Genomic DNA, 41,078 nt, shown 5'->3' on the forward strand with positions numbered 1-41,078 from the left:
AAAAAATCATTAGCTAACGATTCATATACTTTAACCCAACCGGTGTTCCAACTTTCATCTTCATTTAGCGCTTGAATTACCGCCTCTTGCAACGAAAAGTCCATAACGCTTGGTAGGCTTGATGTATAGCCATCTTGGTTATGCTTACCACGTTGCCAGTAAGAGGCAATAGCAGGGTTAGAGGTCCACTCTTCTCCTACAATATTAAAATCCGGATACTCTTGCATAATTGCTTTTGTCCAATCGCTCAAAAATGCTTTATCTGAGTAAGAGTAAGTATCAACGCGAATACCACTTAAATCTGCGTATTCAATCCACCAAATCGCATTTTGAATTAAATATTCGCTTAAAAGTGGTTGGCGCTGGTTTAAATCCGGCATGCTGGCTACAAACCAGCCATCGTTAAACTGGCGTTTATCGTAATCGCTTGCGTGTGGGTCTTGAATTGTTTGGCGGGCATGGCTTGTCGCATTTTTACCATTTTCAAATTCGCCATTAAAGTTGATCCAATCTTTGCTCGGTTTATCCTTCATCCATGTATGCTCAGCACCAAAGTGATTAAGCACCATATCCATTACCAAGCCTATACCCTGCTCTTTGGCCTTTACTGAGAGCAATTTATAAAGTGAATTAGAACCCATGCGTGGGTCTACGTTATAAAAATCAGTAATAGCATAACCGTGATAAGAGTAATCGGGCATGTTGTTTTCAAGCACCGGCGTTAACCACAACTGCGTTACACCTAAATCTTTTAAATATGGCAATGCATTAATAACACCTTGTATATCACCACCGTGTCGCCCGCCCTTTGTAGTAGGATCAGCGGCTTCTAGCATGCTAGGGACAGTATCGTTTTGCTCATCACCATTAGCAAAACGATCGGGGTTAATTAGATAAAGAGTATCGGCTGATGTAAACCCTTGGCGCTTTGCACTGTTTTTATCACGTGCAAGTAGCGGAAATTCAAAACGTTGGTTCGTTTCGCTGCTATTAAATTCAAGCGTTCCCGCTTTAGCGGCATCGGAAATGGTTATATTTAAAAATACATAATTAGGGTTATCTGTACGCGTTATTTTATTTAACTTAACGCCATTGTATTTAGCTAATTTAATTTGCTCGTTAGAAATGTTTTTTTCATGCACCATGATGGTTATAGTGCTTTTATTCATACCTACCCACCAATTGGCCGGTTCAACGTCAAGTGCGTAGCTAATGGTTGGTAAGGTACATGCACTTACAAGTAAAAGTGTGTTTAAAAATCGCATCATTAGGCCTTTTTGATTTCTTTTAAAAAATCTTTATGAGTGGGTAACTGCTCTACCGTTGAAGTAATAAGCGTTTTTAATGTAGAAAATAAATCGTTAAGTTGTTCACTACTGAGTGAATCTACAATACTGTTGTAATCATCGGGGATAAGGCCCTGGCCTATAAACACTTGCTGCCAAGCAACTTCAGCAAATAACTCGTCGTTTTCACGGACTACCTTGCCTGTGTGTTTAAATAAACTGAGTTTATGAGTCAATGAGTCGGGAATTTCCATTTGCTTACACTGACGCCAAAATGCAGAGTCGCCCCGCTCTGTAAGTTTGTAATGCAAAATAATAAAATCGCGCATGTGCTCTATTTCTGTCACGCTTTGTTTATTAAACTCGCTTGCTAACGCATCGCTGATACCATGGTGTGGAAATAATTTGATCAGCCGTGTAACTGCGCTTTGAATTAGGTGAATGCTTGTAGATTCCAATGGCTCTAAAAAGCCACTTGATAAACCAACCGCGACTACATTTTTATGCCATTGTTTTACACGTCTACCTGTTTTGAATTTAATAAATCTAGGTTCTGTTATTGGATCTGCCGGTAAGTTATTAAGCAACAACGCCTTTGCGTCTTCATCCGATAAATAACGACTACAATAAACCAAGCCATTGCCTATTCGGCTTTGTAACGGAATTTGCCACTGCCAACCGGCACTGTGCGCAATTGATTGCGTATAAGGTTTTAATTCATCGTTTGATTTTGTTTGTACTGCGATGGCACTATCGCATGGTAAATAATGAGACCAATCTACAAATCCGGTATTGAGTGTTTTCTCAATAAGCAACGCACGCAACCCTGTGCAATCTATAAATAAATCACCGTTGATTTGCTTATTATCATCGAGTATGAGTGTTTCTACATTACCCGTTGCTAAACATTGTGTAACCTCACTAATTTTGGCATCAATGTGTTTTACACCGCGCGATATTGCCAGCTTTTTTAAATATTCAGCGTAGAGTGTTGCATCAAAATGATAAGCGTAACTTAGGCCAGGCAATTGCGTATTAAGGATGGTATTTAATGGTGCAAATTTATGCTGTTTAGCAGCTTGATAATTTAACGAAAAATCCCATAGGCTATCTTCAGAGCCTGTAATATTTCCCTTTACCCAAAAATTGTAAAAATCGCAAAAAGGAAAGTCTTTTCCAAATGAGCCAAAAGCATGCATGTAGCTGTGAGAGGGGGTTTTCCAGTTTTCGAATTCAATACCGAGTTTAATTGTTGCGTTGGTTTCATTTATAAACTCTTTTTCGTTAATGCCTAATGCGTTATTAAGTTGGATAATAGGTGGTATGGTTGCTTCTCCAACTCCCACGGTGCCAATAGATGATGACTCTATCAATGTGATATTAATTACTTTACCTAACACTTTATTAAGCAGTGCTGCAGTTATCCAACCTGCGGTACCACCGCCTGCGATCACGACGTGTTTTATTGATTTCATCTTATTATCCACGTTTTATTAAATCAAAGTATGATTAAAAAGTTAGGTAAAGTAGCTATAAAAAAGCCCTTGTAAAATAAATCACAAGGGCTTCTACACACCATTTTTATTATAGCTTGTAGCTAAAGCCTAACAAGTAAGTGCGACCGTAATCTTGGTAGTCACGTACTTGTAAATTGTTATCACCCGAAAGCGAAGTAAATGGCTCTTCGGTTAAGTTTTGAATTTGGAATGTAACAGATAACCCTTCCAGACCTTGTAAGCCAGATTCAGCAAAATCATATCCAGTTTGAATATCCCAAATTGTTTCGCCTTTAATATCTACTTGCGTAGCCGCAAGTCCTAAGCCGTTAACATTACCTTTAAAGTCAGAGCGTTTACGCATACTTGTACGCGCTTGAAAGCCATTTCTTTCGTAATAAAAAGTTAAGCTATCGATCTTCTCTGATAAACCTGGCAGTTCATATTCATTCCCATTTTGATCTTCAATATCTTGCTCTACACCAGTATGGCTGGCAATTAAGCCAAAGCCTTCCAGTGATGAACTAAATATACTCAATGGTAAAGAAAGAGATAGCTCGTAACCCCAAAGGTCACCTCCGCCACCATTTACTTTGCCTGAGCCAGAACCTTGGCTATTTGCTGGTATTTCACCTGTTGATGGATTAGCGACACCAGTCATATCTATTGCGTAGTTACCGTCAAAAATCCAAGTAGAAATATCTTTATAGAAATACGCTGCTGCAAAATAACCTTCTTCATGAAAATAGTTTTCATAGCTTAAATCAAAACCAGTGGCTTCTTTAGGCTCAAGCTGCGGATTACCACCAGATACACTCCAGTTATTACCGTTAGAGTCTTGAGTTGGGCTATATGTTGCATTTACAGAAGCGTTCATTTCATCTAAACGAGCACGTGAAATAGTTTTAGCTGCACCAAAACGAACCGTTTGTTCTTCATCTATTGCAAATGATAAGTTTAAGCTAGGTAATACATGCGAGTAATCATGGCTAATGTCTGTTGGAGATACAACAACTAAACCGTTTTCGGTCGTCGCAGCAGAACCTTGTGATGATTGTTCCGTTTTAACATAACGCACACCAACGTTACCTGAAACAGGAATTGAACCTAGTTCAGTATTAATATCTGCTTGCAAAAATAAAGCTGTAACTTGTTCTTGTACTGTCCAAGACTGCGTTTTATGTTTTTGATCTGTTAAGCTCTCTTGTAGGAGATTGTAGTAACCGTCATTAACCAGACCATTAGTGTCATAAGCAATCATATTACCCATACCAATAAAGTCTAAACTTGCAGTGCCCAAACGGTATTTTTCAGGTACTGAGACCATTCCTGGGTTATCAAGTGAAAAATCTTTCAAAGTCATAAAATAACCTTCTGACTTTTTAGTTTTTTCACGGTCACGGTACGAAATACCAAATTTAATAGCGCTTATGTAGTCATTTTCAAGCACTTTGCTAGCAGCTAACTTTAATGTTTGAAGCTCATCATTAATTTCTGGTGCGTTGATGAAGCCATCTTGTGCTGTATTTTGGTAAGGCGTATCATTTAGGCCGTATTTATCATTTAACGCAGAGCTTGCGCCCCAAGATAACGGTCCACCTAGTTGAATTAAGTTATAGTCACTGTAATCAAGTTCATGGGTAAATTGCGCGCCCGTGTTGCCACCATTAAAGGTATAACCTAAGTTATCAGCAATACCATTACTGTCTCCGCGACCAGTTCCTGAGTAGCTTTCTATACTCCAAAGCTGACGTTCTACTTCAGATACACTTGCATCAAACTCTACAGACCATGCATCATTAATATCGTATTTTGTATTAAAACCGAATTGCTTTAGTTCAGCATTACGTTCTTCATAATCATTTCGAACAACAACACGCTGGCCTTGTTGCAGCTTAGCGCTAGTAATAAAACCAGAGTCTTCGTCTACAATAACACTGTTTGGATCTATACTACCTTGACCCCATGCAAATGGAATTTCAATACCGCGTAAAATTCTTTCGTCAGAAAAATCAACATATAATGCATCGAATGTCATATTCAAGCGATCATTCGGAGATGCTTCTATAACCAGCATTGCTGAGTCACGATCTAATGTAGATGAACGGACATAAGGTTTTGCACCACCTAAAATTGAATAATCTTTACCATTATTTGTGAATTCTGGATACCCCCACGAATTCCAACGCTTTTCTTGGTTTGGAGAACTCATTTTGTTATACGCGAATGCCACACCAATAGTGTCATCTGCAAATTGGTCAATATACGAAAAAGTACCGCGGAAACCTTGGTTATCGCCATCTGGGTTTAACTTGTCAAAGCTTGTTTTTTCAAGCTGACCATTAAACATAACAACACGTTCACCTTTACTTAAAGGCTTAACCGTTTGCATGTCAATGACACCAGCAATACCTTCGGCTTCAATACTGGCATTAGGTGTTTTATAAACAGTAACACCGCTCATTATTTCAGATGGGTAAAGATCAAACTCTACGCCTCGGTTGTCACCAATAGACACTTGCTCACGGCCATTAAAAGTGGTCGCACTTTCATCTTCACTGAAACCACGAACACTCACACGACTTGCTCGGCCATCTAAACGTTGTGCAGTTAAACCTGGTAAACGTGCAATAGACTCAGCAATAGACGAATCAGGTAATTTACCTATATCTTCTGCAGAAATAGATTCTACAACCTGTGTAGAAAAGCGTTTAGTGTTTATAGATTCAATTAAGCTGCCACGAAAGCCTTTAACCTCGATAACCTCTACGTCATCTTTTTTTATTGTATTTTCTTGAGCAGCTAGTGTTGCAAAGCTTGATAAGCCTGCAGCTGTTAATGCCAAAGTTAATATACTTGGTTTGAACATAGACATAATGTTTCCCGTTACCCATATTGTGATACCCGCATTCATTGTTTGAGTGATAGTCAAACAGGCGAGCTAATTTTGTTGTCAGGATGAATATTAACGCCAGCTTTATTTTATTAACAACTTTATGCATACGTATTCAACCGTTACAGAAGGATTTAACATTAACATGAACTTGAAAAAACAAAGACTAACCAATTGATTTAATTATATATAAAAACAAATAAATTCAATTGTAAAACATTGCTCGTTAAATTCACTCTATTAACAGTTAATAGCTCACTGACCTTGATGTAAACAAAGTGAAACTAATTAGTACCGCTATGGAAAATAAGAACTATTAAGCATCAACCAAGTGTTGAATTGGTCAGACCATTAAAGGTGAAACATAAAATATATTTCCCTTATAGGACAAGCTATTAGGTTTAGTTCGAGTAAGAAAATAGCTAAATTATATAATTGGTAAACAAAAAAACACACAAATCGAACATTTTTAATGATGCCTAAGTACTTATTTTTGATAATTTAATTGTATTAATTTTAGTGCATACGTATGCAGGCTTTTTACAGTGTTCAAGGCTTCACGTATGCTTTTTCAAATAACGTGATTAATCTTAATCACAAATAAGAATAGTCTAAATACTGTGTGGAATGACGGAGAAAAGCATGACCCAAAAGCAGTGGTATAAAGGTGCGGTTATTTATCAGGTTTATCCGCGTAGCTTTCAAGATAGCAACAACGATGGTATTGGTGATTTAAAAGGAATTATTAATCGTATTGATTACATTAAAAGCTTAGGCGTTGATGCTATTTGGATTTCACCTTTTTTCAAATCGCCAATGAAAGACTTTGGCTACGATATTAGTGACTACCGCGACATTGACCCGCTTTTTGGTGATTTAAACGATTTTGATGAGCTAATAAGCCAAGCCCATGAGCGTGATATTAAAATAATTATTGATCAGGTATTAAGTCACACCTCCGATCAACATCAGTGGTTTTTAGATAGCCGCGATAATTTAATAAACGATAAAGCCGACTGGTATGTTTGGGCCGATGCAAAAGAAGATGGTACAGCGCCAAATAACTGGCTTTCTATTTTTGGTGGTGGGGCTTGGCAGTGGGAACCTCGTCGCGGGCAATACTACTTGCATAATTTTTTAACCGAACAACCGGATCTTAACTTTCATAATCCAGATGTAAGAAAAGCAGTGCTTGATAATGTAGAGTTTTGGCTTAAAAAAGGCGTTGATGGTTTTAGACTCGATGCTATTAATTTTTGTTATCACGATGCACGACTACGCGATAATCCAGCTAAACCAAAAGATAAGCGTCAAGGCCGTGGTTTTAGTGAAGATAATCCGTATGCGTTTCAGTACCATTATTACAACAATACTCAGCCAGAAAACATTGAGTTTATGCAAGATATTCGTGCATTACTTAATAAATACCCAGGTACTGTATCACTTGGGGAAATATCGTCAGAAGATTCGTTAGCAACTATGGCAGAATATACTCAAGGCGGCGACAAACTGCATATGGGTTATAGTTTTGAGCTTTTAACAAATGATTACTCAAGTGAATATATTAGAACTACGGTTCAAACCCTAGAACAACATATGCTTGAGGGCTGGCCATGCTGGGCATTTAGCAATCATGACGTAGAGCGCGTAGCAAGCCGCTGGAGCGAAAACGGTAAAATCAACTCTCAGCAATGTAAAATGTTAACCGCCCTACTTGCTTCTCTTCGCGGCAGCGTGTGTATGTACCAAGGTGAAGAATTAGGGTTAGGTGAAGCAAGTGTTGCCTTTGAAGACTTACAAGACCCGTATGGCATAACGTTTTGGCCTAACTTTAAAGGGCGTGATGGCTGTAGAACGCCAATGCCTTGGGAGCAAACTGGATCGCAGCACGCTGGGTTTAGTGAAGCCAAGCCTTGGCTCCCAGTAGATGATGCACACAAAAAACAATCAGTTGCGATGCAAACAAATGATAACAACTCAATTTTAAATGCCTACCGTGAATTTATGACCTGGCGAAAAAAGCAAACGGTTTTGCTTGAGGGTGATATTGAGTTTATTGAAACGCCTGAGCCTGTGCTTGCTTTTTATAGAACCCTTGGAACGCAAAGAATGCTTTGCATGTTTAATCTAAGCTTTCAACAAGCAAGTATTGATATGCCAACATCAATCGTTAAAGAATACACTGAGCTTAGCCATCACAGCGCAAAATTAAGCCAAGATACACTAACGCTTGAGCCTTACGCTTGCTTTTATGCAGAGTGTTAATGACATCAATAATTACACTTAATGTTACAGCTAAGCTCTAAACATAAAAAGCCCAAGTAAATTACTTGGGCTTTTTTGTACATTTAATTTTTCTAATGACTTTGGGTTTTACTGTTTAAGTAATCAGTTAGCGCAAATAGAACACCAGACATAACAAACGTAACATGAATAATCACCTTCCACAGTAATTCATCGTTTGGGTATGCACCTGAGTTAATAAATACTTTTAATAATTCAACAGCTGAAATAGCCACGATTGCGCTTATTAGTTTCATTTTTAGCCCTGAAAAACCGACTTTCCCCATCCAAGATGGTCTGTCTTCATGATTATCAATATCAAGCTTTGAAACAAAGTTTTCGTAACCGCTGAATGTAATGATTAGTAATAGCCCTGCTAATAGTGCGGTATCGACTAAGGTTAAAATGCCAACAAGTAATTCTTGATTAGTTGCTGAAAACGTCGCAATACCCATTAAATAAAGCTGTTTAAAAAATTTTATTAGTAACAATACAACTGCAAAGAGTAAACCAACAAAAAATGGGGCCAGAAGCCAACGTCCTTTAAAGATAAAAGATTCTAACGCATGCTCTAATTTATTCGCTTGGCGTGGCTTTTTTTGAGGTGTATGTGATGACATTTTTTGGTCTTTTAATTTAAAAAAGCGACCTTAGCTTATAACTCACAACAACACAATGATGTGAAAATACCGATAGATGAATTACTCATCTTCACGATAAAAATATTTCGTTATCTTTTATCTCAATTTCGTTTAAAAATCAGCATACCAACAGAATTGTTCTGTACTGGGCACTATTGTTTTACGCTTCAACTTAAATAGCGTAATTCAGTCGTCACACCATTTTTTTAGGAATAAACGAATGAACAAAGCATTGCTAGCATTAATCGTAGCACCTTTATTTGCAGTATCTGCAACTTACGCAGTAGCAGACGATGCGACAAACGCCTCAGCCGAAACAATAAAAGAATACACAGAAATGTGTGTTAACTGGGCTAAAGATGACGACGTAAGTAATGAAGATCTAAATGCATACGTATTAAAGTGTGTAAATGATGAACTTGAATCAGAAGGATACAAGAAAATATCTTCTGTAAAAATTTAATAATATTCATACCAATCTGCTTGTATATGTGGTCTATTTAACGATAAGAAAATCGCGCTAGAACTAAGCAAAAATTTTGTATCTAGTTGTTCTAAATAAAAATTTTTAACAACGTTGTAGAGTGATTTAATTCGATAAATTGTTCAAATATTTATGCAGGTTGGTATTATATGTGCGGCTAACAAAGCCATTGCGAAGTACATATAAATAGATAAAAAAAACCGGAATCGACACAAGCTGTGCGTTCCGGTTTTTTTAGCTTTTAAAAGCGATGAATAAGCGATTATTTACTTATTCAGCCTCTTTTTTTGCTTTTGGCTTAGCCTTTGCTTTAGCAGGGGCTTTTTTAGCCGCTGGTTTCTTTTTAGGTGCTGCTTTTTTCTTCGCTTCTTCTGTCCATTTACCCGCTTCATAATGAGCAGTCCAGCCGGTAGCTTTACCGTCAACTTCAGTCATAACATACTGAGATTTATTTTTACGGCTATAGCGTACAACAGCAAGATTACCATCAGGATCTTTAGCTGGTGCATCTGCTAAATAATAAAACTTAGGCGAAATGCGGTCTCTAAAGCGTTTTAACTCTTCTACCTTAGGTGCACGTGTTTCACGTGACTTAGGAAAAGTATTTGCGGCTAAAAAGATACCCGCAGCGCCATCACGTAAAACAAAATACGCATCTGATTTTTCACATTCTAATTCAGTAATGTGAACAGGATCTTCTTTTGGCGGCGCTGCTTCGCCATTTTTAAGTAGCTTACGAGTATTTTTACATTCTTCGTTATTACAGCCAAAGTACTTACCAAAGCGACCCGATTTAAGCTCCATGTCCGAACCACATTTATCACATTCGATAATTGGTCCATCATAGCCTTTAATTTTAAAGGTACCTTCCTCAACTACATGGCCTTTACATGCGGGGTTATTACCACACACGTGCAATTTACGAGTTTCGTCAATTAGGTATGAGTCCATTGCTGTTTCACAAATTGGACAACGCTTCATTTGCATTAACTTTTCAGTTTCTACATCTTCAACATCTGCAGCTACAGCTTCATCACCCGATACCAAGTTCATCGTTGTAGTACAACGCTCTTTTGGTGGAAGGCTATAACCAGTACACCCTAAGAAAACACCGGTTGAGGCCGTGCGTATACCCATTTTTCTGCTACACGTAGGGCATTCAATATCTGTTTCAACCATCTCGTTAAGACGCATACCACCTTGTTCTGGCTCATCTTTGGCGACAGTTAGTTGCGTTGAAAAATCAGCATAGAATTTATCAAGTACTTCAGTCCAAACGCGCTCGCCTTCCGCGATATCATCTAGCCGACCTTCCATTTTAGCGGTAAAGTCAAAATTCATTAAATCTGTAAAGTTTTCAACTAAACGATCGGTAACAATTTCACCCATTTTTTCAGCGAAGAAACGGCGATTTTCAACACGTACATAACCACGGTCTTGAATCGTTGAAATAATAGATGCGTACGTAGAAGGACGACCGATACCTCGTTTTTCAAGCTCTTTAACCAAACTCGCTTCACTAAAACGCGCAGGCGGCTTGGTAAAATGTTGCTTAGGATCAAGTTCAACAAGAGTCAGTGTTTCACCTAATGTAACCGGTGGTAATGATTGATCTTCTTCATTCTTTTTGCGAATTGCAGGTTGTACTTTAGTCCAACCATCAAAGCGTAATACGCGACCCTTTGCTTTGAGCTGAAAATCGTTTGCTGCAACAGTCAAAGTAGTTAGATCATATTCTGCAGGCACCATTTGACATGCAACAAATTGACGCCAAATAAGCTCGTATAATTTTTTAGCATCAGCGTCAACGCCTTCAATGTGACCAGAAAGCACTGTTACACTTGATGGACGAATAGCCTCATGCGCTTCTTGTGCATTGCCTTTAGAACTGTAGTTAATTGGATCTTTTGGTAAATATTTTTCACCAAATTGCTCAGTTACATATTCACGACACATAGCAACTGCATCTTTTGACAGATTAGTGGAATCGGTACGCATATACGTAATGTAACCACCTTCATACAAACGCTGAGCAAGCATCATGGTCTTTTTAACGCCATAACCTAAACGTGTACTTGCCGCTTGTTGCATTGTTGAAGTAATTAAAGGCGCACTTGGACGACTCTTACTTGGTTTTTCTTCAACATTAACAACTTTATATTCGGCATTCTCAAGGCTTTTAACTGCTGCGCTAGCCTGAGCTTCATTTACTGGCTTAAATGGCTTGTCGTCTTGTTTGGTTACTTCTAAACGTAACTCTGACTCTGTGTTTTTAACATCAGCATGAATATCCCAAAACTCTTCTGGTATAAATGCCTTAATTTCACGTTCACGTTCAACCAATAAACGCACTGCAACTGACTGAACTCGACCTGCAGAAAGTCCGCGAGCGACTTTTGCCCACAGTAATGGCGACACCATAAAGCCAACAACGCGATCTAAGAAGCGTCGCGTTTGCTGAGCAAAAACCATATCGGTATTTAACTCACCCGGCGTTTCGAACGCTTGTTGAATAGCATTTTTAGTAATTTCGTTAAAAACTACGCGTTTATACTTTTCAGGCTCTCCACCAATGATTTCTTGAAGGTGCCAAGCAATCGCTTCCCCTTCTCTATCCAAATCCGTTGCGAGATATATTTGATCTGCATTTTCTGCCAGTTTTTGTAATTCTTGGACAACTTTTTCTTTACCCGGCAATATTTCGTAATGCGGTTCCCAGCCTTGTTCAGGGTCAATTCCCATACGTGCGACTAAGTTGGTATAATCTCGTTGTTTTTTATACGCTGCTTTTTCTTCAGGTGGCAATTTACGAACTTCTGCTGGCGTTTTAGTTGCCGGCACTTTAGCTTTGCTCGAACCCGAAGTAGGTAAATCTCGTACATGTCCAATACTAGACTTTACGATGAAATCATTACCTAAATATTTATTAATTGTTTTAGCCTTAGCAGGTGACTCTACAATTACTAGCGATTTGCCCATAGTTGCCTATTTCTAACCAAATATTAAAAATGTGTTTACCGCTCTAAGCGGCGCGAATATTTATAGGTATATCTACAAACACTAGTTGTTACAAGCTTTTAATACAAACTTTTCAGTATTTACTGAATAAACGAACAATTTCTGTTGCTAATTTAAACAAACAGGTGTTTTTAGAATAATTGTTGTGGAATATATAGAACACAAACAAAAATGCCAACCTAAAGGTTGGCATTTTTTTGAAACATCATAAAATTATAGCTTAGCGTCGTCAGTAACTGCAATTGAAGTTGACGAAATAAGACCCGATGTAGCTTCAACACTAATTGTTAAAAAACCATCAGTTATATCATTTCTTCCATCGGCTGGCTCTCTTGTTATACCAAAGGAAATACCTACAGGCACAAAACTTGTTGTATTAGGAAAGATATAACTGTTAGTGCCCGTTAGAATACCATTTTCAGAGGCGATACTTACCTCACTCCCAACGGGTAAAGGGTTATTATAGGCATCAGCTATGAACACGGTTAATCCAACACTATTAGTTCCTGTCGCTTCTGTTAAGTCTATTGAATCAACTCCACACATTAGCTGGCCTGTTGAACTACGCACTAAAGGCCCTGTAGGGTCACTATTTACACGCACCTCAGTCGCTGTTACGCCTGTAATAGCAGCACAATCATTGGCATAAGTTATTAACCTAAAGAAAGCAGCATCACCAGACATTACAATTTCTTGGTTTTGAAATACGTTAACCATTTGGCGGCTGCATATACCAGCAGTTTCGTCTTCTTGACGGCATAGTAAACCATTGTACAAACCGTTCTCTGTAGTCCAAGAACCATTACCATCAAAATCTACAAACTCTTCAAACTCATCGCCTGTTGAGTTATCACGTGAACAAGGATCCGTTCCATCGTTACAGTCTTTACCGCCAAAAGTGCCATCTTCATTGTTATCAATAAAAGCTTCTGGAATATCAAATAAATCATCAAAGAAGTCTTCGCTATCAAAGTAACCATTACCATTTAAGTCTGAAAAAGTCTCTTCACCAATAGCATATGCATGAACGGTTGCACGCCCCCCTAATGGTAAATCTAATGTTAGATCATTATTTAAAATACCTAATGGACACGGTAATCCACCATCACATTTTTGAGCAATTGTATTTTCGTACATTGAATCGGTAAACGGGCGTGGATTACTACTAGTCCAAGTAACACTACAAACGCCATTCGTAGTCGTACAGCTTGGTTCGATAACACCACCTTCAGTAATAAAACTTACAGCAGTGCCATCTGGTACCGGGTTATTAAAATGATCGGCTAAGCGCGCATTAACAGATACTAAAGTCCCATCAACATTTAAACCATGCGTATTAAACTCTGAGCGAGATAGTGAAAAGCTATTTTGATCAGCAATCCCTGTGCTTATAACTAAAATATCCGAAGGCGCTGTTACAACCACAGTTTCGCCACCAACATCATCTTTACTTGAAGCAATAACACGCACAGGCGTCGCAACTGCACCAGACTGAACTGTAGTCTGTATCTCACCAGCACTATTGGTGATAGCCGAAGCGGTACTAAGCGTAATTCCACCTACTGAAGTGGATAATGTAAAGTCGACAGTTCTAGAAGCTAGTGCATTGCCGTTAGAATCAATTAGTTTAAATCTAACTTCTGAAATTTCACTTCTGTTAGCTCCACCTGTACCTTTTAATGAAATGACAGGTTGTGTTACTTCAATAAATTGGATGAAGCCAATATCAGCTGGAGATACATTAATCGTTGCCGTACCTGATACAGTATCACCACCAGTAACAACTGTTGCAGTAATAATATCGCCGCCAACACACGTTAAAGGTCGGTAAGTTGAACGAGCGAAACCACCAATGCTGGTAACAGCTTCATCCATCACAGCTAAACCACTTGCAACACAGCCTGATGAAAATTCTACATTTAATGGGGTTGTATAGGCTTCACCATCTTTAGTAATTTCAATAGAAATTAGTGCTGTAGCACCTGCGGCTAGAAATTCATCATCAGCTAAAGAGCTTGTTATAGTAATATCAATATCTACAGCAGCTATCTGAAATGCTTTGGTAATGCTGCTCCCCAATACTGAAACAGTTATTTCTCCAGCCCCTACATCTCTGCCGGGGATAATATCAAGTATTGCAATACCATTTACATCGGTGATTGCGGTGCCCGTTGTAGGTGAAATAGAGCCAATCGTTGTTGTTGCCGTAACGAGAGTTTGAGTTAGTGGTATGGTTGAATCCTTTTTATTAACTTTAATATAAAGGATGCCAATTGAATCACCAGAAATACCGGCAGTCTCTTCACATAAACTCACATCCTTCGTCGTTTTGAAGTCAGGTGGGCAGTTTTGGAATATTGTAAATGCTATATCGGCACTGCTTTGATTTGGATCAATCGCATCCCCACTGGTATAAAAGCCCAATGTAGATTCAACCGCTTCAAACTGAGCGGTAACAATACCAGCCCCTTCAATTGTTCCTGATGTCAAATTGAGCGTAGCTATGCCCTTTGAGTCAGTCAGTGCAGTCCCTGAACTGGGCAATAAACTACCAAGCGATGAGTTAAAGGTAACAACTTCTCCAACCGCCGGTTGACTATCAGAATCTAGAACAAGCGCCTTAATTAAACCACTTTCACTTGCACTAATCTGGCTCGTTTGTGCCAGCGTTGTCGCCGAAAGTAAGCTTAAATCAATCGTAAAATCTTCCGACAATCCCAGCACAGGAGCGTCGCCTGCTGTAGTGTAAGTATAAGCATTAGAGTTTATACTACTGCCATCTTCAGTAATATAAGTAGCTGAAACAGTTCCTGCACCAGCTTCAGTGCCAGCAAGTATATCTATTTTAGCAATGCCTTCATTATTGGTCATTGCTGTTCCATTAGACGGATTTATTGTTCCAAAGCCTGATAGATTAAATTGTATGAGCTGAAAAGCAGCTGGTTCACCATCTAACAGAAGTATTGCTTGTGCAATTGCGGGCGTTAAAAAATTTACATTTCTGGCCTCTCCTCCATTTAATGTTTGTAAATTAACGGCCAGCTCTACTTTAGGTATAACTTCAGTTTGAGTCTGAAAATCAAAAACGTCTGTATACGATGCGCCATCAATAGTATACGTCGCAGTAACTTCTCCCGCGCCTGTAATTGTTCCCGCAGAAAGTTCAACAGTGGCAATACCGTCACTTTGGGTTAATGCCGACTCTGGAGTAAGTTCACCCACACCATCAGCTAAACTGAACGTTATGCGTCTTCCTGCAACTGGGGTATCATTTTGTTTAAGTGTTACACGTAAATCTATTGGCGCGTCAGCAGTTACTGCATTTGATTCAGAGTCACTAGTTTGAGAATACCCTTGAAGGGTTACTGTATAAACAGTTGTGTCGGTGTCAGTATCACCACCCACTGTGCCATCTTTTTCAAGCGTTCCACCTCCGCCACAAGCCATGAGTAAAAAGCTAAGTAACATAATACTGAGCAATCGCGTTAAAGGCATTGACCTCTCCCTAGTGTTGTTATTATTAACTAAACGTTATTTACCTAATATTAACCTATAACCTAGTTTAAAATCACAGTTTTTTATTACTTTTTTGTATAAAATAATTTTCAATAAATACTAACTTTTTCTGTATAAATATTTATAGACTGGTAGTCTATGACAAAATTTATTAAAAGTAGATTAGGGTATATGTCAAAAATCCGTTCAATGAGTTTAACCACTCGCATCATGATAGGTATGGGGTTAGGGGTTATAGTAGGCTTTATATTTCAGGCTATTTTAGCTGGTGAAGACGATTATCTAATACCACTTGGGTTATTCTCTTTGCCAATTAAAGCATTTTTTGTCGATGGCCTTTTTCATGTGGGTGGGCAAATATTCATCGCTAGCTTAAAAATGTTAGTTGTTCCGCTCGTTTTTGTTTCACTTGTCTGTGGAACCTGCAGCCTTAGCGATCCAAAAAAACTGGGACGCTTAGGTGGCAAATCTATTAGTTTATATTTACTAACTACAGCTATAGCTATTACAGTAGCAATCTCCCTAGCCTTATTATTTAATCCCGGGGAAGGAATTGGCTTACCTTCTCAAGCGAGTTACGATGCAAAAGAAGCACCTACTCTAGCTAGAGTTATTATAGACATGTTCCCAACAAATCCATTTGAAGCAATGGCTAAAGGCAACATGCTACAAGTCATTGTATTTGCATTACTATTTGGCATTGCTATGGCACTAAGTGGTAAAGCAGGCAAACGCGTTGCTGATGTATTTGAAGACTTAAACACAGTTATTTTAAAATTAGTTACTTTATTAATGAACATTGCACCATATGGCGTGTTCTTTTTAATGGCAAAGCTGTTCACTACAATAGAGCTCAATTTAATTGTGAGCCTAGCTAAATATTTTGGCGTTGTTGTTTTGGCCCTGCTATTACATGCGCTTGTAAATTACACATTACTATTAAAAATACTAACGGGCTTAAACCCGCGTATTTTCTTAGCTAAAATGAAGCACACCTGTTTATTTGCATTTAGTACATCAAGCTCTAGCGCAACCATGCCTATTACACTTGAAACTGCGACTAAAAAGTTAGGTGCAAGCAACTCAGTTGCCTCATTTACTATACCCCTAGGTGCAACCATTAATATGGATGGTACAGCGATTATGCAAGGCGTCGCAACCGTATTTATTGCACAAGTGTTTAGTGTTGATTTAACGATTTCTGACTATTTAATGGTCATATTAACAGCTACGCTCGCATCTGTAGGCACAGCCGGTGTTCCTGGTGTTGGCTTAATAATGTTGGCAATGGTACTTAACCAAGTTGGCTTACCTGTAGAAGGGATTGCTATTATAATTGGCGTAGATAGATTGCTAGATATGACCCGTACTGCGGTAAATGTTACTGGTGACTGTATGGTTACCTGTGTTGTTGCCAAGTCTGAAGGTGAACTTGATGAAAGCGTATTCAATGACCCTAACGCAGCTAAAGATTTAGAAGATTATCATAAGTCTATTGATTCATAATCTATGACTATTGAGTTATAAAAAACCTTGATGTTTTGCATCAAGGTTTTTTTCGAGTAAAAATAATTAGCTTGTTCTCAGGTTAAAAATTCTAATCTAAGGATTTAGGGACTTAAATTTAGAAAGTAAGTTTATCCCGACTTTATTTACGCCACTACTCAAGCCAAGCGCTAGCTTATCGCTCAGTCCTTTTTTGACTTTATATTTAATTTTATAGATTTGGCGTTCATGTTGCTGCTCTAATAAAGCATCATCACTTGTTTTTATAACATCTACCAAGCCTTTTTCAATAGCTTGCGTTGCAAACCAATGCTCGCCTGTCGCAACTAGATTTATATCTAAACTTGGGCGTTGTGTACTCACAAATGTTTTAAATAAGTCGTGAGTTTGTTCAATTTCTTCGCGAAATTTTTCACGAGCTTTATCCGTATTCTCACCAAATAAAGTCAGTGTACGCTTAAACTCACCAGCAGTTATTTGTTCAAATTCAACATCATTTTTCTTCAATATTTTATTAAAGTTAGGAATTTGAGCAATTACCCCAATAGAGCCAACAATTGCAAATGGTGCAGCGAGTATTTCATCGGCAACACATGCCATCATGTACCCTCCACTGGCAGCCACTTTATCAATTGAGACACTCAAGGGTATGCCAGCATTTTTAATACGCTGTAGTTGCGAAGCAGCAAGTCCGTACCCATGTACAACCCCGCCACCACTTTCTAAACGAATAAGGACCTTGTCTTTACTAGGTTCAGCAATAGAGATAATGGCTGTTATTTCTTCTCGTAAGCTTTCCACCTCGTGTGCATCCATACTGCCCACAAAGTCAATTACATATAAACGAGGTTTAGCTTCGTCTTTATCTGCTTTTTTACTTTGCGATTTAATCTGTTTTTGGTGTGCTTTAAGCTCTTTTTTACCGAGCGTATTTTGCAAAAAACTTTCTTTAAGTTCTTCTAATTGCTCTGATATATCATCTATTTGTATTTCACCTTTTTTAGCTTTTGGCTTAACTGCAGCGCCAACTATCAACATTAGAATAACTGCGATAGCGATAACAAAAGTAACTGTTTTAGCAAAAAACAAACCGTACTCGTATAAAAATTCCAACTGGTTTCTCCATTTATAAATTTCAGCTAATTTAACATGCTTTAAAACAAAAAAAAGCCACTTTTCAGTGGCTTTTAAAGGTTAATTATTTTACTGGTTATTAATCAGTCACAACTTCAGAGTCTGAAACTAACAACATACGTCCACGTGCAGCTAAATAAGTAGCTACTTGCAGCTGCATTTCTGCATTAGCAGCAGCACTGCCTTCAACAGTTGAAGCCTTTGCAGCATCTTGAGCTGGCGTTAATATAGAACCATGATGCCCTTTAGTAAATTTAACTAAATAGCTCGAAGGTGTTTCACTTAATGCTTGCGAAGTACTTACTGTTTCAAGACCCATCAAGTTAGCTAATGGAATTGTGCCAGAAATAGGATTATTAGCTGCCATTGGCGGTATCACTTGGTCGGGCTTGTTATCAACACCATCACCCACAACAACATTAGTATAAACAGGAGTACCTAATGCTTTCACCGTGGCAGCGTAGTTAGTTGGATCGCCACTATCAAGTGCTGTTTGTGCCGCAAATGCAAACTGTGTAAATACACCTTGAATGTTAGTAAGTTTAGTCGTTTCACCCGCAGTAGTAAGTGATGCAACATATTCATTGTAACCACATGTCAAGTAAGCTTCCATGTCTGGTACTAATGAGCCACAGTTAGAAAGCGCAGCGCCTTGTAGGTAGACATTAAGTTCATCAGCTTCGGTTGTACCAGCTTGTGAAAGTACTGAACCTTGAATAAATGGACCAAACGCAGCAGATTCAAGTAAGAAGCTTGCTATGCCACCGCCGCCACTTGCAAGTGCTACTGTATTTACATTAAACAGTGGGTCAACAGTAGGCGCCATTGGGCTATTAGCTTGAGCAATAAATGCCGGGGCTACAATAGACCCTAACGAATGCCCGATGTAGGTAACATCTTTACTATTGATAGTCGTATCGTTAATAAAGTTTAAACCCAAGCGTAAGCCTAATAAATCAGCCGCTGATTGACGTAGGCTATCTCGCGCAACAAGTAATGAACTCAAGTCCATATAACTAAGTACCGAACCTGTTGTTGCATTAAAGTCATCACTTCCATCACCATCAACATCGATACCGCGTTCACCATGTCTTGGGTGGTCAATTGCTACAGTTGCAAAACCTTGAATAGAAAGTTGGGCAGTTAACGCTAGCATACTTTCTTTTTGCGTAGTAATACCATGCTGCATAATTACAACAGGCCAGCCATTTTCTGGCATTTCAATAGCCGGTAATTGTAGTTGCGCACGAACACCGTTAATAATTGGTAAAATAGGTTTTGTTAGTTGTACTGGCACATTCGCCATGCTTTGTACTTTTGGAATGGTATTATATTTAGTTAAATGACGCGTGCTGTCTAAACCTAAATCTCGAAGCTGTCCACTACTCAATGCAAAACATAACCCGTCATTCTCACTAATAGGTTCTGCAGGAAAAGCATCACCGGCAACAGCTTTATAACCAAGTATTGCTACCGCGTTATCACACATACCTTGCCAATATGTATCGTTTAAATCACTTATCTCAGTGCCTGTTGGAGTCCCTAGGTACATAGGAAGCATAATGCTACCCTTTTGATATTGAACACCAGAAAAAGCAGGCGATACTTCAACACCTTGTGAAGCAAATACTTGTTGTACATTTACCATTGGTTGTTCTGGTACTTGCACAGCAGGTGTTGCCATACTTGGCTGTTGCAAGCTCACTGCTAACAACTGCTTGATAGTACCCAGCACAGGCCCTGCTGATTGAATAGTCATCGCACCTGAGAAAATAATGTCGTCTTTCGTAATATTTCCAGAACTAACAACTACATTTTCGTAGCTATTAACTGCGCCCTGCAAACCAAGTTGGGCTGCTGTAATTAATGGCGCTTCTTGTTTAACTAACCCATAAGTTGAAGATGGCTCAATAGAGCGGCCCAATGAGTCTTTAAGCCCTGTTGTTAATACATTAATGTATGAACTACCAGCTTTAAATGGTTTTAGAGGAACAATTGCAACAGCATTACCTGAAGCTTGAGTAACAAAGTCAACACCAAAGGTAAGTTCGCCCACTAATTTACAAGCAGTACCTGCAGCTACTACCGAACATTCTTCATCCGTTAAGCTTGCACCCATTATTACTTCAAAAATTCTAACCGTACCAGGAGCCCCAGCAGATGCTTCATCTAAACTTACACTCGGTGGGAATGTTAAATCAATTTTATAAGGAACCTGCGAAGACCAACCATCAAGTGCGCCTAGAGCCAATTGTGGGTTGGCATAAGCTGTGCGTGGAATAGACACGTTATCATCATCTAATTCACCAGGAATGTTTAATGTACCGTCTTGGGTACCACTCATTAACAAATCGTTTGGAACAGATATAACTCCATTAGCAGGGTCAAAACTTACTGTTGCCGTTGGAATAACTGGGGCTGTATCGTTTTTAACATCTTTTAACGTTTCTCCACCGCCACAACCTGCTAAAGCAGCTGTAACCGAGAGTGAAAGTAGCATTTTTTTCATATTGTTGGCTCCGCACATATTTTATTTTTATAGTGTGTTTAATCAGTGTATTAAGTTAAAACAATGTAATCAGGTTATTAATGAGACATTAGACCAGTTAAACTTAACGTAAAGTTTCTATTTTCGCCACCTAATTTTGCAATAAATTCGATTACTTCACGTTTTGCTATGTTAAAATTAAAAAAATCATACAATTTGGTACTTTTATGCACACTTATCAAGCAGCTGAAAACGCACTCAAAGATAAAGTTATTTTAATAACAGGCGCCGGCGATGGCATTGGTCGATTAGCAGCCATTACATATGCAAAGTATGGTGCTACGGTTATTTTATTAGGTAAAACAACTAATAAACTTGAATGTGTTTACGATGAAATTGTTAATGCAGGTTATCCTAAACCTGCAATTGTGCCTATGGATTTAAAAGGCGCAACGAAGCAAAACTACCGCGACCTTGCCGCAACGATTGAATATCAGTTTGGCCGCCTAGATGGGCTTCTTAATAATGCCGGTATTTTAGGCTCGCTTGGCCCACTTGAGCATTTTTGCTCATCTACGTTCGAAAATATAATGAAAGTAAACGTGACTGCACAAGCTATGATCACTAAAGCCTTGTTTCCGGTTCTTCGTAAATCTGATAATGCATCAATCGTATTCACATCATCAGGTGTTGGTCGCAAAGGCCGTGAATTTTGGGGACCTTATGCCATTTCGAAATTTGCAGTAGAAGGCATGATGCAAACATGGGCATGTGAAGTAGGTAAAACAAACATTCGTGTAAACTGTATTAACCCAGGTGCTACGCGCACTTCAATGCGAGCGGCTGCATATCCAGGTGAAGATAGAGACGCGCTTGCTACACCAGAGGATTTAATGCCTACCTATTTATATCTAATGAGTGACGATTCTAATGAAGTGAATGGCGAATCGTTAGATGCTCAGGTAAAAAAATAACTCAGCCTAAGTCCTGTGTTATTTAAAAGCACATTAAAAAAGCCGCAATGAGCGGCTTTTTTGTGTTAAATAAATAACTAATTGATTATTTACGTTTAGTCGGCTTAACACGTTGATTGTGTTTTTTAACTGCTTTACGGATTTGGTTGATTTTAGCGCGTTTATCTTTGCGCTTTTCTGGCATAACAGAAAGCTTAGTCTGCGTCTCGCGACCTAATTTAACGGTTTTACGTAAATAGTTTACCGTTTCTAGATCATACTCCATCCAACCACCTTGCGGTACGCGCTTATCTAGCTCCAATTTACCGTAACGAATACGAATAAGACGAGATACTTCCGCATCTTGAGATTGCCATAAACGGCGGACTTCGCGGTTACGCCCTTCATTTAACGTTACGTTAAACCATCGGTTAACACCTTCGCCACCCATTGGGGTTACAGTCGTGAATTTGGCTGGGCCATCTTCAAGCTCAACACCACGTAGTAGGTTTTTAACCGTTTCGTTGGTTACTTCACCAAATACACGTGCAGAGTATTCACGCTCTACTTCATAGCTTGGGTGCATTAAACGGTTTGCTAACTCACCATCATTAGTAAACAGCATCAAACCTGATGTATTAACGTCTAAGCGGCCTACTGCAATCCAACGATCGCCATCAATACGAGGAAGTCGGTCAAATACAGTACGACGCCCTTCTGGGTCTTTACGTGTACTTAGCTCACCTTCTGGTTTGTTATACATAATTACACGACAAATTCTATCTGCTTTTTCTTCAATTTTCACAGTGTGTCCGTCAACACGAATTAAGTCTGTTTCCTCAACACGGTCGCCTAACTTTGCCACTTTACCGTTTACACTAACGCGGTTTGCATCAATGTATTTTTCCATTTCACGGCGCGAGCCTACGCCTGCACGGGCTAGGACTTTTTGTAACTTTTCACCTTGTATACTCATTCGGATGGTTCTCTCACAGAAGGATCACTTAATAACTGGTTAATTTTACTTTGCTGCTCTGTTGGCAGTGCTGGTAAATTATCTAAACCTGTTAACGAAAAATAATCTAAAAATTGTTTAGTAGTTGCATATAAAGCCGGTTTACCCGGAACCTCTTTATGCCCTACCACTTTAACCCACTCTCTTTCGAGTAAGGTTTTTATAATATTCGAACCCGTAGTAACTCCCCTTACTTGCTCAATTTCGCCACGTGTAATGGGCTGCCTGTATGCAATAAGCGATAATGTTTCCAGTAAAGCACGTGAATACTTAGGCGCACGTTCTTGCCACAAATTATTTAACCAAGGGCTTAAACTACTACATGCCTGAAAGCGATAACCACTGCCAACTTCGACTAGACGAATACCACGAGTTTGAAAATGTTCTTGTATAGTATCTATTGCGTCGTTTATTCGCGCCATAGAAATAGCTAAATCTATTAATACTACGTCTTTAAGGTGGCGCTTACTAACAGGCTTATCTGCAACAAAAATAGCTGCTTCAATGATCTCAACTAGTTGTTCATCACTAATTCGCCGACCCGCCATACACACTCTTAACAAATAAAAATACACAGCCATCTATTATGACAGAACAACACCAAACTAGGAAAATATATCTACTAAATAACTAGATTTTAAACACAAAAAAGCCAGTGATTATCACTGGCTTCTAATTTACTCTTTAAAACAACAAATATTAGCTGCGTTTAATTGCTTCTAGTGCGTCATCTTCGGCTACAGCATTACCGTATTTTTTTATGTAACCCTTAAACTCACTTCTGCTGATGCGCTTATCTTGGTTTTCATCCATATAATCAAAATGATTTGAAATATCATCATCGTTGCCTTCAGCAATCGAAATATAACCGTTGCTATCATTATCTAAACTTGAAAAACTACTCTCAATTTTATCAAACTTAGCTATTTCAGCTTTAAACGCTGATTCACTTACGTCACTATCAGTCGCCACTTTACCTGCATTTAGCTGCATGTAGGCGTTAAATTCTTTACGGCTAATTTCATTATCCATATTGGTATCAATATTCGAAAAATGCTCCCAGATGCTATCATCATCCGCTTCGACTTTTGAAATGTAGCCATCGCTGTCGTTGTCCAGGCTTGCAAAATCACTGTCTATTTTCTCAAGGCCTTGATTTGAAGAGCAAGCCGCGAGGCTCAAAGATGCTAAAATTGTTGTTGCTAATGTTAACTTTTTCATAAGACGTGTCCTTGTAATTAAATAAATGTCACTTTAGCTAATACAATTCGGATGCCAATGTTAGTTAACTAATTAAAATCAAATAGTTACAAATAAATAGAGCATTTAACAAACAATTTCAATAAGTTATATCTGAAAACTTTGCAAAGTGCTTTGTAATTTTTGCAAAAAAAAAGCCCAGTATATATAAATATACTGGGCATGCTTTTCAAATCTTTGTGTTATTAAATAGCCGCATTTTGATAACGTTTTACAAAATCAGTTACTTTTTGACCATTACACTTTAGAGAGTTTAAATTACCGATTTTTTGACGAACTGGCGCTAGACCTTGTTTTAAAGCAGTCATACACAGTTGTGTTTCTTGTTGAGTGTCTTTAGCAAACACTTCAACTTTAGTTTTAATCACTTCAGCAGTTGTTCCTTTTTTAGCAATATCACGAATATCTTCGCCATTACACAAAATACTTTGTGAAAAGCGTGATAAAAACACACCATGCTGGGCTGCTTCTTTACGAGCGGCAGAAAAGCCTTCATTGGCACTTAATACACACAATTTAGATTCTATTTTATTATCTTTACTAAAATACGAATTACTTTGTGCCGAGACCGTAGTTGATGCTAAAAGTGCTGCGGCTAAAATTAGTTGTGTTTTCATGTGAGATCCTATTTGAACGAGCTTATTGAGTGATTTCGCGCATTATATAACCTACTTTTTAGATATCAATTGAATTTTTTATTTATTTAACAAATTAATATAGCATTAACAATGTTTAAACTTTAAGCACCATTTGGTCAACAATTATGCAGCGATTTTCTCCATTTCAGTCATGTTATGTACGCGTAAATACTGATACAATTTGGTGCATTAAATAGAACCAATTTTAAGGTAAATTCAATGAAAGTGATTTCTTTCAATATCAATGGTCTGCGTGCTCGTCTTCATCAATTACAAGCAATTATCGATAAACATCAACCAGACGTAATTGGACTGCAAGAGATTAAGGTTCATGATGAGGCGTTCCCACTAGAAGATGTGCAAAAAATGGGATACCACGTTTATTACCATGGTCAAAAGGCACATTATGGTGTGGCTATGTTATGCAAGAAAGAGCCTAAATCGGTCTTAAAAGGATTTGCTACCGATACAGAGGAATCGCAAAAACGCATGATAAGCGTTACTGTAGAGCAAGAAAACGGTCGTGATTTAACCGTAATGAATGGTTATTTCCCGCAAGGCGATAATATCAATCACGAAACTAAATTCCCTTATAAACGCCAGTTCTATATTGACTTGATGACTCACCTTGAAACAAACCATACACCCGATCAAGATATAATTGTTATGGGCGATATCAACATATCACCTACCGATTTAGATATTGGTATTGGTGAAGTAAATGCTAAACGTTGGTTAAAAACGGGTAAATGTTCTTTCCAACCGGTAGAGCGTGAATGGCTTGCAACATTACTTAATTGGGGCTTTAAAGACACCTTTAGAGAACAAAACCCAGAAACAGACGATCAATACTCGTGGTTTGACTATCGCTCTAAGGGGTTTGTAGATAACCGAGGACTTCGAATAGATGTAGTACTTGCAACTAATGAGCTTGCAGCACGCTGTATAGATACTGGTATTGATTACGAACTGCGCGGTATTGAAAAACCCTCAGATCATGCCCCTATATGGTCAACATTTAAGTAATTACTATGCTCAGCATAACAATACAAGGGCTACTTTGGGCCCTTGTAATTATTATTGCCCTACTAAGCTTTAATAAAAAAACATATAAAACATTGCTTAATACGCCAGCCCGTCAAACTGGCGTGCTTGCATGTGCGTTAGTGTTTGCAGTGCTTTGGCGAATAAAAGCAGGAATTTTAACTGGTCTCGATTTACACATATTAGGCGTTACAGCTGCAACATTAATTTTAGGCTGGCGATTGACTATTTTAAGTAGCCTACTTGCCACAGCCCTACTGACTGCATTTGGTCAAATTGAACTTGAACTGTTACCAGTTCAACTGCTTATTGGTGCGTTTATTCCTATTTTACTAAGCTACCTTGGCTTTATAATTAGTTACCAGTATTTACCTCGTCATTTTTTTGTTTATATATTTGTTTGTGCGTTCATAACTGCAGGGGTTATAGCCTGTATAAAAATAAGCCTAGGTGCTTTATTTTACTTAGCTATAGGGCAATACAATTGGCAAGAACTCGCAGATAACTACGTTTATTTAAGTGCCATAATTTGGTTTCCTGAAGCAATGCTCAACGGTATGGCTATAACAGTTATGATCACCTATCGCCCGCATTGGGTAAAAACTTTTTACGATAAGGACTACCTAGACTCATGAGTCTACAATATCAATGCCCACTGTGTAACCACGCACTTTTGAAAACTGATTCAACACTTCGTTGTGCTAACAACCATAGCTTTGATGTTGCTAAAGAGGGCTATGTTAATTTACTGCCTGTGCAACAAAAAAACTCAAAACAACCAGGCGATTCGCTTGAAATGGTACAAGCTAGGCGTGCATTTTTAGAGCGTGGCTATTATGGCTTTTTGCAACAAAACCTTAGCGACATAATCAGTAATATAAGTGCAAATACTATTATTGATTTGGGATGCGGTGAAGGGTTTTATACTCAAGCAATAGCAAGTAAAACAAACGCAGTTGTGTACGGCGTCGACATTTCAAAATCTGCGGTTAAATATGCAGCAAAGCGCTACCCTAATTGCAACTTTAGTGTGGCATCAATTAGCCAAGCGCCTTTTGAAAGCCAATTTGCTGATGTACTTGTTAGCGTATTTGCACCTTTGTTTGAGCAAGAGCTTGAGCGCCTTGCAAATCAAAGTGCAACGTTAGTGGTTGCAAGCCCAGGTCCTTGTCATTTAAAAGAGTTAAAGTCGTATATATATTCAAAAGTAAACGAACATACTGAAATATCTTCGCCAAAAGGGTTTCAAAAATCAGAGCAAGCTCTTTTAACAGAGCATGTCGCGCTTAGCTTTACTGATATTAAAAACTTAATAATGATGACGCCATTTGCATGGAAGTTCAGGCCAGAACATTGGGAAGCACTCAAGGAAAAAGGCGAGCATACTGTCACCTTGTCATTTTACATTACGCAGTTTACAAAAACTGCATAATCAAATTTGGAGTTATTTAGGCGTAAGTTTAACGACGTCTAAAATTGCTCTTTCGTAAACGCTTTATCCATTTTATCAAACATGTCTTTAAGTAGACTCGCAAGCTCCAAATAACGAGGCTTTTTTTCGCTTAACTGCGCTTGATAACCGTTGGCAACCATTTTTGTATAAAGCTCGTGATACCACTTTTGCATGGCTGGCTCTAAAGGTGTTTGCGCGCGTTTACCTAGCCACAATAAGCCTTGCAACGGTAACGAGATAAAAAATAAAGCACTCGCAATAGCTTGCGGTAAGAAGTCTGGACCTAGGTAATTCAGCTGAAAAAATAACGTAAGCATGGCTAAAATAGGCATAACTGTGATCGCAAGATCAGTAGCTTTAATAACCTTAAACTCGATGAATAGAGGTGCTAGTTCTTTTCTCATTGGCCATTGTTTTGCATACAACCGCCCTGTTTGTACTTGTGACATCACACTTTTTTGCATCATGACTCCTCACAGTGACTCTATTAAAACACAATACTAAATTGATTATCTCTAAAGTGTAACACAATTTTAAGGGCTTTTACTTTCTCAGTAAAAGTGCTTAATTTTGCTGTTAAAGTGTGCAAAACACTAAACTAAATTCCATAACTGGGGTAAAATATTTCGCATTGATTCAGCTACATTTTAGTTTAGCTTAATTAAATGTTTTAGCCTTATTTATCACTCTGAGTGTAACGATTAATGTTTCACGTTCACTTACTAAATTTTGTTTATGGAAATGAATTTATGCCAACAACCTCCCCTAAGTCACAACACGTTTTAGTACTAAATTGTGGTAGCTCCAGCTTAAAATTTGCCATTATTGATGCAAACACGGGCCACGAAATTATATCTGGTCTAGCAGAGCGCTTAGGTGCAACAACTCCTTCTATAAAATATAAATTCAACGGCGCTAAAACTGTCATTAACTTAGTATCAGGTCAAGCCCATGCAGAGGCAATAGATACGTTAGTAAGCCTAATAAAAGATCATAGCTTAGATGAGCAACTTATTGCTGTGGGTCATCGTGTTGTGCACGGCGGCGAGCATTTTACGCAATCTGTTTTGATTGACGAGAAGGTCATTGCGGGTATTACACAGGCAGCAACACTTGCGCCACTTCACGGACATGCTAATTTATTAGGCATTGCATCTGCACAGGCATCGTTCGAAGGCTTACCACAAATAGCCGTATTTGATACTGCGTTCCACCAAACGATGAATGAAGTAGTTTACCTTTATGCACTGCCATATAAGCTATATACAGAATTTGGCGTTAGACGTTATGGGTTTCATGGCACAAGCCACTTTTATGTTGCAGGCCAAACAGCAAAACTACTTAATCAACCTATTGAGCAAAGTAACTTTATCAGTGCCCACTTAGGTAATGGTTGTTCAGTGTGTGCTATTAAAAATGGTAAGAGTGTAGATACCAGTATGGGCCTAACACCACTAGAGGGCCTAATGATGGGCACCCGTAGTGGCGATATAGATCCAGGCCTGTTTAACTTTTTAACCACGCAGCTCGATTACACTGCACAGCAAATAGATAACTTGCTCAATCAAAAAAGTGGTTTATTAGGTATCAGCGAGCTTTCTAATGATTGCCGCACAATCGAAGAAGCGGCTGTTGCCGGTAATAAAAAAGCAATACTCGCGCTTGATATGTTTTGCTACCGTCTTTCAAAACAAATTGCCGCTTATATGGTACCACTACAACGCCTTGATGCGATTATTTTTACCGGCGGTATTGGCGAAAACTCTGATATTATTCGTGAAAAAGTAATCTCACAGCTTGCCTTTTTAGGACTCGATTGCGATCAACAAGCTAATCTTAATGCTCGTTTTGGCCAAGAAGGTATTATTAGCTCTTCACAGGCACGTAGTAAAGCCGTTGTCATGCCTACAAATGAAGAGTGGGTTATTGCACTTGATGCTGCAAACATAGCAAAGGAGCTTTAATATGGCGCGTCGTATTATGTTAATTCCTGTCTCTACAGGTGTTGGTCTAACCTCTGTCTCTGTTGGTTTAGTCCGCGCTCTTGAGCAAAAAACAGTTAAAGTTAACTTTTTTAAACCAATTGCGCAGCCCCGCTCGGGTGAAACGGGCCCTGAAAAATCAACGCAAATAGTTACCCAAGGCTCACCGATTAACCCACCTACACCTTTTGCACTCGATTACGCAGAGCAAATGATTGGCGATGGCAAAGGTGACGACCTACTAGAGGAAATTGTTGAGCGTTTTGAGAGCAAAATAAACGACGATGAAGTAGCCATCATAGAAGGTATGGTCCCTACTCGTCGTCAACCTTACGCTGGACGTGTAAATCGTGAAATTGCACAAACACTTGGCGCCGACATTGTATTTGTACTCACCCCCGGTAATTACAGCATTACACAAATAGAAGACCGCCTTGAAATCGCAGCGGGTAACTATGGTGGAATTGATCACCCTCGCGTACTTGGCTGTATTTTTAATAAAGTAAATGCGCCACTTGATGAAGAGGGCCGCGCTCGCGCCGATTTAGTTGACACCTACAAACCAGAAGAACTTGAAAACGAATTAAATCGTTTAGCGTCGTTACCTATTTTTAGAAAAAACCCGTTTATGTTACTTGGTGCAATTCCGTGGGATTTTGACCTCGTCGCACCTCGCGTAAAAGATTTAAGCGCGTATTTAAAAGCAACGATAATAAACGAAGGCGATATGCTGCATCGTCGCCTGCGTCGTATTACTTTTTGTGCGCGTACAGTGTCAAATATTTTAAATTACTTTACCCCAGGTGCCTTATTGGTAACACCAGGCGATCGCTCAGACATACTCGTAGCTGCATGTTTATCAGCTATGAATGGCACTAAGCTTGGCGCTATATTACTCACCGGTGGCTTTGAGCCAGAGCCACGTATTATGGCCTTGTGTGAGCAAGCTATGCAAACTGGCTTGCCTATACTCGCTACTGATGGCGATACATGGCGCACCTCGTTATTACTGCATAACTTTAATATGGAAGTACCAAACGACGACGACCAACGAATTGAAAAAGTAAAAGATCATAACGCTGAACATATTGATTCTGACTGGTTAGACACGTTAGCAAAAAGCGTAGGTAAAACACGTAAATTATCGCCTCCAGCATTTCGTTACTTGTTAACAGACAAAGCCCGTAAAGCCGGAAAAACAGTTGTGCTACCAGAAGGCAATGAACCTCGTACTATTAAAGCGGCTGCTATTTGTGGCCAACGCGGCATTGCTAAAACTATATTGCTTGGCGATCGCGAAGAAATAATGCGCATTGCAGAGCAACAAGGGATTGAGCTTAACGAACACGTAAGTATTATTGAGCCTAAAAGCATCATTAATGATTATATTGCGCCTATGGTCGAAATTCGTAAAAGCAAAGGTCTAACTGCCGTAGTCGCGCAAGAGCAGCTGCAAGATAACGTGGTACTTGGCACAATGATGCTTGAGCAAGGTAAGGTAGATGGCTTAGTGTCGGGTGCAGTAAACACCACTGCCAATACAATTCGCCCACCACTGCAGTTAATTAAAACAGCGCCAGGATCATCGTTAGTATCATCCGTGTTTTTTATGCTGCTGCCTGACCAAGTGTTAGTTTATGGTGACTGTGCGATTAACCCAGACCCTAATGCTGAACAACTTGCAGATATAGCTATTCAATCTGCCGACTCTGCTGCTGCATTTGGTATAGAGCCGCGTGTAGCTATGATCAGTTACAGTACGGGTACGTCTGGCACGGGCGCTGATGTAGAAAAAGTACGCGAAGCCACAAAAATAGCGCAGCAAAAGCGTCCTGATTTAATCATTGATGGGCCACTTCAATACGACGCAGCCATTATGGAAAACGTGGCACTTAAAAAAGCACCTAATAGCCCTGTTGCAGGTAAAGCGACTGTATTTATATTCCCTGATTTAAATACAGGCAATACTACCTATAAAGCAGTACAACGTAGCGCTGATTTAATAAGTATTGGTCCAATGCTACAAGGTATGCGCAAACCTGTTAACGACTTAAGTCGTGGTGCATTAGTTGATGATATTGTGTATACCATTGCACTAACGGCCATTCAAGCAGCACAAGCTGAAGCACTTAATTAAACATCAACACTCACATGTGCTTTTTATAGCCTAGCTATTATTTATTTAATAATTAACTAGTTAGGCTATTTATACCCTGCAACCCCCATACTTATCCACAGAAATTGTGGGTAAGTTTTTCTACCTTCGGGAATTAACTCACTTACTATCAGGTTAGTTACTGTTACACCTTTAATTTAAAGCTAATAATCTATACTATAAACCTACCGATATTGCTGTTTCGCAGGTTTTTAATGTCAAAACAAACATTACAATTACACAGCACCGTTTTATCTATACATAGCTTAGATATAGATGCCGACATACCTGCGGCGCTGTTAAAACTCCCGTTGTTTTTTATTTCTAAAACCCACGACGAACTTTCAATTGTATGCCCTAGTAGCTTTGAAATAAACAGCCTAGACACAGAGCCAAATTGGCAAGCACTTGAAGTTGTTGGCCCACTTGGTTTTTCGCTAACCGGGATAATGGCCAATATTTCGGGCGTATTAGCACGTGCTAAAATATCTATATTTTCAATTTCAACCTACGACACCGATTACATACTTGTAAAAAAGCAAACTGCACTTCAAGCTATTACGGCACTAAAAAAAGATGGCTACAGTGTGGTGGCTGAATAAATTATGAAAGCACAAAAAGTAGAATATATTGCGCAAAACAAAATACCTCGTAACGCCATTAATATTACCAGCCCTTTTTCAGGCAAAGTACTGGAGCTAAATGAACATCCAGAACCTTTGTTTAGCTTTGGCACACTTGGGCCAGGTATTATAGTGCAACTAACTAACCATAAAATTTTAGCGCCGTTTGATGGCACTTTATTACAGGTAAAAAATGCAGGCACGGAGTTTATATTACAAGCAAAAAATGGGTTGAAAGTGTTAATCAACTTAACCATTTCAACATCGCAACCAATTACACACACTCATATAGCACAGCTCAATGGTAGCAAAATAATCAAAGGCCAACGCCTTGCTTATTTTGATTTACGAGAGCTTGATACTCCTATGCTTGCTAGCCTAATTTTACTAAATGGCCACAACCTTGGTACATTTCATTACTCTCACTCACTGGTACAAGCGGGTGAAGACACTCTATTAACTATTATTAAGAAGAATTAAATCTATGATTACCTTATACGGCATTAGCAATTGTGACACGATTAAAAAAGCTAAAAAATATTTAACCGATAACAATGTCGAATTTACTTTTCACGACTACCGTAAAGATGGCGTGAATGAGCAAATGGTGAGTGACTTTGCTGATAAGCTTGATTGGGAACAGCTTGTTAATAAACGTGGTACTACTTATCGTGCATTAACTGATGAGCAAAAACAAAGCTTAACTAAAGAGAGTGCTATTTCACTGTTAGTTGAACAACCTGCAATGATCAAACGTCCGGTACTCGTAAACAATGGCAGCTACCATTTAGGTTTTAAAGCAGTTCAATACGATGAGATTTTTAAATAATGACTGTTGACGTAATTGCACTCGCTCAAGCGCTAATCCAACGAGAGTCAGTAACCCCCGAAGATGCTGGCTGCCAACAAATGATGAACGATCGCCTTGCTGCGGTTGGTTTTAATATAGAGCCATTATTTTTTACCGACACACTTAACACTTGGGCTCGAAAAGGCACACAATCACCGCACTTTTGTTTTGCAGGTCACACCGATGTGGTGCCAACAGGCCCTGAAAAAAATTGGCAACATCCGCCGTTTTCAGGATTAATAAAAGACGGTCTCTTACATGGCCGTGGCGCTGCTGATATGAAAGGCTCACTTGCAGCAATGCTTGTAGCAACCGAGCGTTTTGTTACTAAGCACCCAGATCATAAAGGTTCAATTTCATTTTTAATTACTTCTGACGAAGAAGGTCCATTTGTAAACGGGACGACTCGTGTAATTGATACGCTAGAAGCACGCGGTGAAAAAATCGATATGTGCCTAGTTGGCGAACCTTCATCACGAGATGTACTAGGTGATGTTGTTAAAAATGGTCGAAGAGGCTCACTCACCGCTTTTTTAACCGTTAAGGGCGTACAAGGGCATGTAGCCTACCCTCATTTAGCACAAAACCCAATTCATCTAGCAACCCCTGCACTTACTGAGCTTAGCCAAACGGTGTGGGATAACGGAAATGAATACTTCCCTGCTACCAGCTTTCAAATTTCAAATATTAATGGCGGCACAGGTGCTGGTAATGTGATCCCGGGTGAACTAGAAATACAGTTTAACTTTAGATTTAGCACGCAAGTAACGCATGAGCAATTACAACAACGTGTAAATGACATTCTACAAAAGCATAACTTAAATTATGAATTAAGTTGGATAGTAAATGGTTTGCCTTTTATTACCGAGCACGGCCCCCTTGTTAATGCCACAGTCAATGCTATTAAATCGGTAACCGGTTTAACCACAAACCTAGAAACCACAGGTGGCACATCTGACGGGCGTTTTATTGCGCAAACAGGTGCTAAAGTAATTGAACTAGGGCCACGTAACGCTACTATTCATAAAGTAGATGAATGCGTAAGTACCGATGATTTAATAGCCCTTACCAACATTTACGAGCAAATATTAGAGCAACTTTTAACATAATGGATGCCACTCAACCAACACCAATAATGTGTATTACAGGGCAAAGTGATACACATTTAACTGATATACAAAATCATCGCTTGCACAGCGCTATTACTAGCGACTTTTTAGCACTACAAAGTGCAGCTCAAAAAGCGGGATTTGATCTTACTATTGCCTCAAGTTTTCGCGACTTTGAACGTCAGTCAATTATTTGGAATAATAAGTTTTTAGGTATTCGACCTGTTTATAATAAACAGCAAGAAATTGTAGATTTAACTAAGCTAAGCGAGATTGATAAATGTATAGCTATAATGCTCTACTCTGCACTACCTGGGGCAAGCAGGCATCATTTAGGGACTGACTTAGATGTGTTTGATAAAGCCGCAGTAAGTGATGATTATAAGCTACAGCTAACACCTGATGAATACCTGCAAGGTGGGCCGTTTGCACCTTTAAGTAACTGGCTTGATGACAACTTGGGTAAGTTTGGCTTTTATCGCCCTTACCAGCATGATTTAGGTGGCGTCGCACCTGAGCTTTGGCATATAAGCCATATTAAGCAGTCACAATTATTAGTGAATAAACTTAGCGAGCAAGTACTTTTTGAATGTATAAAAAACAGTGAACTACAGGGCAAGCAGGCAATACTTGATAACTTACCTGCTATTTATACACGCTTTGTAACAAACGTAAGCACACCCCTAAAAGAAGGCTCGCTCAAATAATATTATGCCTTCTTTTTATTTAAAATAAATACCAGCACAGCGCCTAAAATTAACGCGCTTGCGACTACAAACTCCATTGTTACCTGCTCTGATAAAAACAAAACCCCGGCAATGGCTGCAAGTACCGGCACACACAACTGCACAACAGCAGCTTGGGTACTTTTAAGCAGTGGCATAGCTACATACCAAACACTGTAACCAATCCCAGATGCTATCGCACCCGAGGCACACGCAAGTAACACCCCTTCAATACTCATATTTTTTAAATAACTCATACCTACAAGTAATAAAACAGGGATAGCCACTAAGCTTCTTATAAAGTTAAACCCAGTAGTACGCAGTGGCGATACACACACTTTACCGCGAATACTGTAAATACCCCATGCTATACCGCTGAGTGCCATAAGTGATGCACCAAACAGTGAAGGCACTGCAGCGGATGGCAGCATTAAATATACAAAGCCGCCTAGCGCCACTATAAACGAGCACCACTGAAGCACACTTAATTGCTCTTTTTGATAAATACCCCAGCCAATCATAGTAAGTTGCACAGCGGAAAACAAAATAAGTGCGCCAGTGCCTGTATCGAGCTCTACGTAGGCAATCGAAAAACAAAGTGCATAAACCAAAAGGCTAATACTGCTTTGCCAGCTTCCTCTGTCACTTATAATAGCGGGGTTAAATGTGCCTTTACGTTTTAAATTATGGGTATAAATAGCCATTATAATGCCCAAACACGCTGCACCACTTAGTAAGCGAATAACTGTAAAGTTCCAAGCATCTATATAGCCTTCGGCTAAAGCCATTCTGCAAAAAAGAGAATTTGCGGCAAACGCAATTAAAGCAATGATTGTGTATATGGTGGCTTTCAAAAAAATTCCTTTGCAACAAAAAAACATTGTTGTTTAAACTTACTCGTTAATTAACCAACCACGTTCAAGCCACTGATTAATTTTAGTAATTAAAAACCCAGCGATTTGCTCACCAGGGAGCTCATTTAAACAGGATTGGCATAACTGTGCAAAGGGTGTGTTTTGTTTTAATAGATTCAGCAAGCGATGCTCTTGTTCATCAACGCTTAAATATTGTGTACGCCTGTCAATATCACGTGCAATAACCCAAAAGCGAGGTTCTGAGGCTATTGGTTCTGGCGGTGTTTGCTTTTCTTTTATTGCCTGCCAACTTTCAACCGCCAACGTATTAAACGCGACTAACTGTACACTTGGATGTAATTTTAATAGTAAATTTGGCCATTGCTGTGGTTCAATACTTTCAAGCTCTGATACATTGAGTAATGTTTTATCGCTTGCATCAAACGCGCTTAGCAATAGTCGTTCAAATTTGGCTATATCTGCAAGTATGGGGTAATCGTTAAAAGGAGTATTGGTGGCTAAGTAATCAGGTAATTTATCTGCAAAAATTCGTAGTGACGTATGAGTTGAAGGATATAAAGCTAAATAACCATCAACCATCATCTCAAATAAATCATCACCTAAGTAAATGCCCAACTGTTCGTGATCTTGTTCTACAACAGCTCTTAAACGAATTTTATAAGCGTTTTGATAAATAGAGAGTCGCTGTTGTGTGTTTAACTGCCCTTGCTGCGCAATTTGGTCGCTAATATCCGAACTTTCACCTTGCAGTAAATCCATAAACTGTTGTTGCAGCTTCGCTAAATCGCTCATGCTCTAATATCCCAAAACGGTTTCACTAGCGTTTTAGCATGCTCAAGCTCAGTTATTAAATCATCAAGGGAGCCAATATTATCATCGCGTTCAATCATAGTACTTACAGGGCCTAATGTTTTTGCATACTGAGCATATAAGTCCCATACCGCATCTGGGACATCTTCATCATGAGTATCTATAATATGCGTACCAAAGTCTTGATGTCCTGCTAAGTGAATTTGCGCAATAGCAGTACTCGGAATAGCCGATAAATAATCCATTGCGTTAAAGTCGTGATTACGTGCACTTACATAAACATTGTTTACATCCATTAAAAACTTACAGCCAGTTTGCTTATGTAATTGCGCTAAAAATTCCCACTCACTCATTTGTGAAGCGTTGTATGTTAAATAACTCGACACATTTTCAAAAATCATCTCTCGGCCTAGGTAGTCCTGAACTTGCGATATTTTATTAGCTAAATGTTCAAGCGCCTCATTGGTGTAAGGCATTGGCAGTAAATCGTGGCTATTTATGCCGCCAACTTGAGTGAAGCATAAATGATCAGACACCCACTGCGGCTCTACTCTTGCAATGGTGTTTTTTAACTGATTTAAATAGTCTTTGTTGATTGCGTCTGTACTACCAATCGACATTGATACACCATGCATCACAATGGGGTAATCAGATCTGATTTTATTTAAATAATGCCAAGGTTTTCCACCGGCTACAAAATAGTTTTCTGAAATAATTTCAAACCAATCTACAGCTGGTTTCTCTGCAATAATTTGCTCAAAATGAGGGGCTCTTAGTCCTAAACCAAAACCTAAAAAACGATTTGTCATAAACTTCCTTAATAAGCCTGAATAATAAAATACATCGTTCAGGCTTATTTTATGCGTTCGATAAATTTTTATACCAATTGCATTAAATTTGTGATCTATTATAGCGCTAAGAAAATAACGCAATAAGTGTGCTATTTAATGCGATAAAAAGATCATATTTTTAATAAAATTGGTATTAGCTACCTACAGAACCACCAATGTCACCACATGCTTTTGCTGGCATTGATACAAAACCAGTCCCTTTACATGATGCATGTCCAGCGCACGCGTTATTAGCTGTTTTACAATCATTATGACCGCCACATACATTTACATCATTACAATGTACTAAATCAGCTTTAGCTACACTGCCAACCCATTTATCTTTTACTTTACCGCCAACGTCAGCACACGCTTTTGCAGGCATAGCTACAAAACCAGTACCTTTACATGATGCTTGACCAGCACATGCATTTTCAGCTGTTTTACAATCGTTATGACCGCCACACACATTTGCATCGTAACAATGAACTAAATCAGTTGTTGCGCCATTATTTGCAACAGAACTTGATGGTGATGTTTCTGCCTCTGTAGCATTACAACCAACTAAACCTGCAACCATTACAGCCATTGCTGCACCTGTGAACTTTTTCATTTTTTATTTCCTCTGAGTGATATAACAAATAGCTAGACCGTAAAAGCTAAATTACTATTTCAGTGTAGTTGATAAAAATTAATAGAATTCACGTTTTGTTCACCAGTGTGATCTTATATTTCTAGATTAGCAGGCAATTTTACTCTACGATTTTTTACAATATTTCACACATTTAGCTAAAAATAATATGTTAATGTATGCAGGTAAATTAAGAGGAGTGCGCAGTGCGCCTAAGTATAACTTTAAGCTTTTGTTTTATTTTAAGTGGGTGTAGCACAATAGGTTTTAGTGACCTATTTAATGACTATGCCACGCAAATGACACCAATAAGAAATGCGATCGAGAAAAATAACATCGAAGAAGCGCAATCCCTTATTGCTAATAATAGCACCCTGCACAGCAGCTACTTACTCAACCAACTCGAGCAAGCTCGTTTAAACGACTTAGCGAATACAGCAAATGATGCACAAAGCAAATTCGAGAATGTGTATACGCAAATGCAAAAAAAACGTGAAGCCGCCAAAATACAGGTAAGTGCAGGGCTTGAACAAAGTAATGCGTTATTTACTAACGACTCAGCCATTACCTATGTTCCACCTGCTTACGAAATGAGCATGCTTCATAGCTATAAAGCACTTAACTATGTATATAAAAATGATATTGAAGGCGCTTTAGTAGAAATTCGTAGAGCTAATAAAGTACAAGTTGATGCACTTGCAGAAAATCAAACTGAAGTAGACTCAACAATAAAAGAAGCGCAACAGCACTACCCGAGTATGAACAATGTAACCAGGGATGTAAAAAATGGCTTTCAAAATGCCTACACGTTTTACTTATCTGCTTTGCTTTACCAAAGTGCTAAACAATACGACGATGCTTATATTGATTATAAAAAAGCACTCGCTATACAACCTAACAATATTTATTTACAACAGGACGTAATACGCCTTGCTAAAAAACAAGGGTTTGCGCAAGACTTAAGTGAATTCAAAAAACGTTTTAGTGATGCGCCAACTATTTCTTCATCACAAGGCGAAGTGATTGTTTTATTTGAACAAGGCTTAGTACCAAAACAAGATGAATTTAAACTGCGCTTACCAATTTATTCATCACGTGGCGATGCACGCTTTTATAGCCTAGCAATGCCGGTATATAAAGATAACGCCTATGTGCGCCGTTTTAACACCATAAACATTGATGCACAAAGCTTAACGCTTAGTCCACTGGTACACATTGAAGCACTTGCAGCCAAAACATTAGAAGATCAAATACCTGCAAAAGTAGCCCGTCAAGTACTTAGGTTAGTGGCAAAAGAAAAAGTGCGTGCAGAATTTGCTCGCAGCGCCGGTGATGTAGGTAACATAATTGCCAATATTTATAATTTGGCATCTGAGCAAGCTGATACACGCAGTTGGCTTACGCTTCCAAATCAAATAAGTGTTGCAAGGCAAAACCTAAATACAGGTGAGCATTCTCTGCATATAGGCACACAAGCGCCTATAAATTTCACCATTAGTAAGCAAGGGTTAACGTTAATTTACTTAACCTCTATCAATAACTACTTTAATTACCACGTAGTTCAACTTTAGGAGCCATCATGAAATACATAGCGCCATTATTAGCAGTACTAATGCTAAGTGCATGTTCAAGTAAACCGATTACATCCGGTATTTCTGTTGAACAAAATAAAAGCCAGTTTAATGAGCAATTACGTGTTGATAACCCAGCTTTAAGTAAAAAGCTGACTATAACTGACATAAAGACCCGTCAAACAAACCAGTTAACCGATGTGGTAGTGACACTTTCGAGTCAGTATAAAAAATCACAGTATTTACAGTATCAATTTAATTGGTTTGATAAAGACGGCTTTGTTATTAAAGGCAACCACTCACCTTGGCAAGCACTCACCTTATTTGGTTTTGCAAAAACACAATTACCGGGCTTAGCACCAAGCTCTGATGCAGTTACCTTTTCTTTAGCAGTAAGAGAAGTGTCTACCGAATCACAAGAATTTAAAGATTAAAGGAAACAACCATGATCATCAGTAACAAATTTAAAACAGCATCAACTTACGCTTTAGTTGGCTTGAGCGCTTTAGTATTAAGTGGCTGTGCTAATAAAGCCGTAGTAAGTTATGGCGACGCACAAGCCGTAGAAACAACCGATATTAATTTTGGCTCTACTGACTTACAAAAAGTAGCGAGCCAAATGACCGATTCATTACTCAGCTCACCCGTTGTTGGCACAATGACCGCTAATAAACGCCCTGTAGTATTTGTTGAGCGTATTAAAAACAAAACCAGTGAACACATTGATACTGAATCAATCACCGATTCAATCTCAACACAAATGCTACGCAGCGGTAAGTTCCGTTTTGTAGATATGACGCGTGTTGAGTCAGTACGTGAGCAATTAACGTTTCAGAACGAAGATGCCCTTGTTAACCCTGCAACAGCCGTTGCATTTGGTAAACAAATTGGCGCGCAATATATGTTATACGGAAATTTATCGAGCATAGTTAAATCAAATGCCGATAAATCAGACGTATACTATAAATTTACGATGCGTTTAATGGATATGGAAAGCGGCCTAGTTGAATGGGCAGACGAAACTGAAATTCGTAAAACGAAAGAAAAATCAACCTTTGGCTGGTAGCTAATACCAATCGGCTTATATATGGGGTCTATTTAACGTTAAGAAAATTACGCTAGTACTAGACAGAGATTTTTGTATCTAGTGGTTCTAAATAAAAAATTTTTAACGACGTTATAGCGCAATTTAATTCGTTAAATTGATCAAAGATTTATGCAGGTTGGTATAAAAGGAGCAAGTTATGAAAGCAATTACTGTAATTATGTGCGCTTTACTTACAATAAGTGCGCCTACGTTTGCTAAATACGAGCGCAATAAAGCAGTCCCTGTGCAGCAAGTTTTATTTGGTGACGTAAAATCGGTACGCAATATTACCGAACAAGAAATCATTCAAGACAAAAACAACGGCTGGAAAACCTTCGGCGGTGCATTACTCGGCGGTGTTGTAGGCAACCAGTTTGGTGGCGGCAGCGGCCGCACAGTAGCAACAATATTAGGCTCGGTAATTGGCGGCAGTATTGCGCATAATAGGCAGCAGCAAAGTCATTATCAGCAAAATCATTTTGTAGAGTTATTAATACAAGTTGAAAACGGCGACCAGTTTATGGTTGTTCAAGATCAAGACCAATCAATGCGCTTTAGCAAAGGCGATAACGTAAGATTAGTTTACTTGAACGACAACACAGTGCGTGTAGATAAAGCGTACTAGGACGTGCTGAACTTTGGTGGTTGAATTTGCAGCAGAATGTTTGGTGTTTCGACAAGGCGGAACCTATGAACGGTGGTTGTTCCCCATAAATAGGCGA

35 protein-coding genes (1 of these 35 cut by a window edge) are annotated in these 41,078 nt (G+C 38.9%); 18 read left to right on the forward strand and 17 right to left on the reverse strand.

Going from position 1 to position 41,078, the window contains the following annotated elements:
* From DC53_RS11425 to DC53_RS11415, 3 genes are all read right to left on the reverse strand, one after another.
* Positions 1-1,268, reverse strand: partial view of a glycoside hydrolase family 13 protein gene (locus DC53_RS11425; RefSeq protein ID WP_033029473.1) — the 5' portion only. 589 nt of this gene lie to the left of the window's left edge; the window shows 1,268 of its 1,857 coding nt (coding positions 1-1,268); its start codon is at positions 1,266-1,268; its stop codon lies off the left edge, out of view.
* Entirely contained in the window at positions 1,268-2,761 is a 1,494-nt protein-coding gene (locus DC53_RS11420) for a tryptophan halogenase family protein (protein WP_033029475.1), read from the reverse strand. Before DC53_RS11420 ends, DC53_RS11425 begins: the two co-directional genes overlap by 1 nt.
* A 109-nt stretch (positions 2,762-2,870) precedes the next feature.
* Complete coding sequence (locus DC53_RS11415; protein ID WP_033029477.1) at positions 2,871-5,657, reverse strand: TonB-dependent receptor; 2,787 nt, start codon at positions 5,655-5,657, stop codon at positions 2,871-2,873.
* 660 nt (positions 5,658-6,317) lie between these two features.
* On the opposite strand from DC53_RS11415, the gene DC53_RS11410 reads away from it, so the two are divergent.
* Positions 6,318-7,940 (forward strand): alpha-glucosidase family protein, encoded by a 1,623-nt coding sequence (locus tag DC53_RS11410; RefSeq protein ID WP_033029479.1) that lies wholly within the window; start codon positions 6,318-6,320, stop codon positions 7,938-7,940.
* A 92-nt stretch (positions 7,941-8,032) separates the two neighbouring features.
* On the opposite strand, the gene DC53_RS11405 is transcribed toward DC53_RS11410, so the two are convergent.
* Positions 8,033-8,578: a TIGR00645 family protein gene (locus tag DC53_RS11405; RefSeq protein WP_007375378.1), complete on the reverse strand. Its 546-nt coding sequence runs from the start codon at positions 8,576-8,578 to the stop codon at positions 8,033-8,035.
* Between the two features lie 241 nt (positions 8,579-8,819).
* On the opposite strand from DC53_RS11405, the gene DC53_RS11400 reads away from it, so the two are divergent.
* On the forward strand, positions 8,820-9,062 hold the full coding sequence (locus tag DC53_RS11400; protein WP_007375379.1) for a hypothetical protein: 243 nt from the start codon (positions 8,820-8,822) through the stop codon (positions 9,060-9,062).
* A 291-nt stretch (positions 9,063-9,353) separates the two neighbouring features.
* Here the strand turns inward: DC53_RS11400 and topA are convergent, their stop codons facing one another.
* A complete protein-coding gene (gene topA, locus DC53_RS11395) occupies positions 9,354-12,062 on the reverse strand; it encodes a type I DNA topoisomerase (protein ID WP_008134073.1) in 2,709 nt (902 codons plus the stop codon).
* A gap of 252 nt (positions 12,063-12,314) precedes the next feature.
* Entirely contained in the window at positions 12,315-15,596 is a 3,282-nt protein-coding gene (locus DC53_RS11390) for an Ig-like domain-containing protein (RefSeq protein ID WP_033029482.1), read from the reverse strand.
* 192 nt (positions 15,597-15,788) lie between these two features.
* Between DC53_RS11390 and DC53_RS11385 the strand changes: the two genes are divergently transcribed.
* On the forward strand, positions 15,789-17,123 hold the full coding sequence (locus DC53_RS11385; protein ID WP_033029520.1) for a dicarboxylate/amino acid:cation symporter: 1,335 nt from the start codon (positions 15,789-15,791) through the stop codon (positions 17,121-17,123).
* A 96-nt stretch (positions 17,124-17,219) separates the two neighbouring features.
* On the opposite strand, the gene sohB is transcribed toward DC53_RS11385, so the two are convergent.
* On the reverse strand, positions 17,220-18,236 hold the full coding sequence (gene sohB, locus DC53_RS11380; protein WP_007375383.1) for a protease SohB: 1,017 nt from the start codon (positions 18,234-18,236) through the stop codon (positions 17,220-17,222).
* A 100-nt stretch (positions 18,237-18,336) separates the two neighbouring features.
* Positions 18,337-20,766: a VolA/Pla-1 family phospholipase gene (locus DC53_RS11375; protein WP_033029484.1), complete on the reverse strand. Its 2,430-nt coding sequence runs from the start codon at positions 20,764-20,766 to the stop codon at positions 18,337-18,339.
* A 206-nt stretch (positions 20,767-20,972) separates the two neighbouring features.
* On the opposite strand from DC53_RS11375, the gene DC53_RS11370 reads away from it, so the two are divergent.
* The gene (locus DC53_RS11370) at positions 20,973-21,719 is read left to right on the forward strand and encodes a YciK family oxidoreductase (protein WP_033029486.1); all 747 of its coding nucleotides are present in this window, start codon (positions 20,973-20,975) and stop codon (positions 21,717-21,719) included.
* Positions 21,720-21,804: 85 nt separating this feature from the next.
* Here DC53_RS11370 and rluB read toward each other — a convergent pair whose 3' ends face one another.
* The 4 genes from rluB to DC53_RS11350 form a co-directional block, all read right to left on the reverse strand.
* Entirely contained in the window at positions 21,805-22,674 is an 870-nt protein-coding gene (rluB, locus tag DC53_RS11365) for a 23S rRNA pseudouridine(2605) synthase RluB (RefSeq protein WP_002959716.1), read from the reverse strand.
* Positions 22,671-23,261 carry an SMC-Scp complex subunit ScpB gene (gene scpB, locus DC53_RS11360; protein ID WP_007375387.1) on the reverse strand — a complete coding sequence of 197 codons (591 nt, stop codon included), beginning with the start codon at positions 23,259-23,261 and terminating at the stop codon, positions 22,671-22,673. The genes rluB and scpB overlap by 4 nt, the downstream gene beginning before the upstream one ends.
* Positions 23,262-23,412: 151 nt before the next feature.
* Positions 23,413-23,934, reverse strand: coding sequence for an EF-hand domain-containing protein (locus tag DC53_RS11355; protein WP_033029488.1), 522 nt, complete (start codon positions 23,932-23,934; stop codon positions 23,413-23,415).
* 224 nt (positions 23,935-24,158) lie between these two features.
* Entirely contained in the window at positions 24,159-24,590 is a 432-nt protein-coding gene (locus DC53_RS11350; RefSeq protein ID WP_007375389.1) for a hypothetical protein, read from the reverse strand.
* A gap of 240 nt (positions 24,591-24,830) precedes the next feature.
* Between DC53_RS11350 and xthA the strand changes: the two genes are divergently transcribed.
* The 3 genes from xthA to DC53_RS11335 are packed head-to-tail and all read left to right on the forward strand — an operon-like array spanning position 24,831 to position 27,087.
* The gene (xthA, locus tag DC53_RS11345) at positions 24,831-25,637 is read left to right on the forward strand and encodes an exodeoxyribonuclease III (RefSeq protein WP_007375390.1); all 807 of its coding nucleotides are present in this window, start codon (positions 24,831-24,833) and stop codon (positions 25,635-25,637) included.
* A 5-nt stretch (positions 25,638-25,642) separates the two neighbouring features.
* Positions 25,643-26,290 carry an energy-coupling factor ABC transporter permease gene (locus DC53_RS11340; protein WP_033029490.1) on the forward strand — a complete coding sequence of 216 codons (648 nt, stop codon included), beginning with the start codon at positions 25,643-25,645 and terminating at the stop codon, positions 26,288-26,290.
* On the forward strand, positions 26,287-27,087 hold the full coding sequence (locus DC53_RS11335) for a putative RNA methyltransferase (RefSeq protein ID WP_007375392.1): 801 nt from the start codon (positions 26,287-26,289) through the stop codon (positions 27,085-27,087). The genes DC53_RS11340 and DC53_RS11335 overlap by 4 nt, the downstream gene beginning before the upstream one ends.
* A 38-nt stretch (positions 27,088-27,125) precedes the next feature.
* On the opposite strand, the gene yfbV is transcribed toward DC53_RS11335, so the two are convergent.
* Complete coding sequence (yfbV, locus tag DC53_RS11330; RefSeq protein ID WP_007375393.1) at positions 27,126-27,572, reverse strand: terminus macrodomain insulation protein YfbV; 447 nt, start codon at positions 27,570-27,572, stop codon at positions 27,126-27,128.
* A 285-nt stretch (positions 27,573-27,857) separates the two neighbouring features.
* Here yfbV and DC53_RS11325 point away from each other — a divergent pair, with 285 nt between their 5' ends.
* The 7 genes from DC53_RS11325 (at position 27,858) to DC53_RS11295 (ending at position 34,534) form a co-directional block, all read left to right on the forward strand.
* Positions 27,858-29,072 (forward strand): acetate kinase, encoded by a 1,215-nt coding sequence (locus DC53_RS11325; RefSeq protein ID WP_033029492.1) that lies wholly within the window; start codon positions 27,858-27,860, stop codon positions 29,070-29,072.
* A gap of 1 nt (position 29,073) precedes the next feature.
* On the forward strand, positions 29,074-31,227 hold the full coding sequence (gene pta / locus DC53_RS11320; protein ID WP_007375395.1) for a phosphate acetyltransferase: 2,154 nt from the start codon (positions 29,074-29,076) through the stop codon (positions 31,225-31,227).
* Between the two features lie 233 nt (positions 31,228-31,460).
* Positions 31,461-31,847, forward strand: coding sequence for an ACT domain-containing protein (locus DC53_RS11315; RefSeq protein ID WP_033029493.1), 387 nt, complete (start codon positions 31,461-31,463; stop codon positions 31,845-31,847).
* Positions 31,848-31,850: 3 nt separating this feature from the next.
* On the forward strand, positions 31,851-32,348 hold the full coding sequence (locus DC53_RS11310; protein WP_033029495.1) for a PTS glucose transporter subunit IIA: 498 nt from the start codon (positions 31,851-31,853) through the stop codon (positions 32,346-32,348).
* A 4-nt stretch (positions 32,349-32,352) separates the two neighbouring features.
* The gene (locus tag DC53_RS11305; RefSeq protein ID WP_008134091.1) at positions 32,353-32,697 is read left to right on the forward strand and encodes an ArsC family reductase; all 345 of its coding nucleotides are present in this window, start codon (positions 32,353-32,355) and stop codon (positions 32,695-32,697) included.
* The gene (gene dapE / locus DC53_RS11300; protein WP_033029497.1) at positions 32,697-33,827 is read left to right on the forward strand and encodes a succinyl-diaminopimelate desuccinylase; all 1,131 of its coding nucleotides are present in this window, start codon (positions 32,697-32,699) and stop codon (positions 33,825-33,827) included. The genes DC53_RS11305 and dapE overlap by 1 nt, the downstream gene beginning before the upstream one ends.
* Complete coding sequence (locus DC53_RS11295; protein ID WP_008134093.1) at positions 33,827-34,534, forward strand: M15 family metallopeptidase; 708 nt, start codon at positions 33,827-33,829, stop codon at positions 34,532-34,534. Before dapE ends, DC53_RS11295 begins: the two co-directional genes overlap by 1 nt.
* Positions 34,535-34,536: 2 nt before the next feature.
* Here the strand turns inward: DC53_RS11295 and DC53_RS11290 are convergent, their stop codons facing one another.
* The 4 genes from DC53_RS11290 to bufA2 form a co-directional block, all read right to left on the reverse strand.
* Entirely contained in the window at positions 34,537-35,406 is an 870-nt protein-coding gene (locus DC53_RS11290; RefSeq protein ID WP_008134094.1) for a DMT family transporter, read from the reverse strand.
* 39 nt (positions 35,407-35,445) lie between these two features.
* Complete coding sequence (locus tag DC53_RS11285) at positions 35,446-36,219, reverse strand: HvfC/BufC N-terminal domain-containing protein (protein WP_033029499.1); 774 nt, start codon at positions 36,217-36,219, stop codon at positions 35,446-35,448.
* A complete protein-coding gene (bufB, locus tag DC53_RS11280; RefSeq protein ID WP_007375403.1) occupies positions 36,216-37,046 on the reverse strand; it encodes an MNIO family bufferin maturase in 831 nt (276 codons plus the stop codon). The genes DC53_RS11285 and bufB overlap by 4 nt, the downstream gene beginning before the upstream one ends.
* A 175-nt stretch (positions 37,047-37,221) precedes the next feature.
* Positions 37,222-37,680, reverse strand: coding sequence for a BufA2 family periplasmic bufferin-type metallophore (gene bufA2 / locus DC53_RS11275; RefSeq protein ID WP_007375404.1), 459 nt, complete (start codon positions 37,678-37,680; stop codon positions 37,222-37,224).
* Positions 37,681-37,904: 224 nt separating this feature from the next.
* Here bufA2 and DC53_RS11270 point away from each other — a divergent pair, with 224 nt between their 5' ends.
* The 4 genes from DC53_RS11270 to DC53_RS11255 all read left to right on the forward strand — a co-directional run bounded on the left by DC53_RS11270 (position 37,905) and on the right by DC53_RS11255 (position 40,981).
* The gene (locus DC53_RS11270) at positions 37,905-39,269 is read left to right on the forward strand and encodes a COG3014 family protein (protein ID WP_033029500.1); all 1,365 of its coding nucleotides are present in this window, start codon (positions 37,905-37,907) and stop codon (positions 39,267-39,269) included.
* Positions 39,270-39,277: 8 nt separating this feature from the next.
* Positions 39,278-39,703 carry a YcfL family putative periplasmic lipoprotein gene (locus tag DC53_RS11265; protein WP_007375406.1) on the forward strand — a complete coding sequence of 142 codons (426 nt, stop codon included), beginning with the start codon at positions 39,278-39,280 and terminating at the stop codon, positions 39,701-39,703.
* A gap of 11 nt (positions 39,704-39,714) precedes the next feature.
* Complete coding sequence (lpoB, locus tag DC53_RS11260; protein WP_007375407.1) at positions 39,715-40,335, forward strand: penicillin-binding protein activator LpoB; 621 nt, start codon at positions 39,715-39,717, stop codon at positions 40,333-40,335.
* A gap of 178 nt (positions 40,336-40,513) precedes the next feature.
* Positions 40,514-40,981, forward strand: coding sequence for an outer membrane lipoprotein (locus DC53_RS11255; protein WP_033029502.1), 468 nt, complete (start codon positions 40,514-40,516; stop codon positions 40,979-40,981).
* Positions 40,982-41,078 lie beyond the last annotated feature (97 nt).

The organism is Pseudoalteromonas fuliginea, assembly GCF_000690055.1.
GTDB classification, from domain to species: domain Bacteria; phylum Pseudomonadota; class Gammaproteobacteria; order Enterobacterales; family Alteromonadaceae; genus Pseudoalteromonas; species Pseudoalteromonas fuliginea.

Excerpts from the sequence above, each read along its gene's own strand:
- DC53_RS11420 (WP_033029475.1), bottom strand. The coding sequence starts at position 2,761 with ATGAAATCAATAAAACACGTCGTGATCGCAGGCGGTGGTACCGCAGGT.
- DC53_RS11415 (WP_033029477.1), bottom strand. The coding sequence starts at position 5,657 with ATGTCTATGTTCAAACCAAGTATATTAACTTTGGCATTAACAGCTGCA.
- DC53_RS11410 (WP_033029479.1), top strand. The coding sequence starts at position 6,318 with ATGACCCAAAAGCAGTGGTATAAAGGTGCGGTTATTTATCAGGTTTAT.
- DC53_RS11405 (WP_007375378.1), bottom strand. The coding sequence starts at position 8,578 with ATGTCATCACATACACCTCAAAAAAAGCCACGCCAAGCGAATAAATTA.
- DC53_RS11400 (WP_007375379.1), top strand. The coding sequence starts at position 8,820 with ATGAACAAAGCATTGCTAGCATTAATCGTAGCACCTTTATTTGCAGTA.
- topA (WP_008134073.1), bottom strand. The coding sequence starts at position 12,062 with ATGGGCAAATCGCTAGTAATTGTAGAGTCACCTGCTAAGGCTAAAACA.
- DC53_RS11390 (WP_033029482.1), bottom strand. The coding sequence starts at position 15,596 with ATGCCTTTAACGCGATTGCTCAGTATTATGTTACTTAGCTTTTTACTC.
- DC53_RS11385 (WP_033029520.1), top strand. The coding sequence starts at position 15,789 with ATGTCAAAAATCCGTTCAATGAGTTTAACCACTCGCATCATGATAGGT.
- DC53_RS11375 (WP_033029484.1), bottom strand. The coding sequence starts at position 20,766 with ATGAAAAAAATGCTACTTTCACTCTCGGTTACAGCTGCTTTAGCAGGT.
- DC53_RS11370 (WP_033029486.1), top strand. The coding sequence starts at position 20,973 with ATGCACACTTATCAAGCAGCTGAAAACGCACTCAAAGATAAAGTTATT.
- rluB (WP_002959716.1), bottom strand. The coding sequence starts at position 22,674 with ATGAGTATACAAGGTGAAAAGTTACAAAAAGTCCTAGCCCGTGCAGGC.
- scpB (WP_007375387.1), bottom strand. The coding sequence starts at position 23,261 with ATGGCGGGTCGGCGAATTAGTGATGAACAACTAGTTGAGATCATTGAA.
- DC53_RS11355 (WP_033029488.1), bottom strand. The coding sequence starts at position 23,934 with ATGAAAAAGTTAACATTAGCAACAACAATTTTAGCATCTTTGAGCCTC.
- DC53_RS11350 (WP_007375389.1), bottom strand. The coding sequence starts at position 24,590 with ATGAAAACACAACTAATTTTAGCCGCAGCACTTTTAGCATCAACTACG.
- xthA (WP_007375390.1), top strand. The coding sequence starts at position 24,831 with ATGAAAGTGATTTCTTTCAATATCAATGGTCTGCGTGCTCGTCTTCAT.
- DC53_RS11340 (WP_033029490.1), top strand. The coding sequence starts at position 25,643 with ATGCTCAGCATAACAATACAAGGGCTACTTTGGGCCCTTGTAATTATT.
- DC53_RS11335 (WP_007375392.1), top strand. The coding sequence starts at position 26,287 with ATGAGTCTACAATATCAATGCCCACTGTGTAACCACGCACTTTTGAAA.
- yfbV (WP_007375393.1), bottom strand. The coding sequence starts at position 27,572 with ATGCAAAAAAGTGTGATGTCACAAGTACAAACAGGGCGGTTGTATGCA.
- DC53_RS11325 (WP_033029492.1), top strand. The coding sequence starts at position 27,858 with ATGCCAACAACCTCCCCTAAGTCACAACACGTTTTAGTACTAAATTGT.
- pta (WP_007375395.1), top strand. The coding sequence starts at position 29,074 with ATGGCGCGTCGTATTATGTTAATTCCTGTCTCTACAGGTGTTGGTCTA.
- DC53_RS11315 (WP_033029493.1), top strand. The coding sequence starts at position 31,461 with ATGTCAAAACAAACATTACAATTACACAGCACCGTTTTATCTATACAT.
- DC53_RS11310 (WP_033029495.1), top strand. The coding sequence starts at position 31,851 with ATGAAAGCACAAAAAGTAGAATATATTGCGCAAAACAAAATACCTCGT.
- DC53_RS11305 (WP_008134091.1), top strand. The coding sequence starts at position 32,353 with ATGATTACCTTATACGGCATTAGCAATTGTGACACGATTAAAAAAGCT.
- dapE (WP_033029497.1), top strand. The coding sequence starts at position 32,697 with ATGACTGTTGACGTAATTGCACTCGCTCAAGCGCTAATCCAACGAGAG.
- DC53_RS11295 (WP_008134093.1), top strand. The coding sequence starts at position 33,827 with ATGGATGCCACTCAACCAACACCAATAATGTGTATTACAGGGCAAAGT.
- DC53_RS11285 (WP_033029499.1), bottom strand. The coding sequence starts at position 36,219 with ATGAGCGATTTAGCGAAGCTGCAACAACAGTTTATGGATTTACTGCAA.
- bufB (WP_007375403.1), bottom strand. The coding sequence starts at position 37,046 with ATGACAAATCGTTTTTTAGGTTTTGGTTTAGGACTAAGAGCCCCTCAT.
- bufA2 (WP_007375404.1), bottom strand. The coding sequence starts at position 37,680 with ATGAAAAAGTTCACAGGTGCAGCAATGGCTGTAATGGTTGCAGGTTTA.
- DC53_RS11265 (WP_007375406.1), top strand. The coding sequence starts at position 39,278 with ATGAAATACATAGCGCCATTATTAGCAGTACTAATGCTAAGTGCATGT.
- lpoB (WP_007375407.1), top strand. The coding sequence starts at position 39,715 with ATGATCATCAGTAACAAATTTAAAACAGCATCAACTTACGCTTTAGTT.
- DC53_RS11255 (WP_033029502.1), top strand. The coding sequence starts at position 40,514 with ATGAAAGCAATTACTGTAATTATGTGCGCTTTACTTACAATAAGTGCG.